64 protein-coding genes and 1 riboswitch (1 of these 65 running past the window's edge) are annotated in these 57,437 nt (G+C 31.8%); of the genes, 9 read left to right on the top strand and 55 right to left on the bottom strand.

Going from position 1 to position 57,437, the window contains the following annotated elements:
• From HMPREF2561_RS03265 to HMPREF2561_RS03255, 3 genes are all read right to left on the bottom strand, one after another.
• A protein-coding gene (locus HMPREF2561_RS03265; RefSeq protein ID WP_048787780.1) for a degradosome RNA helicase CshA crosses the window boundary here: on the bottom strand, positions 1-708 show its beginning. It extends 804 nt beyond the left edge of the window; 708 of the gene's 1,512 nt are visible here — the first part of the coding sequence; its start codon is at positions 706-708; the stop codon falls past the left edge of the window.
• 231 nt (positions 709-939) lie between these two features.
• Positions 940-2,295 carry a UDP-N-acetylmuramoyl-tripeptide--D-alanyl-D-alanine ligase gene (murF, locus tag HMPREF2561_RS03260; protein ID WP_017174791.1) on the bottom strand — a complete coding sequence of 452 codons (1,356 nt, stop codon included), beginning with the start codon at positions 2,293-2,295 and terminating at the stop codon, positions 940-942.
• Positions 2,296-2,310: 15 nt separating this feature from the next.
• Positions 2,311-3,381 carry a D-alanine--D-alanine ligase gene (locus HMPREF2561_RS03255; RefSeq protein WP_017174790.1) on the bottom strand — a complete coding sequence of 357 codons (1,071 nt, stop codon included), beginning with the start codon at positions 3,379-3,381 and terminating at the stop codon, positions 2,311-2,313.
• 375 nt (positions 3,382-3,756) lie between these two features.
• Here HMPREF2561_RS03255 and HMPREF2561_RS03250 point away from each other — a divergent pair, with 375 nt between their 5' ends.
• Entirely contained in the window at positions 3,757-4,941 is a 1,185-nt protein-coding gene (locus tag HMPREF2561_RS03250; protein ID WP_048787782.1) for an FtsW/RodA/SpoVE family cell cycle protein, read from the top strand.
• Positions 4,942-5,101: 160 nt separating this feature from the next.
• Here the strand turns inward: HMPREF2561_RS03250 and HMPREF2561_RS10695 are convergent, their stop codons facing one another.
• From HMPREF2561_RS10695 to csoR, 3 genes are all read right to left on the bottom strand, one after another.
• On the bottom strand, positions 5,102-5,239 hold the full coding sequence (locus HMPREF2561_RS10695; RefSeq protein WP_002437525.1) for an Lmo0850 family protein: 138 nt from the start codon (positions 5,237-5,239) through the stop codon (positions 5,102-5,104).
• Positions 5,240-5,351: 112 nt separating this feature from the next.
• Positions 5,352-5,561, bottom strand: coding sequence for a putative copper chaperone CsoZ (locus tag HMPREF2561_RS03245; protein ID WP_017174788.1), 210 nt, complete (start codon positions 5,559-5,561; stop codon positions 5,352-5,354).
• A gap of 15 nt (positions 5,562-5,576) precedes the next feature.
• Positions 5,577-5,870 (bottom strand): copper-sensing transcriptional repressor CsoR, encoded by a 294-nt coding sequence (gene csoR, locus HMPREF2561_RS03240; RefSeq protein WP_002437530.1) that lies wholly within the window; start codon positions 5,868-5,870, stop codon positions 5,577-5,579.
• Between the two features lie 166 nt (positions 5,871-6,036).
• Between csoR and cls the strand changes: the two genes are divergently transcribed.
• Positions 6,037-7,521 carry a cardiolipin synthase gene (cls, locus tag HMPREF2561_RS03235; RefSeq protein ID WP_070468338.1) on the top strand — a complete coding sequence of 495 codons (1,485 nt, stop codon included), beginning with the start codon at positions 6,037-6,039 and terminating at the stop codon, positions 7,519-7,521.
• Between the two features lie 34 nt (positions 7,522-7,555).
• On the top strand, positions 7,556-8,203 hold the full coding sequence (locus HMPREF2561_RS03230; protein ID WP_070468337.1) for an HD domain-containing protein: 648 nt from the start codon (positions 7,556-7,558) through the stop codon (positions 8,201-8,203).
• A 57-nt stretch (positions 8,204-8,260) separates the two neighbouring features.
• Here HMPREF2561_RS03230 and yidC read toward each other — a convergent pair whose 3' ends face one another.
• The 7 genes from yidC to HMPREF2561_RS03195 all read right to left on the bottom strand — a co-directional run bounded on the left by yidC (position 8,261) and on the right by HMPREF2561_RS03195 (position 14,082).
• Positions 8,261-9,130 carry a membrane protein insertase YidC gene (yidC, locus tag HMPREF2561_RS03225; protein ID WP_049382316.1) on the bottom strand — a complete coding sequence of 290 codons (870 nt, stop codon included), beginning with the start codon at positions 9,128-9,130 and terminating at the stop codon, positions 8,261-8,263.
• Between the two features lie 89 nt (positions 9,131-9,219).
• The gene (gene thiE, locus HMPREF2561_RS03220) at positions 9,220-9,858 is read right to left on the bottom strand and encodes a thiamine phosphate synthase (RefSeq protein ID WP_049382315.1); all 639 of its coding nucleotides are present in this window, start codon (positions 9,856-9,858) and stop codon (positions 9,220-9,222) included.
• Between the two features lie 2 nt (positions 9,859-9,860).
• The gene (gene thiM / locus HMPREF2561_RS03215; protein ID WP_017175143.1) at positions 9,861-10,649 is read right to left on the bottom strand and encodes a hydroxyethylthiazole kinase; all 789 of its coding nucleotides are present in this window, start codon (positions 10,647-10,649) and stop codon (positions 9,861-9,863) included.
• Complete coding sequence (gene thiD, locus HMPREF2561_RS03210; RefSeq protein WP_017175142.1) at positions 10,642-11,463, bottom strand: bifunctional hydroxymethylpyrimidine kinase/phosphomethylpyrimidine kinase; 822 nt, start codon at positions 11,461-11,463, stop codon at positions 10,642-10,644. Before thiD ends, thiM begins: the two co-directional genes overlap by 8 nt.
• Positions 11,456-12,145, bottom strand: a complete 690-nt coding sequence (gene tenA, locus HMPREF2561_RS03205; RefSeq protein ID WP_019835613.1) for a thiaminase II — start codon at positions 12,143-12,145, stop codon at positions 11,456-11,458. Before tenA ends, thiD begins: the two co-directional genes overlap by 8 nt.
• A gap of 76 nt (positions 12,146-12,221) precedes the next feature.
• Positions 12,222-12,324: riboswitch (TPP riboswitch) on the bottom strand.
• A 212-nt stretch (positions 12,325-12,536) separates the two neighbouring features.
• On the bottom strand, positions 12,537-13,283 hold the full coding sequence (locus HMPREF2561_RS03200; protein ID WP_017175140.1) for a transglycosylase family protein: 747 nt from the start codon (positions 13,281-13,283) through the stop codon (positions 12,537-12,539).
• A 403-nt stretch (positions 13,284-13,686) separates the two neighbouring features.
• Positions 13,687-14,082: a single-stranded DNA-binding protein gene (locus HMPREF2561_RS03195; protein WP_017175139.1), complete on the bottom strand. Its 396-nt coding sequence runs from the start codon at positions 14,080-14,082 to the stop codon at positions 13,687-13,689.
• A gap of 193 nt (positions 14,083-14,275) precedes the next feature.
• Here HMPREF2561_RS03195 and HMPREF2561_RS03190 point away from each other — a divergent pair, with 193 nt between their 5' ends.
• Positions 14,276-14,716, top strand: a complete 441-nt coding sequence (locus HMPREF2561_RS03190; protein WP_017175138.1) for a YwpF-like family protein — start codon at positions 14,276-14,278, stop codon at positions 14,714-14,716.
• Between the two features lie 49 nt (positions 14,717-14,765).
• On the opposite strand, the gene fabZ is transcribed toward HMPREF2561_RS03190, so the two are convergent.
• The 27 genes from fabZ to fdaB all read right to left on the bottom strand — a co-directional run bounded on the left by fabZ (position 14,766) and on the right by fdaB (position 38,416).
• Complete coding sequence (fabZ, locus tag HMPREF2561_RS03185; RefSeq protein ID WP_002448673.1) at positions 14,766-15,203, bottom strand: 3-hydroxyacyl-ACP dehydratase FabZ; 438 nt, start codon at positions 15,201-15,203, stop codon at positions 14,766-14,768.
• Between the two features lie 27 nt (positions 15,204-15,230).
• Positions 15,231-16,496 carry a UDP-N-acetylglucosamine 1-carboxyvinyltransferase gene (gene murA / locus HMPREF2561_RS03180; protein ID WP_070468335.1) on the bottom strand — a complete coding sequence of 422 codons (1,266 nt, stop codon included), beginning with the start codon at positions 16,494-16,496 and terminating at the stop codon, positions 15,231-15,233.
• A gap of 106 nt (positions 16,497-16,602) precedes the next feature.
• Positions 16,603-16,833 (bottom strand): DUF1146 family protein, encoded by a 231-nt coding sequence (locus HMPREF2561_RS03175; RefSeq protein ID WP_017175136.1) that lies wholly within the window; start codon positions 16,831-16,833, stop codon positions 16,603-16,605.
• 313 nt (positions 16,834-17,146) lie between these two features.
• The gene (locus HMPREF2561_RS03170; RefSeq protein ID WP_002448708.1) at positions 17,147-17,548 is read right to left on the bottom strand and encodes a F0F1 ATP synthase subunit epsilon; all 402 of its coding nucleotides are present in this window, start codon (positions 17,546-17,548) and stop codon (positions 17,147-17,149) included.
• 21 nt (positions 17,549-17,569) lie between these two features.
• A complete protein-coding gene (atpD, locus tag HMPREF2561_RS03165; RefSeq protein WP_017175135.1) occupies positions 17,570-18,982 on the bottom strand; it encodes a F0F1 ATP synthase subunit beta in 1,413 nt (470 codons plus the stop codon).
• Between the two features lie 21 nt (positions 18,983-19,003).
• Positions 19,004-19,870 carry an ATP synthase F1 subunit gamma gene (gene atpG, locus HMPREF2561_RS03160; protein ID WP_017175134.1) on the bottom strand — a complete coding sequence of 289 codons (867 nt, stop codon included), beginning with the start codon at positions 19,868-19,870 and terminating at the stop codon, positions 19,004-19,006.
• A 31-nt stretch (positions 19,871-19,901) separates the two neighbouring features.
• Positions 19,902-21,410, bottom strand: coding sequence for a F0F1 ATP synthase subunit alpha (gene atpA, locus HMPREF2561_RS03155; RefSeq protein WP_017175133.1), 1,509 nt, complete (start codon positions 21,408-21,410; stop codon positions 19,902-19,904).
• 18 nt (positions 21,411-21,428) lie between these two features.
• Positions 21,429-21,968, bottom strand: coding sequence for a F0F1 ATP synthase subunit delta (locus tag HMPREF2561_RS03150; RefSeq protein WP_049382314.1), 540 nt, complete (start codon positions 21,966-21,968; stop codon positions 21,429-21,431).
• On the bottom strand, positions 21,968-22,498 hold the full coding sequence (locus tag HMPREF2561_RS03145; RefSeq protein ID WP_017175131.1) for a F0F1 ATP synthase subunit B: 531 nt from the start codon (positions 22,496-22,498) through the stop codon (positions 21,968-21,970). Before HMPREF2561_RS03145 ends, HMPREF2561_RS03150 begins: the two co-directional genes overlap by 1 nt.
• An 86-nt stretch (positions 22,499-22,584) precedes the next feature.
• Positions 22,585-22,797 carry a F0F1 ATP synthase subunit C gene (gene atpE / locus HMPREF2561_RS03140; protein WP_002448651.1) on the bottom strand — a complete coding sequence of 71 codons (213 nt, stop codon included), beginning with the start codon at positions 22,795-22,797 and terminating at the stop codon, positions 22,585-22,587.
• A gap of 32 nt (positions 22,798-22,829) precedes the next feature.
• A complete protein-coding gene (atpB, locus tag HMPREF2561_RS03135; protein ID WP_002448665.1) occupies positions 22,830-23,555 on the bottom strand; it encodes a F0F1 ATP synthase subunit A in 726 nt (241 codons plus the stop codon).
• A 28-nt stretch (positions 23,556-23,583) separates the two neighbouring features.
• Positions 23,584-23,931: an ATP synthase subunit I gene (locus HMPREF2561_RS03130; protein ID WP_017175130.1), complete on the bottom strand. Its 348-nt coding sequence runs from the start codon at positions 23,929-23,931 to the stop codon at positions 23,584-23,586.
• A gap of 147 nt (positions 23,932-24,078) precedes the next feature.
• The gene (wecB, locus tag HMPREF2561_RS03125; protein ID WP_048787787.1) at positions 24,079-25,224 is read right to left on the bottom strand and encodes a non-hydrolyzing UDP-N-acetylglucosamine 2-epimerase; all 1,146 of its coding nucleotides are present in this window, start codon (positions 25,222-25,224) and stop codon (positions 24,079-24,081) included.
• A gap of 19 nt (positions 25,225-25,243) precedes the next feature.
• Entirely contained in the window at positions 25,244-25,873 is a 630-nt protein-coding gene (upp, locus tag HMPREF2561_RS03120) for a uracil phosphoribosyltransferase (RefSeq protein WP_017175128.1), read from the bottom strand.
• Positions 25,874-25,897: 24 nt separating this feature from the next.
• A complete protein-coding gene (gene glyA, locus HMPREF2561_RS03115; protein WP_070468333.1) occupies positions 25,898-27,136 on the bottom strand; it encodes a serine hydroxymethyltransferase in 1,239 nt (412 codons plus the stop codon).
• Positions 27,137-27,160: 24 nt separating this feature from the next.
• On the bottom strand, positions 27,161-27,685 hold the full coding sequence (locus tag HMPREF2561_RS03110) for a TIGR01440 family protein (protein WP_019835610.1): 525 nt from the start codon (positions 27,683-27,685) through the stop codon (positions 27,161-27,163).
• Positions 27,686-27,794: 109 nt separating this feature from the next.
• The gene (locus tag HMPREF2561_RS03105; protein ID WP_017175125.1) at positions 27,795-28,211 is read right to left on the bottom strand and encodes a low molecular weight protein arginine phosphatase; all 417 of its coding nucleotides are present in this window, start codon (positions 28,209-28,211) and stop codon (positions 27,795-27,797) included.
• Entirely contained in the window at positions 28,208-29,248 is a 1,041-nt protein-coding gene (locus tag HMPREF2561_RS03100; protein WP_019835609.1) for an L-threonylcarbamoyladenylate synthase, read from the bottom strand. Before HMPREF2561_RS03100 ends, HMPREF2561_RS03105 begins: the two co-directional genes overlap by 4 nt.
• 84 nt (positions 29,249-29,332) lie before the next feature.
• On the bottom strand, positions 29,333-30,169 hold the full coding sequence (prmC, locus tag HMPREF2561_RS03095; protein ID WP_017175123.1) for a peptide chain release factor N(5)-glutamine methyltransferase: 837 nt from the start codon (positions 30,167-30,169) through the stop codon (positions 29,333-29,335).
• Positions 30,156-31,232, bottom strand: a complete 1,077-nt coding sequence (prfA, locus tag HMPREF2561_RS03090) for a peptide chain release factor 1 (protein ID WP_017175122.1) — start codon at positions 31,230-31,232, stop codon at positions 30,156-30,158. The genes prmC and prfA overlap by 14 nt, the downstream gene beginning before the upstream one ends.
• Entirely contained in the window at positions 31,232-31,831 is a 600-nt protein-coding gene (locus HMPREF2561_RS03085; protein WP_017175121.1) for a thymidine kinase, read from the bottom strand. The genes prfA and HMPREF2561_RS03085 overlap by 1 nt, the downstream gene beginning before the upstream one ends.
• A gap of 174 nt (positions 31,832-32,005) precedes the next feature.
• The gene (locus HMPREF2561_RS03080) at positions 32,006-32,263 is read right to left on the bottom strand and encodes a type B 50S ribosomal protein L31 (RefSeq protein ID WP_002448672.1); all 258 of its coding nucleotides are present in this window, start codon (positions 32,261-32,263) and stop codon (positions 32,006-32,008) included.
• Positions 32,264-32,378: 115 nt separating this feature from the next.
• The gene (rho, locus tag HMPREF2561_RS03075) at positions 32,379-33,695 is read right to left on the bottom strand and encodes a transcription termination factor Rho (protein ID WP_017175120.1); all 1,317 of its coding nucleotides are present in this window, start codon (positions 33,693-33,695) and stop codon (positions 32,379-32,381) included.
• Positions 33,696-33,934: 239 nt separating this feature from the next.
• On the bottom strand, positions 33,935-35,362 hold the full coding sequence (locus HMPREF2561_RS03070) for an aldehyde dehydrogenase family protein (protein ID WP_017175119.1): 1,428 nt from the start codon (positions 35,360-35,362) through the stop codon (positions 33,935-33,937).
• Between the two features lie 109 nt (positions 35,363-35,471).
• Complete coding sequence (locus HMPREF2561_RS03065) at positions 35,472-35,807, bottom strand: winged helix-turn-helix transcriptional regulator (RefSeq protein ID WP_002488141.1); 336 nt, start codon at positions 35,805-35,807, stop codon at positions 35,472-35,474.
• An 87-nt stretch (positions 35,808-35,894) separates the two neighbouring features.
• Positions 35,895-37,166, bottom strand: a complete 1,272-nt coding sequence (locus HMPREF2561_RS03060; protein WP_019835606.1) for a UDP-N-acetylglucosamine 1-carboxyvinyltransferase — start codon at positions 37,164-37,166, stop codon at positions 35,895-35,897.
• A 392-nt stretch (positions 37,167-37,558) separates the two neighbouring features.
• The gene (fdaB, locus tag HMPREF2561_RS03055) at positions 37,559-38,416 is read right to left on the bottom strand and encodes a class IIb fructose-bisphosphate aldolase FdaB (RefSeq protein ID WP_070468331.1); all 858 of its coding nucleotides are present in this window, start codon (positions 38,414-38,416) and stop codon (positions 37,559-37,561) included.
• Positions 38,417-38,577: 161 nt separating this feature from the next.
• Between fdaB and HMPREF2561_RS03050 the strand changes: the two genes are divergently transcribed.
• Entirely contained in the window at positions 38,578-39,099 is a 522-nt protein-coding gene (locus tag HMPREF2561_RS03050) for a DUF2529 domain-containing protein (protein WP_019835604.1), read from the top strand.
• A 116-nt stretch (positions 39,100-39,215) separates the two neighbouring features.
• On the opposite strand, the gene HMPREF2561_RS03045 is transcribed toward HMPREF2561_RS03050, so the two are convergent.
• From HMPREF2561_RS03045 to HMPREF2561_RS03035, 3 genes are all read right to left on the bottom strand, one after another.
• Positions 39,216-40,823: a CTP synthase gene (locus HMPREF2561_RS03045; RefSeq protein WP_019835603.1), complete on the bottom strand. Its 1,608-nt coding sequence runs from the start codon at positions 40,821-40,823 to the stop codon at positions 39,216-39,218.
• A 197-nt stretch (positions 40,824-41,020) separates the two neighbouring features.
• Positions 41,021-41,551: a DNA-directed RNA polymerase subunit delta gene (gene rpoE / locus HMPREF2561_RS03040; protein ID WP_070468329.1), complete on the bottom strand. Its 531-nt coding sequence runs from the start codon at positions 41,549-41,551 to the stop codon at positions 41,021-41,023.
• Positions 41,552-41,660: 109 nt separating this feature from the next.
• Positions 41,661-42,521 (bottom strand): GNAT family N-acetyltransferase, encoded by an 861-nt coding sequence (locus HMPREF2561_RS03035; RefSeq protein WP_017175115.1) that lies wholly within the window; start codon positions 42,519-42,521, stop codon positions 41,661-41,663.
• A 180-nt stretch (positions 42,522-42,701) separates the two neighbouring features.
• Between HMPREF2561_RS03035 and coaW the strand changes: the two genes are divergently transcribed.
• Complete coding sequence (gene coaW, locus HMPREF2561_RS03030; RefSeq protein ID WP_070468327.1) at positions 42,702-43,502, top strand: type II pantothenate kinase; 801 nt, start codon at positions 42,702-42,704, stop codon at positions 43,500-43,502.
• Between the two features lie 69 nt (positions 43,503-43,571).
• Here coaW and HMPREF2561_RS03025 read toward each other — a convergent pair whose 3' ends face one another.
• The 3 genes from HMPREF2561_RS03025 to HMPREF2561_RS03015 form a co-directional block, all read right to left on the bottom strand.
• On the bottom strand, positions 43,572-44,237 hold the full coding sequence (locus HMPREF2561_RS03025) for a DUF2750 domain-containing protein (protein WP_017175113.1): 666 nt from the start codon (positions 44,235-44,237) through the stop codon (positions 43,572-43,574).
• 104 nt (positions 44,238-44,341) lie between these two features.
• The gene (locus HMPREF2561_RS03020; RefSeq protein ID WP_070468325.1) at positions 44,342-45,538 is read right to left on the bottom strand and encodes an L-aspartate--L-methionine ligase LdmS; all 1,197 of its coding nucleotides are present in this window, start codon (positions 45,536-45,538) and stop codon (positions 44,342-44,344) included.
• Positions 45,539-45,542: 4 nt separating this feature from the next.
• Positions 45,543-46,718 (bottom strand): M20 family metallopeptidase, encoded by a 1,176-nt coding sequence (locus HMPREF2561_RS03015; protein WP_070468322.1) that lies wholly within the window; start codon positions 46,716-46,718, stop codon positions 45,543-45,545.
• Between the two features lie 259 nt (positions 46,719-46,977).
• On the opposite strand from HMPREF2561_RS03015, the gene HMPREF2561_RS03010 reads away from it, so the two are divergent.
• On the top strand, positions 46,978-47,448 hold the full coding sequence (locus HMPREF2561_RS03010) for an S-ribosylhomocysteine lyase (RefSeq protein WP_048680310.1): 471 nt from the start codon (positions 46,978-46,980) through the stop codon (positions 47,446-47,448).
• A 66-nt stretch (positions 47,449-47,514) separates the two neighbouring features.
• Here HMPREF2561_RS03010 and HMPREF2561_RS03005 read toward each other — a convergent pair whose 3' ends face one another.
• The 4 genes from HMPREF2561_RS03005 to deoC form a co-directional block, all read right to left on the bottom strand.
• Positions 47,515-47,865 (bottom strand): DoxX family protein, encoded by a 351-nt coding sequence (locus HMPREF2561_RS03005; protein WP_048683062.1) that lies wholly within the window; start codon positions 47,863-47,865, stop codon positions 47,515-47,517.
• Positions 47,866-47,867: 2 nt separating this feature from the next.
• Positions 47,868-49,052 (bottom strand): phosphopentomutase, encoded by a 1,185-nt coding sequence (deoB, locus tag HMPREF2561_RS03000; protein ID WP_070468320.1) that lies wholly within the window; start codon positions 49,050-49,052, stop codon positions 47,868-47,870.
• Between the two features lie 11 nt (positions 49,053-49,063).
• The gene (locus tag HMPREF2561_RS02995) at positions 49,064-50,365 is read right to left on the bottom strand and encodes a pyrimidine-nucleoside phosphorylase (protein ID WP_017176093.1); all 1,302 of its coding nucleotides are present in this window, start codon (positions 50,363-50,365) and stop codon (positions 49,064-49,066) included.
• 61 nt (positions 50,366-50,426) lie between these two features.
• Positions 50,427-51,089 (bottom strand): deoxyribose-phosphate aldolase, encoded by a 663-nt coding sequence (gene deoC, locus HMPREF2561_RS02990; RefSeq protein WP_070468318.1) that lies wholly within the window; start codon positions 51,087-51,089, stop codon positions 50,427-50,429.
• 146 nt (positions 51,090-51,235) lie between these two features.
• Between deoC and deoD the strand changes: the two genes are divergently transcribed.
• A complete protein-coding gene (deoD, locus tag HMPREF2561_RS02985; RefSeq protein WP_017176091.1) occupies positions 51,236-51,946 on the top strand; it encodes a purine-nucleoside phosphorylase in 711 nt (236 codons plus the stop codon).
• An 85-nt stretch (positions 51,947-52,031) separates the two neighbouring features.
• Here deoD and HMPREF2561_RS02980 read toward each other — a convergent pair whose 3' ends face one another.
• From HMPREF2561_RS02980 to HMPREF2561_RS02960, 5 genes are all read right to left on the bottom strand, one after another.
• Positions 52,032-52,472, bottom strand: a complete 441-nt coding sequence (locus HMPREF2561_RS02980) for a Dps family protein (RefSeq protein WP_017176090.1) — start codon at positions 52,470-52,472, stop codon at positions 52,032-52,034.
• Between the two features lie 210 nt (positions 52,473-52,682).
• Positions 52,683-53,078 (bottom strand): thiol-disulfide oxidoreductase DCC family protein, encoded by a 396-nt coding sequence (locus HMPREF2561_RS02975; protein ID WP_019835530.1) that lies wholly within the window; start codon positions 53,076-53,078, stop codon positions 52,683-52,685.
• A 150-nt stretch (positions 53,079-53,228) separates the two neighbouring features.
• Positions 53,229-54,602 carry an EVE domain-containing protein gene (locus tag HMPREF2561_RS02970; RefSeq protein WP_070468316.1) on the bottom strand — a complete coding sequence of 458 codons (1,374 nt, stop codon included), beginning with the start codon at positions 54,600-54,602 and terminating at the stop codon, positions 53,229-53,231.
• A gap of 398 nt (positions 54,603-55,000) precedes the next feature.
• Positions 55,001-55,933 carry a type I phosphomannose isomerase catalytic subunit gene (locus HMPREF2561_RS02965; RefSeq protein WP_049379491.1) on the bottom strand — a complete coding sequence of 311 codons (933 nt, stop codon included), beginning with the start codon at positions 55,931-55,933 and terminating at the stop codon, positions 55,001-55,003.
• A 341-nt stretch (positions 55,934-56,274) separates the two neighbouring features.
• Complete coding sequence (locus tag HMPREF2561_RS02960) at positions 56,275-56,931, bottom strand: SDR family oxidoreductase (RefSeq protein WP_070468314.1); 657 nt, start codon at positions 56,929-56,931, stop codon at positions 56,275-56,277.
• 155 nt (positions 56,932-57,086) lie between these two features.
• On the opposite strand from HMPREF2561_RS02960, the gene HMPREF2561_RS02955 reads away from it, so the two are divergent.
• Positions 57,087-57,413: an ArsR/SmtB family transcription factor gene (locus tag HMPREF2561_RS02955; protein WP_002448641.1), complete on the top strand. Its 327-nt coding sequence runs from the start codon at positions 57,087-57,089 to the stop codon at positions 57,411-57,413.
• Positions 57,414-57,437 lie beyond the last annotated feature (24 nt).

Below are 57,437 nucleotides of genomic sequence, written 5' to 3'. Positions count from 1 at the left end.
ATCTAAGAAATTAGTAAATGTATCAAATTTTTCTAACTCTTTAACAATTGTATAGTATTCGTCGATTTGAGGATCAGACATTTCATTGTTCATTGTTTTAACAATTTGTGGTGACTTCATAAATTGTTGTACTAATGTCTGAATAGCTTTAGGCATTGTCGCTGAAAATAACATTGTTTGTCGTTGTTCAGCAGGGATTTTATCCATAATAAATCTCATATCATCAATGAAGCCCATGTTCATCATTTCGTCCGCTTCATCTAAAATTAAAGTATGAATATCATTCGTTTTTAATGTACGACGATTTAAATGATCGATAACACGTCCTGGTGTTCCTACTACAATTTGAGGCCCACGTTTTAACGCTTTAATTTGTCTATCAATTGGCATACCACCAAAGACAGTAACAACTTGAATATTTTGTCCACGACTGAATTCGCGTAATTGTTCAGCAACTTGCATTGCTAATTCTCTTGTAGGTGCTAAAATTAAAGCTTGAACGCCTGATTTTCCAACAACTTTTTCTATTAAAGGGATACCAAAAGCTCCTGTTTTACCCGTACCTGTCTGAGCTTGACCAAGGATATCTTTTCCTTCTAATGTATAAGGGATACTTTCTTTTTGGATCGGTGTTGGTTCTTTAAAACCCATTTCTTCTAGGGTTTTTACCGTTTTATCCGAAATCCCTAATTCTTTAAAATTTTGCAATATAATTCTCCTTTTAATTCTTTTATTTATCAATATACGTTTTTGTATATAAGGTCTTCTTATTACGTCAACTTCTATATAGTACCACCTAAAAATAGTTATAGCAATAAAGCAATTTTCATATCTACAGCAAATAACATTTTTAAGTAGAGTATTGGTTCTATTAAAATAATAAAAAGAAGTTGCTTTGAAACCTTTCATTTCTAAGCAACTCTTAATTATTATGAATAATTAAATTAAAGCATTTACTACTTCTTCAAGTTTATTACCACGTGACCCTTTAATTAACACTTTGTCATCAGGTTGTAAAATAGACTTTAAATAATGAGTCAGTTCATTTTTATCTGAAAAATAAGCTACATCTTCCACAAACTGGCCACCTGTACGACTTATAAACTTAGCATCATTACCGTAAGTAAGTAACGTATGAATACCTTTATTGTCCAAATAAGCACCTACATCTTCATGCATACGTTGACTATTTTCACCTAATTCTAAAGAATCAGCGAGTACAATGATTTTACGTCCATTCATATTACTTAATGTATCAATAGCCGCTTTCATACTTGTTGGACTTGCATTGTAAGCATCATTAATAACCGTAATTTGATTATTAGTAACATGTCGTTCCATACGCATACCTGTGAGTTGTACATTACTTATATTCTTTTGAATTGTGTCGTAATCTAAACCAAGTTCATGTCCAATTGCAATAGCGATAGTAGCATTTTTCATGTTGTGAATACCTAAAATTGGTAATTCATAATGTTCCTTGTTATTTATCGTAAATGCTATACCATCATTTTTACTATTTTCCACTTTACATACTAATGTATTGTCATGATTTAAACCAACACTAACAAGTTTAGCATCTTTCACATTTTCAACATGCGGTTTTAGAAGTGGTTCATCTCCATCATATATAAATGTGCCATCAGATTTAAGACCAATAGTAATTTCAGATTTGGCTTTAGCAATACCTTCTCTAGAACCTAAATCTTGCATGTGAGATTCACCAATATTTGTGATAACCGCAATATCAGGTTCCGCAATTTTAGATAACAATTCAATTTCATGGAATCCTGACATACCCATTTCCAAAATAGAAATTTCTGTGTCTTTGTCTAATTGAAGAATGGTTAAAGGTAAACCAATTTCATTGTTATAGTTACCTTGTGTTTTTTTGACTCTAAATTCGGTATGTAACACACTTTCAATCATATCTTTTGTTGTGGTTTTACCATTAGAGCCGGTCACTCCAATTACTTTTGGATTAACATGCTTTAAGTACGCTTTAGCTAATTGTTGTAAAGCAGTTAATGTATCATCTACCCATATAATAGGTCCTTGAATTGAATCGCTAATATCCTGTCCTTTTTCATAAAATGAAGCACCAGCACCATCTTTTAGTGCTTGTTCTACAAAACGATGACCGTCTACATTTTCACCTTTAAATGGAACAAATAACATCTCTTTTTCTACATGACGAGAATCGATAGTGACTCCTTTAATTTGATGTTCTAAATATGCTTCATCAATATCGCAAGATATCCATTTTTGAATTTGTTTTAAAGAAACTTCAATCATACTTAGGCTCCTCGCTTAATCGATAGTATATTTATTTTTCTTTTTATCTTCGTAACGTTCTTTAGCTAAATCAATTAGTTTAGTGATTAAATCAGAGTATGATAATCCCATATTTTCCCATAAACTTGGATACATGCTAAATGCTGTAAAACCAGGCATCGCATTTGTTTCATTAATGTAGATTTGATTATCTTCCGTCACAAAGAAATCGGCACGTACTAATCCAGAACAATCTGTAGCTTTAAATGCTTCTAATGCCATATTACGTAACGTCATTTGAACCTCTTCATCTAAATCTGCTGGAATTTGTAAACTGATTTTACCGTCTTTATATTTTGACTTATAGTCATAAAATTGAACATCTTTAATTACTTCTCCAGGCCATGTTGTTTCAGGATAATCATTACCTAAAACTGCGACTTCCACTTCACGTGCAATAATACCTTGTTCAATCACTAACTTACGATCAAATTGAAATGCTTCTTCAATCCCTTTTTTAAGTTCATCTTCATTATTACATTTACTAATACCCACACTAGATCCAAGGTTAGCAGGTTTTACAAATACTGGGTATGTTAATTTATCATTAACGAGTTTAATAATATTACCTTCATATTTTTCATATTCACTTCTTAAAAAACTAATATAAGGTAGTTGTGGTAAACCGCGATGTTCAAACAATTGTTTCATTACTAATTTATCCATCGAACTTGATGCAGCTAATACACCATTTCCTACATATGGTAAATCTAGCACTTCAAATAAACCTTGAATGGTACCATCTTCACCATTTGGTCCATGTAATAATGGGAAAATAGCATCATATTTACTTCCTTCCCCATTTTCTTTTAAAAGTAATGTAATTTCTCCAGGACTTATGTCTTCTAAATGTAATTCTTCAACAGTTTTAATATTTTTTGTAATATTTTCTTTTTTCTTCCATTGACCATCATTTGTAATATATATAATATCTACAAGATACTTGTCTTTATTAATCGCATTTAATACATTTTGTGCTGTTAAAATTGATACATCATGCTCAGCACTTTTACCACCATATACGATACAAATATTTTCTTTTACCATGTTTTATATCCTCCATCGAGAAAAATAATGACAAAAGCCATTTATAAATTGAAGTTTAATTACGCTTTTGTTTCTCTCATCATAATTATAATACTATAATGTATTAAGTTTAAATTGTTAATTATACTTTTCATTAACGATATGTAATTTAAATTATTCTTTCTAAATGTCCATATTATCACAGTATCAGTGTATTTTGCATTTACCAATAAATAAAAATATGTATATTTCTTAAAGAATAGTCCATTCATGTTAATTGTTATTTTTTAGATTAAACTGCTTCGACTTTATATCATCTTCTATATTTTGTAGCATAATCATATAAAGTCATGTAAAATCTATATATACTATTCCATAGAATTTAAGGAGTTTTTTATGAAATATTCATCCCGTCAACAGCCTACAACACATTGGCTTCGAAAAATTGACTGGATACTTATAGCATTAATAATGATTTTAGCCATCATTAGTGTGACTACAATCAGTTCTGCTATGGGTGGCGGCCAATATAGTGCCAATTTTGGTATTCGTCAAATTATCTATTATATTTTAGGAGCAATACTAGCACTTATTGTGATGATTTTTTCTCCCAAAAAAATAAAAAATAATACATATATATGGTATATCTTCTTTTGTATCTTACTACTAGGTTTATTAATCATTCCTGAAACACCTATTACGCCTATTATTAATGGCGCTAAAAGTTGGTATGCTTTTGGTCCAATTAGTATTCAACCTTCAGAATTTATGAAGATTATTTTGATACTTGCATTGGCTAAAATCGTTTCTAATCATAATCGATTTACATTTAATAAATCTTTTCGTACTGATTTAATCTTATTTTTTAAAATCATTGGCATATCCCTGGTACCTATGATATTAATTTTACTTCAGAATGATTTAGGAACTACATTGGTTCTGTGTGCCATTATTGTTGGAATCATGCTAGTGAGTAGTATTACATGGCGCATTCTTGCTCCTATCTTTATTACTGTAGCCGTATTAGGAAGTAGCATTATTTTAGCCATTATATATAAACCCTCTCTGATTGAGAAAACGTTACATATCAAAATGTACCAAATGGGTCGAATCAATTCATGGTTAAATCCTTATGCTTATAGTAATGGAGATGGCTACCATTTAACGGAATCGTTAAAAGCTATAGGATCCGGTCAATTATTTGGTAAAGGTTATAATCACGGAGAAGTATACATTCCAGAAAACCATACCGATTTTATTTTTTCTGTCATTGGAGAAGAAATTGGATTTATTGGAGCAGTGATATTACTTCTTATATTCCTAGCTTTAATTTTCCATCTTATCCGTTTAGCCATAAAAACAACTTCATCATTTAATAAGGTATTTTTAATTGGTTATATTTCTTTACTCGTCTTCCATATTTTGCAAAATATTGGTATGACAATCCAACTTTTACCTATTACAGGTATACCACTACCATTTATTAGTTATGGTGGTAGCGCATTATGGAGTTTAATGCTAGGTATTGGTGTTATACTTTCTATTTATTACCATCAAAAGCCAGCGTCCAAAGATGCTTAGTAATAAATATATTTTAATTCAGTTAATAACATGAAAATAGTATAAAAGAGAATGAGACAAAACTCATTTTGACATTATCGTTCCACTTCGATAATGTATCTCCAACATATAAAAAAGTCTGAGACAACTAATAATGTCTCAGACTTTTTTCAATCACATATTATTTAAGTTCTTGAGTAACGGTTTTTGTGGTAGGCAAAGTATTAATAATGTCGAAACGAGATTTTGTTTTTTTGATATTGACGCCTAAAGATGATAATAATTTGACTACATTTTGTAACTTATCTGATTTGTTCATGGTATCTCACCTCGTTTTTTGACCTTCACTGATATACTACCCTAATTAGTCATGCTTTACTACCATATTTGAAAATTATTTTAAATTATTTAAGTTACACTAAAGCTTTTTATTATGAAAGTACTTTAAATCCAGCGTCATAAATTTCTTTTTCAATACTATTTAAATTAGTAGGTGTTTCATATTCAACATTAACCATATTTCTTTCTATATCGATTGATACCGTATGTACTCCAATCATATTTAACAAACGTTCATTTAACATTTGTGCTTGTTCCTTTGTTTCAATGTTATCTATAAATACAATATTACGGTTTAACATATTACAATCTCCTAACTAATCTTTCACTAGTTTTTGAAATGTCACTAGTAGTTCTTCCATTGCTTCTTCTTCAGTACCTTGATTTATTTTTTCCATAATACAACTTTTCATGTGATGTTCTAGTAACTTAGTAGCAACACTATTAAGTGCTGAACGTGTTGCTCTTATCTGAGTTAATACATCATCACAGTAGACGTCTTCATCAATCATTCGATTAATTGCTTTAACTTGCCCTTCTATTCGATTTAATCGAGATTTTAAATTTAATTTAACTTGCTCAGAATGATGGGCATGATTTTGATTTTCCAACTAATTCACCCTTTCAATAGCTTCAATATCATCGTATAATCTCCTCTTTATTACGTCAATTATACATTTTTATTTTAAAAATTAATCATACCATTTATTATAGTGCATGGTACAATATTTGTTAGTACATTAATTTTAAACGATTTAGGAGGTTCAATTAATGAATATGGTAGAGATCGTGCAATTATCTTTCTCACACTCTTCTTTAATTATTAACATCATATTAATCACTGCCTTTATATTAAACTTGATTTTCGCATTTATCATTATCTTCATGGAACGTCGTAGTGCAGGTTCAATTTGGGCGTGGCTTTTAGTTCTTGTATTTCTACCGATAGTAGGATTTATTTTATATCTATTATTAGGGCGTCAAATACAACGCAAACATATTTTTAAATTAAAAAAAGAAGATCGTAAAGGTTTAGCTATGATAGTTGATGAGCAATTAAATGCGCTTGAAAAAGATGATTTTTCTAAAGGTAATCATCAAATTGTTAAGTTTAAAGAAATGGTGCACATGTTACTCTATAATAATGCTGCATTCTTAACTACTGATAACAGTATAAAAATCTTTACAGATGGTCATGCTAAATTTGACGCATTAATTGAAGATATTCAGAATGCTAAAGATTATATACATATTCAATACTATATTTTCAAAAGTGATGGTCTTGGACGTCGTATTTTAAAGGCACTCGAAGACAGACTTGAAGATGGTATAGAAGTTAAAATGTTATATGATGATATGGGTTCAAGAACATTACGCAAGAAAGATTTGAAACAGTTTAAAGACAAAGGTGGACACGCAGAAGCCTTCTTCCCTTCCAAATTGCCCTTAATCAATTTAAGAATGAATAACCGTAATCATAGAAAAATTGTAATTATAGATGGCAAGATTGGCTATGTTGGGGGTTTTAATGTTGGTGATGAATACCTTGGTAAAGATAAAAAATTTGGTTATTGGAGAGATACTCATTTAAGACTTGAAGGTGATTCTGTCAATGCATTAGAATTAAGATTCATCTTAGATTGGAATTCACAATCAACACGTGACAATATCAGATATGAAGATAGATATTTTCCTGATGTAGATTCAGGCGGCGAGATTGGTGTTCAAATCGCTTCAAGTGGTCCTGATGAAGACTGGGAACAAATTAAATATGGCTATTTAAAAATGATTATGTCAGCAAAACATTCTATTTATATTCAATCACCTTATTTTATTCCTGATCAAGCTTTTATTGATGCCATAAAAATTGCCGCTTTAGGTGGAGTTGAAGTTAATTTAATGATTCCTTGTAAACCCGATCATCCTTTTGTTTATTGGGCTACATTAAAAAATGCCGCTTCTTTATTAGACGCGGGTGTTAAAATTTATCAATATAATAATGGATTTCTACATTCAAAAACACTCATTGTCGATGATGAGATCGCTACTGTAGGTACAGCAAATATGGATAATCGTAGTTTTACATTAAATTTCGAAGTGAATGCGTTCATTTATGACGAAGATATTTCTCTTCAACTTAAAAAAGCATTTATTAAAGATATGAAGGTCTCATATGAGTTGACTAAAGAATTATATAATCAACGTAGTACTTGGATTAAGTTTAAAGAAGGCATATCTCAATTATTATCACCAATTCTTTAAACTCATTCAATACATGTTTTTAAAGGAGTAGTTTATGAATCAAGCAGAACAAATATTATTAGCTAAAGAATATATGTACCAATTTCATAAAAATGATTACTCTGGACATGATATTGCACATATTGAACGTGTCACATTATTAGCTAAATATATTGCCAAACAAGAACATCAAGGCGATTTTCTTACAATAGTATTGTCAGCTCTATTGCATGACGTCATAGATGATAAATTGACTGATAAACACCATGCTTTAAGCGAATTATATCAATTTTTTAAAAAAATAGAATTGGATGATACTGTTCAAAAGAATATTATTTTTATTATCAAACATTTGAGTTATCGAAATGGTAGAAATAACGATGTTACACTTCCAATCGAAGGACAAATCGTTAGAGATGCTGATCGCTTAGATGCAATTGGTGCTATAGGTATCGCAAGAACGTTTCAATTTTCTGGACATTTCAATGAGCCAATGTGGACAGAATCTCCCTATCACTCAATTCCTTCAGAAAAAGATATGGTTGATTTACCTCCTTCTGCTATTAGACACTTCTATGATAAGTTATTAAAATTAAAAAAATTAATGCACACACAAACAGGATCTCAACTAGCTGAAGAACGTCATCAATTTATGAAACTATTTTTATCTCAATTTTATAGCGAGTGGCACTTAGAAGAATAAAAAAAGTAGGAAAAGATAGATGATCTTTTCCTACTTTTTTATCGTATTATACTTATATTATTTTTTCTTCTTATTATTTTTAGAAACGACTTGCGTATTTTTACCTTTTTTATTTGAATTATTTTCTTTATGTGCCTCAACCATAGGTCCAATTTCTTGTTTTGCAACTTTTTCATAATGTTTATTTGCAAAGAATGTTTGAATAATTAAGAATGCCGCACTGACAGACCAATATAAACCTAGTGCCGAAGCTGAACTTAATGAAATCCAAATAATCATAATAGGTGAAACGATCATCATCATATAAGTCATTTGACGTTGTTCTTCAGGCATTTGTTTACTTGACACCCATGCTTGGATAAAGTATAACACACCGGCAATAATAGTAATCCAAATATCAGGATGTACTAAATTAAACCATAAGAAATGTGGATGTTCTGTAATACCGCCACCAATACGATAACGCAATACGAAATATAATCCCATAACGATAGGCATTTGAATTAAAACAGGTAAACAACCTAAAGCACTCTTCATAGGATTGATGTCATATTTTTTATAAACTTCCATCATTTCCTGATTAGCTGCCATTTTTTCTTCTTGAGTACGTGCACGTTTCACTTTTTCTTGTACACCTTCTACTTCAGGTTTAGCAATTTTCATTTTTTCACGCATCATATGACTATTTTTATAGTTTGATAGCATGAAAGGCAATAAGATAATACGAATAACTAATACTAAAACGATGATTGCAATACCATAATCATCATGAAAAACAGAATGGCCTAACCAATGTAGAATTTTAGCCATTGGTTCAACGAATGTATTGTAGAAAAATCCATTTCTATTACTAGATTTGGAATAGTCACATCCAGCTAAAAAGACCATTACCCCTAATAACAAAGGTAGTAGCACTTTCTTCTTCATTTTTACACCTCTATTGATATATTCACATAGAAATAATTTTATCATAGATAGGGTGTACTAGAAAACAAAAACTGAAAAAAAAGAGATATTTATTTGAAATAGTGCTTTAATTTATTAACAGTCTTGTCAATATTTTGACTATGTGTAATGACCGAAATAACTGACACACCATCAGCGCCTTCTTTAGCTATAGGCTCACAATTATCTTCAGTAATACCACCTATAGCAACCATAGGTAAGCTTGGATTAATATTTTTTAATGTTGAAATCATTTCAGGGCCTACAGGGGCACTTGCATCAGATTTTGAAGATGTCTTATACATTGGACCTACGCCTATATAATCTACGTGTTCTAAATCTGATTGTTGATATTCCTTTACGTTTCCTACACTTAACCCTATAATTTTATTTTTAAAACGATTAGCAAAAGAAGCAATTATTTCGTCATCTTGACCTACATGTATACCATCTGCATCAATCTTTTCAGCTAAATCCACATCATCATTAATGAGAAAAGGTACTTTATACTCATGGCAAAGTGTTTTCAATTCCTTAGCTAAGGCTTCTTTTTCATCCCCTACTAAAGCATTTGGTCCTTTTTCACGAAATTGAAATAAAGTAATTCCTGATTCTAATGCTGCTTTTAAAACATCTTTAATGTTTTGATCACCGATGATGTCTTGTGTTCCACATATAAAATAAACTTGTAAACTTTTTGAATCAAACATATTTAAACCTCTTCACGTTTTACAAATTGTTTATAAGTATCATAGTTAAGTTGATACATTTCATCAAGTAATTGAGATAAGAATGTTCCAGGTCCATTAACCTTTTCACTTTTTTCAGCAATCTCTGCGGCGATATTATAATAACTTACTGATTCTTCTAATACTTGTAATGATGGATGTGTATTTCTAAATAAAAATCCAGCAACTAAACCGCCTAATAAACAACCAGCGCCTGTGATTTTTGCCAGTAATGGAGAACCATTTGATAGTTTGACAATTTGATTATCTTGAATAATAACATCTTCTCTACCTGTAATAACAATTGCTGTTTGATATTTTTCATAAGCTTTTTTAGCAATTGTCACTACATCTAAGTCTGTTTCCCCATCAGTGCCTTTCATTGTAGTATTTGAATCTACTAAAGTAAGAATTTCAGATGCATTTCCTTTAATCACAGAAACATTTATTTCAGAAAGAAAAGTTTCACAGAATTGTTTACGATATGTTGATGCGCCTACAGCAACTGGATCAAATACAATGGGTGTACCTTGTTGATTAGCAATTTTTCCAATTTCTAAAATATCTTTCTCATTTGCTTTAGTTAATGTTCCAATATTTATAAGTAGTGCCCCTGCTACTTTATAGAACTCTTCTGCTTCTTCTGGAGCTTCACTCATTGCTGGACTTGCACCAATACTCAAGAGTCCATTCGCAGTGAAGTTTTTAACCACATCATTGGTATAACAGACTACTAGTGGATTCTCTTGTCTTATCTTTTCTAAACTATTCATCGTCTAAACCTACTTTCTTCATATAAGCAAAATGGTTTACCGGGCCGCGTCCTTGACCGATTTCAGGTGTATGTTCAATACTTAATGAAATAAATTTTTTAGCTTTTTTTACAGCTTCATAAATTGTTTTACCTTTAGCTAGTTCGGCTGTGATAACAGCTGAAAATGTGCAACCTGTACCATGAGTATGTGGCGTATTAAATCGCTTCTCTTCAAAAGTATAGACATCATCTTTAGTAAATAAAAAGTCTTTAGCATTATTTAAATCAGCAGAATGACCGCCTTTAATTACTACACCTTTACTTCCTATTTCATTTATAAATATATGACCTGCTTTACGAATATTATCTTCAGTATCAATTTTCAAGCCAGTAATTTCTTCAGCTTCTGGAATGTTAGGAGTAACGACATCCGCTAATGGTAAGAGCGTTTTCTGAAGATGTTTTTTTGTTTCATCATCCATTAAGGAATCACCACTTTTTGCTAGCATAACTGGATCGATAACATAGGGAATATTGCTATGATTTTTTAAATACGTTTGAATCAGTTCCATCGTTTCATGTGTAGCAATCATTCCAGTCTTAATTGCGTGAGGTAATTCATCATCAAATACGCTATCTAATTGTTCTTTAACCCAACTAGTTTCTAGATTATGGATATGTTGAACTCCTTTAGTATTTTGAGCCACAATACTTGTAATAGCAGCCATTCCATATACGCCACAAGCATGGAATGATTTTAAATCTGCCATAACTCCTGCGCCACCAGAAGGGTCAGTACCAGCAATTGTTAACGCAATCTTAGGTTTATTCATGATTTGCTCCTCCAAAATCCCATTCTTCATCAATGTATGCCATATTAAAGAAGTGACGTTCATGTACAGTACTTTGTAAAAATGCTTCTTTAATTTCTCTTTTTTCCTGTTCGGTACAATGTTCTGTAAGTTCATTTAACAAACGGTCAAATACTTCAATTAAAGGTGCCATTTCAGTGCTATAAAAATCAAACCACTTAGCAGTAAGTGCATCTCTATTAAGATTTGAATCTTCTAATCCCCATTTAGCAACCACTTCATATACGTAAGGACATGGTGCCATTGCAGCTATAGTGTATGCAGCATTTTCGTGTGTATAAGCATGATAATACATATGTTTAATGTAATGATCTCCACTAGGTGGCCACACTTTTTCTTTTACAATTTCTTCATAAGGTTCATTAATATAGTCCGCTAAAATTTCATGGGCTTCTACTTCGCCGTCTAACATAAATTCAATTTGCTCTACTAAGAATTTCACTTCTTTCATAGTAGGTGCTTTAGGAATAAGTAAAGCATATAAATTAGTAAATTCTTTTAAATAAGAAGCATCAGCACGTAAGTATTGGCGTACTGCTTGTTTTGATAATTTTCCCTTTAATAAATCTTGAATAAAACCATCATTATAAATCTCTTCAATAATTGGCTTTGACGCTTGCTTTAATTCATCTGAAAAACTCATTAACTATTCCTCCTTAAATAAAAAAACTACATTTCAACGTAGAAATGTAGTCAATATTCAAAAAAATAGAATGAATGAATATGTATTACTACTTTCCTACGTTGGCATTAACCAAATCAGGTTATAAGGGTCTGAATGCTTCATCTCAGCCATGTTCCATGGCTCCCCTAGTAGTCTTTAGTTTAATTTAACCATAACAAAACCATTGTTATAATTCAAATAAAAAAGATATTCATTGAAATAAGTTTAATTCATACAACTATTATTATAAATATAATAAATAAAGAATAGTACAGAAATCTTTCTAAATTCAGTCATTACTATCAATATATATAAAAATGCCTAAGACAACTCATATTGTCTCAGGCACTAGTAAATTATTTATTAAGTTTTACGCTGTAACCCATTGAGATGGACCTGCAGTATTATAAAGTTTTACTGCCGCAGCATCTTGAACACTTTCAGGTGCTTGTGCTGGTGATACACCTTTATATTGTGCTGGTGCTACTGAATCCCAAGTAGATTGTAAGAATTGATATTTACCTGCTGCACCAGAAGAAGGGTTGATGGCATGAATATCTCCACCTGATTCGCGTTGAGCGATTTGTTGTAAATGACTATTTACATTTACAGATGAACCACTTGTTGATTGTTTAGGTTGATTTGTAGTTGCATTAGCAGGTGCTTGTTGTGTTTGAGTTGCTTGTTTAGTTTGTGTTGTTTTTGGTGCTTGTTGTGTTTGAGCTTCATTTGCATAGTGTTGACTTACATTTGAAGTTGAAGCTGATTGATTTATATGATTATAATTATTATTTTGGAAAGATACATTTTGTGCTGATTGAGTTGAAGCTACATTTTGATTAGCACTATTTACAGTTGAACCGTTTGATGGATAATATTCCCATTTAAAATATGTTCCATCTGACCAAAAATGATAAGTTTTACCATTTAAATTAAATTGGTAATTATAAGCTCCTTCTTGAATAGGATGTTGATTTAATGATTGATCGTTAGATTCCGCTAATTGAGCTAATTTTTCTTTATTAATTTGATTTTCACTTGCATCAGCATGACTTACGTTTCCTGCTACTAATCCTAAGCCTACTGCTAATGAAGATGCAATAATTGTCTTTTTCATAATAGTATAATCCTCCTAAGTCATTTGTTTTCTTAAATATTTTACGGATACTACTCTAACATCTAAAAAAGCTTAGCAGGTTACAGTGAAATAAAAAAAATATACTTATTTTACATTAAAATTACATAGATTTGTAAATAATTTTTCTTATATATATACTATAAACACTTTAATGGCAGTGTTTATTAGATATATAATAAAAGAACCAACTGTAATTACTTTGTAATATTTCAGAAAAATACACTGTCTTTTTTATCATTCAATGAATGAGTTGTATCTAATGTCTTATACATAGTTAAAGAGGTCGGAATATTTATACCGACCTCTTGAGTATATTTGAGTATAATTGAAAGACTTATTTTATATTAATTGGAAAGGTTTGGAGTATTAAAAATAGAGAGTTTTATTTTATATTCATTAATTCGAGATTATCAAATGGATAAGTGTCTGTATTTAGTGAGCTATCTGAGAGTTTTTCATTATTTAATTTAGGGGACATAAATTTAATTGTTTCAACATATAATTCTGTGACAAAGTGAGTTTGTTTTTCCTTTTCATATTTACGAGAACGCATTTGGCCAGTAATACCTACTAAAGATCCTTGAGAAGTATATTTTTCAATGTTGCTGGCCATCTTACCAAATGCTTTACAAAATATATAATCACACGCTATTTCATCATTTTCATCTTTATAATTACGTTCAGTAGCCACACTAAACGTTGCGATTTTCACCTCCTCATTATCATAAATTTTTGCATCTTTAGTCATACGACCAACGATTACTATCTTATTTAACATGTGTCACCTCCTTATATCGTTATATTAAATAGAATTGAATATAACGTCAAAAAGCTATTTTTTTAGATTTCTTCCCTTTTTAGTATTAATATCTGATATATTTAAGAAAAATATTAAGATATGAGACGACTTATTTAACAAAAAAACAATAATCATATAATTTAAAAATGTTTAAGAGTATGGGAGACATGTTATGAAGACTTTTAAAGCAGTTCGATTCCAAATAGTAAGCGATGATAACAGGATTTCAGAATTTGAACTTTATGATGGTGTTATTATAAATAAAGAGAATAGTGGTACAGGTTGGCTCCTAGAAATTGTAATTTCAGATACACATTATGATATCATGCAAAAATTTTATGAATCACAAACAGTATTAGATATCAGAGTAGTGATTACTAGACCTTCTAACGATCCAGCATTGTTTGATGCAACAATAAAACATATCTCTCTATTTGAAAGGAAAATATCAATTATTTTCGAGTGTCATATTTATACACACCGTCAGGTATACGCAGAAACACTATTAGAACAACTTATTGATGAAGGATTATCTGGAGAAGAATTAAAAATTACATTTAACAGAATGATGCAATCTAAACCGAAATTAAAAGAAGAAAAATTTGAAAGATAAAAATAGAGTAGTAACGAAATGAATGATTTCGCTACTACTCTTATTTTAATTACGCATCTTGAATAGCAAAAGTAAGTTCACAACTACAAGCAAGTTGTCCATCAACAGTAGCTTTTGCTGTACCTTTTCCAATAGGACCTTTAATTTTTGTAATTTCAACTTCTAACATTAAAGTATCACCAGGTGTCACTTGTTTTTTAAATCTACATTTATCAATCCCAGCAAATAATGCAATTTTACCTTTATTTTCTTCACTATTTAACATAGCTACCGCTCCAGTTTGTGCCAAAGCTTCTGTAATGAGAACACCAGGCATAACTGCATAATCAGGAAAATGTCCTTGGAAAAACGGTTCGTTTCCTGAAACTTGTTTTAAACCTACACAACGCTTTCCTTCTTCATATTCAACAATACGATCAATAAGTAAAAAAGGTTGTCTATGAGGAATGATTTTTTTTATTTCATTATAATCAAAAATTGTTTCCATAACTATTACCTCAAATCTATTTAAAAATTAGTCATCGACTCTTTTGATATCTGCACCAAGTGATTTTAACTTCTCATGGAAATTAACATAACCACGATCTAAGTGTTTAAGTTCTGTCACTTGAGTTGTACCTTCTGCCACTAAACCAGCCAAAATAAGAGCTGCGGCTGCTCTTAAATCCGTAGCTTTTACTTGAGCACCTTGTAGTTGACTTTTACCTTCTATTTTAGCACTTCTACCTTCTACATTAATATTAGCATTCATTCTTCTAAATTCTGCAACATGCATAAATCTATTTTCAAATACTGTTTCAGTTACCACTTTATGGCCTTCAGCTGTTAATAATAATGCCATCATTTGTGATTGCATATCTGTAGGGAAACCTGGATGAGGCAGTGTTTTAATATCTACAGGTTGAAGTTCACCATTTGTAGTAACATGTACACCTTCCTCATTAAAATCGAGGTTAACTCCCATTTCTTCTAATTTATAAATTAAACTTGTCATATGTTCTTTAACAGCACCTTTTACAAAAACATCTCCTCTTGTAATTGCTGCTGCGATAATAAGTGTACCTGCTTCAATACGATCAGGTATAATTGCATGTTCAACGCCCGTTAATTTTTCAACACCATGGATAGTAATGGTATCTGTACCAGCACCAACAACGTTACCACCCATTTCATTGATATAATTAGCTAAATCTACAATTTCAGGTTCTTTAGCTACATTTTCGATAACTGTTTTTCCTTGTGCTAAAGAAGCACCCATTATAATATTTTGAGTTGCACCTACACTTGGAAAATCTAGATGAATATTTGCACCTTTCAATCCCTCTTTAGTGCTTGCGTATATATTTCCGTTTTCTAAATGAATTTCTGCACCTAAGGCTTCAAAACCTTTGATATGTTGTTCAATTGGACGAGCACCAATTGCACAGCCACCTGGTAATGCAACGATTGCATGACCTAAACGTGCTAATAAAGGTCCCATTACTAACACACTTGCTCTCATTTTACTCACATATTCATAAGGCGCTTCTTCATTTAGTGTAGCAGAAGCATCAACTGTAAATGATCCGTTTTCTTTATCATAATCCACTTTAGCATTTAAAGTAGATAAAACATTATTGATAGTAACAACATCACTTAAATCTGGCACATTGGTTAATTTACTTTGTCCTTCAGACGCTAATAACGATGCTGTAAGGACAGGTAATACAGCATTTTTAGCTCCTTCTACTTGAACTTCACCAGTAAGGCGATTGCCTCCATTTATAATTATCTTATCCATATTAATCCTCCACATTAAACTCCTATTTCTTATAACATTTCCCATTTTGAATTACTTATTTAATTAGTATATCTACATTTTTAGTTAATTAGTAGAAATTCATTTTTTAAAATAAATATTTAATTTGTGTAGAATACTGTAATAAATCCACGATAAAGTTACTTACTGCAGTACCCATTAAAATTGCTAAGAAAATCATACACACTTGCAGTTGTGTTGAATATCCTTTTTTAAAAAATTGATCTAATCTGAGAGAATGTAATGCCCAGTACGCAATACATATACATATTACATGTAAAAATAGATGTATTATTGCAAATTGCCCAACATATTCCATTCTTTTCTCTCCTTAAAGATTTCTGTAATATATTGTACATTAAAAAAGTTAATAATGATACATAAGAACGTTACGATATTTAATAAAAGTAACTAAAATAAAAATTTAAAGTTATTATCATTCTAAGTTCTTTTATTTACAATAAAAAAAGAGCTTGAAACACCATTAAATGTCTCAAACTCTTTTAATATATTAAGAATAATTAACTAAACCAATAATATTTTAATATCTGTTACTTTTTCATTAACCATTCTCACTAAATTGAGATAATATATTCATCATAAATATTATCCCACATCATTTAATTTAATCATTATTTTAATTCAGCTACACGCAGACGGTTTTCCGCTCTAGCTAATGCGCGTTTAGCTCGGTTAATGTCACTGTTATCCTCTTCATCTAAATGAGACTGAGCTCTTTGACGAGCCAACTTAGCTCTTTCTACATCAATCTCACTAGCTGTTTCAGCTGTTTGAACAATGACAGATACTTTATGTTGTCTAATTTCAACAAAGCCACCACTAACAGCTATATACTCAGTACCATTCTTAAACTTAACTTTAATATGGCCTATCTTTAATGCGGCAACTGTCGGAATATGTCCACTCATGATACCTATTTCGCCCGCAGTAGTTTGAAATACAACGAGTTCAACATCATCTTTTTCGTAGACTGAACCATTAGGAGTGACAATATCAAGATTTACTGTGTTCATTATCTTTACCTCCTAATTAGTTTAAACTTCAACACCCATATCTTTAGCTTTAGCAATAACATCATCCATACTTCCAACTAAACGGAACGCATCCTCAGGAATATGATCATATTTACCATTTAAGATATCTTTAAAGTCCGCTACAGTTGTTTTAACTGGAACATAAGAACCTTTTTGACCAGTAAATTGTTCAGCCACATGGAAGTTTTGTGATAAGAAGAATTGAATTCTACGCGCGCGTTCTACTGTTAATTTATCTTCTTCAGATAATTCATCCATACCTAAAATTGCAATGATATCTTGTAATTCTCTGTATTTTTGTAATGTAGATTGAACTTCACGTGCAACTTCATAATGTTCTTGTCCAACAATAGATGGTTCTAAAGCTCTAGAAGTTGAAGCTAATGGGTCTACCGCAGGATAAATACCCATTTCAGTTAATTTACGTTCTAAGTTTGTTGTTGCATCTAAATGCGCGAACGCAGTTGCTGGTGCTGGGTCAGTATAGTCATCGGCAGGAACGAATACTGCTTGAATTGAAGTGACTGAACCTTTATTAGTAGATGTAATACGTTCTTGTAATTGACCCATTTCAGTTGCTAATGTTGGTTGATAACCTACAGCTGAAGGCATACGTCCTAATAATGCTGAAACTTCAGAACCAGCTTGAGTAAAGCGGAAAATATTGTCAATGAATAAAAGTACATCTTGACCTTGTTCATCACGGAAATATTCAGCCATTGTCAATGCAGATAAAGCAACACGCATACGCGCACCTGGTGGCTCATTCATTTGTCCGAATACCATGGCAGTTTTATTGATAACGCCACTATCGCTCATTTCATAGTATAAGTCGTTACCTTCACGAGTACGTTCACCTACACCAGCGAATACAGAAATACCACCATGTTCTTGAGCGATATTATTGATTAATTCTTGAATTAATACAGTTTTACCTACACCGGCACCACCGAATAAACCAATCTTACCACCCTTAATATAAGGTGCTAATAAGTCTACAACTTTGATACCTGTTTCAAGGATTTCTACTTCAGTAGACAATTCATCAAAATTAGGTTGACGACGATGAATTGGATCACGTCTAACAGAACTATCTATTTTTTCATTTAAATCTATTGTTTCTCCTAAAACGTTAAACACACGTCCAAGTGTTTCTTCACCTACAGGAACACTAATATCTTTACCAGTATTCACAACTTGCATACCACGTTGAACACCATCAGTTGAATCCATTGCAATAGTACGAACAACATCATCACCTAATTGCAATGCAACTTCTAATGTTAATTTGAATGTGCCATCATTTTTAGGGACTTCAATAATTAGGGCATTATTAATTTCAGGGACTTCATTATGTTCGAATCGAACATCAATTACAGGACCCATAACCTGAGTTACACGGCCATTACCCATGTTGTTTCCTCCTTTAAAATATTATTCAAGTGCGGCAGAACCACCAACAATTTCTGTAATTTGTTGAGTGATTTCAGCTTGTCTCGCTCTATTATATTGTAATGATAAGTCATCAATAAGTTCAGTTGCATTATCAGATGCATTTTTCATTGCAGTCATACGTGCTGCATGTTCACTAGCCTTAGCATCAAGAATCGTTCCATAGATTAAACTTTCAACGTATTGTGGAAGAATAACTCTTAAGATTGAGTCTTTATCTGGTTCAAATTCATATGACGACATTTGACCTTGGCCTTGACTAGAATCTTCTTGAGATAATGGTAGAACTTGTTTAACAGAAGGTTTATTTTCAAGAACACTAACATAGTGGCTATAATAAATCTTAAGTTCATCAATATGTTCTTCACTGAATAAGTCAATCGCATGCTTAGCGATAGCTTGTATTGATTTAAATGAAGGTTGATCAGGTACATCAACAAGTGAACTTTCAACTTCATAACCTCTATTTTTAAGGAAATCAACACCGGATTGACCTAAAACAATAATGCTATATTCATCACTATTTGTATGTTTTTCTTTAATGTCATTGACTAGTCGTTTAAGCACATTCGAACTATAAGCACCCGCTAATCCTTTGTCACTTGTAATAACCAGGTAACCACTACGTTGAATGTGTCTTGGTCTTAACATTGGATGACTTGAATTTTTACTTGCGCCTGCAATAGCAGTTATCGCATCTTGCATTTTTTCCATATAAGGTTCGAATTGCTTAGTATTTTTTTCAGCTCGACGTAATTTAGAACTTGAAACCATGTTCATCGCTTTAGTAATCTGTTTCATTTTTTTCGTCGATTTAATACGACTATCTATCTCTTTAAGAGAAGCCATTATCTCACCACCTTTTTGATTTAAAGTTTAGTTATTCAGACTTGCTAAAACTTTTCTTAAATTCATTAATAGCTGATTCAAATTTAGCATCATCAGGAAGGTTACCAGTTTCTCTGATTTCTCCTAATAATTCTGAAGCATTTGATTTAGACCAACTATTTAATTCATCTTCAAAACGTGTAATGTCTTCTACAGGAATGTCATCTAAATAACCTTTTGTTAAGGCATAAATAATTAACACTTGATTTTCAACAGGAAGTGGTTTGTTTTGATCTTGTTTTAAAACTTCAACCGTACGTTTACCACGTTCTAATTTTCTAGCAGTATATTCGTCTAAATCAGAACCAAATTGTGCAAATGATTCTAACTCACGATAAGATGCTAAATCTAAACGTAATGTACCGGCAACTTTTTTCATTGCTTTAATTTGTGCTGAACCACCAACACGTGATACAGACTGACCGGCATTGATCGCAGGTCGTACACCTGAGAAGAATAAATCAGATTGTAAGAAAATTTGTCCGTCAGTAATTGAAATTACGTTAGTTGGAACATATGCAGAGATATCTCCAGCTTGTGTTTCAATGATAGGTAAAGCTGTAATTGAACCGCCACCTAATGCATCGCTTAATTTAGCTGCTCTTTCTAACAATCTACTGTGTAAGTAGAAGACGTCCCCTGGATATGCTTCACGACCTGGAGGTCTGCGTAATAATAATGATAATTCACGATAAGCAGCTGCTTGTTTAGTTAAATCATCATATACAACAAGTACATTTTTTCCATTAAACATGAACTCTTCACCCATTGTTACTCCTGAATAAGGGGCAATGTATAATAATGGTGCTGGTTCCGCTGCTGATGCAGATACAACAATTGTGTAGTCTAAAGCACCAGCTTGACGTAATTTTTCAACGTTTGCACGTACTGTTGAATCTTTTTGACCAATAGCTACATAAATACAAATTGTATCTAAACCTTTTTGGTTTAAAATTGTATCAATACCAATCGTTGTTTTACCTGTTTGTCTATCACCAATAATTAATTCACGTTGTCCACGACCAATTGGTACTAATGCGTCAATCGCTTTAATACCAGTTTGTAATGGTTCATCAACTGATTTACGATCCATAACACCTGTTGCTTTTTGCTCAACAGGGCGTGTCTTAGTTGAATTGATAGGACCTTGTCCATCAATTGGTTGACCAAGTGGATTTACAACACGTCCGATAAGTTCTTCACCTACTGGCACTTCCATGATACGGCCAGTACGTTTAACTTCGTCGCCTTCTCTAATTTCACTATAAGGTCCTAAGATTACGACACCCACATTTGATTCTTCAAGGTTTTGTGCTAAACCAAGCACTCCATTTGAAAACTCTACAAGCTCACCAGCCATACAATCATTTAATCCGTGAATTAATGCAATACCATCACCAATTTGAAGGACGGTACCTACATCATCAACAGACATTTCTGACTCATAGTTTTCAATTTGTGAGCGAAGTAATGCACTGATTTCTTCAGCTTTGATGGCCATCTATGTCACTCCTCTTTTTTAATTAACTCTTTTAAATTTACGCTCTATTTGTTCTAAATCATTTTTTATACTGCCATCTAATACAGTAGTCCCAACTTTTGCTCTAAAACCGCCAATTAAGTTAGGATTTATTTTAGTTGTAATATGTACTTTAGACAATTTAGTTTTGTTAAGAATTACACTTTCAATACGAGATAATTCTTCTTCATTCAATTGATATACAGATTCAACCAAAGCATCACCTTGATTATAATGATGGTCATACAAATGTTTAAATTCTTTAAAGATAGAATGGATAAGCGCTAAATGACGATTATTTGCTAAAATCATTAGCATATTTTTTAAGTAATAGTTCGCATCCCCAAATACAATACCTGCGAATTTACGTCGTTCAGAAGCAGGCTGATTAGGATTTGAATCAATTGCTTTTAAATCATCAATGTAATTTAAAGTTGCATGACTAACTTCTTGTAATTCTTCATACATTAAATCTAATCGATCTTTATCTATAGAGACATCAAATAAAGCTTTAGCATATTTTTTTGCTACATCTGCCATTATTTATCGCCTGCCTCTTTAAGATACTTATCAACGAGACCTTTTTGATCTTGTTCTGAAATTTCTTTTTGTAAAACTTTAGAAGCTATTAAAACAGATAACTCAGAAACTTGATTATTAATATCTGCAAGAGCGCGTTCTTTTTCACTGTTGATTTCACTTTGTGCTGTTTCAATCATACCGTTTGCACGTTCATGTGCATCTTTAATAATTTCTTCATGTTGTTTACGTGCTTGAATTCTTGCATCCTCAAGAATATGATGAACTTCATCTTGTGTTTCTTTAAGTGTCTTTTTATTTTCTTCTTCAAGTTTTTGTGCATTCAATTTTGCTTCTTCAGCTTCGTCAATATCTCTATTGATATCGCGTTCACGTTTATCCATTACTTCTTTTAATGGACCCCAAGCAAATTTTTTCAATAACGCTAATAGGATTATAAATGTAATAATTGTAACAATTGTTGTTCCCCATTCAACGCCACCTGTAGTTGCACCTAAAACAAATGAATTAGTTAATGCGTTCACTGGCATTTGACACTCCTTTCATTATTAATCATCACTTTGCCACTAAATAAAACGAATGGCGAAGATCAAAGAGACTTCGCCTCGAACATTTCTTATCTGAATAATGTCATGAATGAGATAACAACGCCGATGATTGGTAATGCTTCAACTAAACCAATACCAATGAACATAATACTCATTAATTGACCACGTGCTTCTGGTTGACGTGCTACACCTTCAACTGTTCTTGAAACAATAAGACCGTTACCGATACCAGCACCTAATGCTGATAAACCGATTGCAATTGCTGCTGCGATTAAACCCATATTAATAATTCCTCCTAAAATGTTTGTTTATGTTAATGTGCGTCCGCAACTTTATGGGACATGTAAACCATAGATAGCATAATAAAGATATATGCTTGGATTGTACCGACAAAGATTGAGAATCCTTGCCATATAATTAAGCCAGGAATACTAATTATCCAGCCCCAGCCGTTTTGGAAAAACAGGCCAGCTAATAGTGATAATAGTAACTCACCAGCAAAAATATTACCGTAAAGACGTAAACCTAGTGTTAATGTTGAAGAGAATTCTTCAAAGACATTAATAATTGCTAATGGCCAGAAAGGTTTAAAGTAATTACCAACATATGCTTTTGTTCCACGCATTTTAACACCATAGTAATGTGTTAATAAAATCATCATCGTAGATAACGTCAACGTTACAGTCGCGTCAGCAGTTGGAGATTTCCACCATAAATAATGATCATGTGTAACAATTGCAAATGGTAAACCTAGCATATTGGCAACAAAAATAAATAAAATTAATGTTACCGCCAAGAAGTGAAATTGACCACCTTTTTTCCAAGCCATGTTACTCTCAATAATGCCTCTTACAAAATCGAAAATCCATTCGATAAAGTTTTGTTTGCCACTAGGTCTTTTCTTAAGATTACGCGTACAAACAATAGCTATTATAAAAACAATAATAGCAGTAATAATAAGCATCATAATACTTGCTAAGTTGAAAACAATATCAAATCCAAACACATTCCAACTTACGAGTGGGGATTTGTGATCCATGTACTCACCTCTTTCTGTATATAGTTTACTATTTTAGCAAGAGAGGGCGAAAAATGATTAATACATAAGAAATCATAAGGCCTATCATTATACCAATGATATTTACATTCTCTTTAAAGACAACCCATACTATACATGCAATAATTGCGACTAAGTATCTCCATACATTACCTGTAGAAATATGTATATTATCTGGTTGTTTTGCCCTAGAAAGATATATCTCAAAAATGTATGTGTTGATTAGAGACCCAAGTGTCCCAATTATTAAGCCTAATAAAAAAGAATTAGATTTAATAAAATACAAAATACTTAACAATATTAAAAAATAAATGTAATATTGAATGAATTGTCTAAATATGATGCTGAACCGTTTCATTCTTTGTGCCTCCAAAACTTATGACAATCATGGAAACCGTTCCACTCATACAATTTCAATAATAATATAGGGTAATTTATGTGTCAATTCTATTCAAATTGTTGTTTAATTTAACACCAATATTGTCATAAAATGTTCACAAATAAATCAACAATTTTTTAACTTTTCAAATTCTTTAGGTATTTCTTCAGTTAATCCTAAATAGTATTTAATACTATCACATATACGTTCAGATGCCTTTCCATCTCCATAAGGATTTTGAGCATAGGCCATATTATTATAAACTTGTTTGTTCTTTAATAATTTTCTTATTTCTTGATACACATGTGTATACTCTGTTCCAATTACTTTTAATGTTCCAGCTTCTACACCTTCAGGTCTTTCAGTTACATCTCTAAGAACTAAAACTGGTTTATTTAATGATGGTGCTTCTTCTTGAATGCCTCCAGAATCAGTCAAAATTAAATAAGCATGATTAGCAAAATTATGAAAATCGACAACATCTAATGGTTCAATAAGCTCTATCCTTGGATGATTTTCTAAATAATCGTATGATAGTTTTCTAACTTCGGGATTCATATGTAAAGGAAAAACTACTACAACGTCTTCAATATCTTCAACGATATCTCTAACTGCTTTGAAAATATGTTCCATAGGTTTTCCAATATTCTCTCTACGATGAACGGTCAGCAATACAATTTTTTTATTTTTATGCTTTTCTATCAACTCAGAAGTATAATTTTTATTAATTGTAAAATTTAGTGTATCAATGGCAGTATTGCCAGTAATCACTATAGATGTCTTATCTTTATTTTCTTGAATTAGATTGCGTTTTGCACCAATAGTAGGAGCAAAGTGTAAATCGGCAATGTTACTAACCATCTGCCGATTTATTTCTTCTGGAAAAGGCGCATATTTATTCCCACTTCTAAGACCAGCTTCTACGTGGCCTACAGAGGTATGATTATAAAATGCTGCTAATGCGCCAGAAAAAGTAGTTGTTGTATCACCATGAACAAGTACCATATCTGGACATTCTTTTTTCATAATTTGCTCAAGTTGAATAATAGATTTAGCTGTTATTTCTGAAAGAGTTTGCCCTTTTTTCATAATATTCAAATCATAATGTGGTTTTATGTTGAATGTTTTTAAAACTGAATCAAGCATTTCTCTATGTTGAGCAGTTACAACAATAATTGGTTCTAGCATTGAATCTTTTTCAAGTGCTTTAACTAAAGGTGCCATTTTAATTGCTTCCGGTCTTGTACCAAAGACTGTCATAATCTTTCTCATAATATTTACTCCTATAGTACTATTTAGTACCAAATAATCTATCCCCAGCATCTCCTAAACCAGGTGTAATATATGCTTTTTCATTAAGTTTTTCATCTAAAGCTGCAATATAGATATCAACATCTTCATGCGCTTCTTGCATTTTTTCAACACCCTCAGGTGCGGCAATTAAACACATAAAACGAATATTCTTTGCACCTCGATTTTTTAGTGAATTGATTGCTTCGATTGCTGAAGCGCCTGTAGCTAACATTGGATCAACTACTATAATTTCACGTTCATCGATATCTTGAGGTAATTTAGCAAAATATTCTACTGCTTTTAATGTTTTAGGATCACGATACAAACCAATATGTCCTACACGAGCAGCTGGAACTAAGCTTAATACACCATCTGTCATCCCTAATCCTGCTCTTAAAATAGGTACAATTGCTAATTTTTTTCCAGCTAATCGTTTTGCTGTCATAGTTGTTACAGGTGTTTCAATTTCTACATCTTGCAATTGTAAATCTCTTGTAACTTCATATGCCATTAGCATACCTACTTCATCAACAAGCTCTCTAAATTCTTTTGTTCCAGTATTTTTATCACGAATGTAACTCAATTTATGTTGAATGAGTGGGTGATCAAATACATGTACTTTACTCATAATTCATTTCCTCCATTTATGTTGTTATTCATATAGCGGATATTGTTGAGTCAATTGTTTTACTCTATCACTAGCTTCTTTCAATTTTGCTTGGTCATTTGAATTTTTTAATGCTGTACTGATAATTAAAGCAACTTCTTTAAATGCTACTTCATCAAAACCACGCGTCGTTGCAGCAGGAGTGCCTAGTCTAATTCCACTTGTAACGAATGGTTTCTCCTGATCAAAAGGTATTGTATTTTTATTACATGTAATACCAATTGAATCTAATGTTTCTTCAGCCTGTTTACCCGTTAAATTAACTGATTGTTTCACATCTACTGAAATTAGATGATTATCTGTACCTCCTGAAACAATTCTAAATCCTTCATTTTGAAGTGTTTCAGCTAAAGTTTTAGCATTTTTAATGACTTGTTCTTGATACACTTTGAAATCTGGTTCTAAAGCTTCTCCAAAAGCAACAGTTTTTGCAGCAATCACATGTTCTAGTGGTCCACCTTGAATTCCAGGAAATATTGTCTTATCTATCTCTTTTTTATACTTTTCCTTGCAAAGAATCAGGCCTCCACGTGGTCCTCTCAACGTTTTATGAGTTGTACTGGTAACAAAGTCAGCATATTCTACAGGATTAGGATGTAATCCAGTTGCTACTAAACCTGCAATGTGTGCCATATCAACCATTAATTTAGCACCAACTTCATCAGCAATTTCTTTAAATTTCTTAAAATCTAATTGTCTAGAATACGCTGACGTACCAGCTACAATTAATTTAGGCTTATGTTTCTGTGCCAATTCACGAATTTCATCATAATTAATTCTTTCAGTTTCTTTATCTACGCCATAATCGATAAAGTTATAAAACTTACCACTAAAATTAACTGAAGCACCGTGAGTTAAATGACCACCATGACTTAAATTCATTCCAAGCACAGTATCTCCCATCTCTAAAGCAACTAAATACACTGCCATATTAGCTTGAGAACCTGAATGGGGTTGTACATTTGCATGTTCAGCTCCGAATAAAGCTTTGATACGTTCAATAGCTATTGTTTCCGTAACATCAACATATTCACAACCACCATAGTAACGACGACCTGGATAGCCTTCTGCATATTTATTTGTCATTACAGATCCTTGCGCTTCCATTACCGCTTCTGAAACGAAGTTCTCTGAAGCAATGAGCTCAATATTATTGTTTTGACGGTTGTATTCATTTTGAATCGCTTCATAAATAATGTGATCTTGTTCTTTAATATAAGACATATATTCCCCTTCTTCCTTTAGAACTTATTCATATTTAGCTCTTTCTCCACCAATTTTTTTTGGTCTTGAAGTAGCGATTGTAACTGTAGCTTCACCAACTTTTTTAACGCTTGTTCTCAACGGAACACAAACATGATTAATGTGCATTCCAATAAGCGTTTGACCAATATCAATACCTTTAGGCACTTTTATATATTCAATGACTATTGGATCTTTCATATGTTGATAGGCATATGTAGCAAGACTTCCTCCTGCATGAACATCTGGTACAACAGTTACTTCTTCCATAGTAAATGGATTATAATCTTCACGCTCAATTGTAATCGCCCTATTAATATGTTCACAACCTTGAAACGCAAATGAAACGCCCGTTTCACGTTTTATACGTTCCAATTCATTAAAAATAGTTTCAGCAACTTCCATTGAACCAACTGACCCAATTTTTTCCCCAATTACTTCAGAAGTTGAACATCCTATCACACAAATCTCATCTTTTTTGAAAAACGATTGAGTTTTCAATTCATCCAGTAAAGTTGTAAGTTCTTGCATATTATTTCACCTCACTTGCAAAGATAAAAAGAAGCATAGCTGACAAGCTATACTTCTTTATTATAACTTATTTATTACTCAACTTATACTATTAGCGTAATATTTCTCTTTATTCCTCGTGTTTCAATTTGCTAATAAGAGAATATAATTGATTAAATGTGTGACGATAGGTATCTATGCTACCGCCAAATGGATCATCTATTTCACCTGTTTCTGATACATACTCACATAATGTATAAATAGGATATTCTGTCCCAAATTGACTGATTAACTGTCGTTTATGACTATTGGTCATCGTTAAAATTAAATCACTTTTTAAGTCATCTTGACTGAATATTTGAGATACAGAGGGTTCTGGTAAATTATTTTCTAAAATAACTTCTAATGCTTCAGGAGTAATGGATTGTCCATTCATTGCAAATAATCCACGTGATTGAATAGAATCGTTAGGTAGAAGCGCTGTAGCTATACTTTCAGCAATAGGACTTCTACAAGTATTTCCAGTACATACAAATATTATCTTCATAATTCTCTTCCTTTAACTATTTGATTTCCCGTTGCTTTTAGCATACGATTCATAACTGCTTCAGAACCTTCAATATTATCAAAAGTATAAATAAATGCTTTTTTTATTCGTTCATCATCATCAATGTCATGTAAAATTTTATATAAGTTATGATTAGCCCCTTTAACATCTCTTTGATTTTCACAAAGAGAGATAAATATACCATCTTTAGGTACATACTTTTTCATACTAGAAGGTAAAACAAATGCTAACCCTGATTCATTTAACTCAGAAATAGGTTGTGTCAATTCAGTTAACATATATACAGGTGTTTTAGGTGCATAGTGTTTATATTTCATACCTGGTGCTATGGGACGTTCTAATTGATTATAATCATATTGAATGACGCTGTGAGGTACCACCTGATTAAGCATTGTTTGAGTAATTGATCCTGGTCTTGCTATTCTAAAAGGAAATTGGGTACAATCTAAAACTGTACTCTCCAAGCCTTCTTCACTTTGATCGCCATTCACAATACCATCTATTTTTCCATTTAAATCATTATAAACATGTTGAAATGTCGTTGGAGAAGGTCTTCCGCTTATATTTGCACTGGGTGCTGCGATTGGTAAATCAACATATTCTAATATTGCTCTTCCAATTGGATGACTTGGCATTCTTACAGCAATAGAATTAAGACCACCTGTCACTTTCTCACATAAATATCCTTGTTTTAAAGGAAGAATAAACGAGATGGGGCCAGGCCAAAATGCATTCATTAATTTCTTAGCTTCCTTAGGGATAGTTGATACAAATGCATCCATTTGTGATTGCTTGTAAATATGAACAATCAGTGGGTTATCAGACGGGCGTCCTTTGGCTTTATAAATGTTTTCTACTGCCTGTTCATTTTTAGCATTGGCACCTAAACCGTACACTGTTTCAGTAGGTATCGCAATTAGGCCACCATTTTCATAAATAGTTTTTATTTCTGCTAATTGAGAAAACGTGTGGGGATCTTGACTATAATCTTTCATATTCCATATATTTGTTTTCACTTTGATCACACCTTTCACATATGTGAAATTATTAAAGTAAAAGAAGTGGGTTAGAAAATAATACATTTCTTTCCCACTCCACTATTACCACTTAAATGAAATCATTCTATTTAATCCGTTAATATCTTTCAAGAGATTTACATTCACATGCGGATATTTATTTATAATACGTGCTTTTAATATTTCTCCTTGATTATATCCAATTTCAAAAGTTACATAAGCCCCTTTATTAAGTACTTTTGGTAAATCATCTAGAATCATCTCATAAATTTCATACCCTTCATCCTCAGCAAATAACGCGATATGAGGTTCATACTTTACTACCGTATCTTCCATATCTTTCATCTCAGTTTGATCAATATAAGGAGGGTTTGAAATTAAGCCATCTAATTTAATATTTTCTTTAATAAGTGGTTTAAGGGCGTTACCTTTTAGAAATCTGATATCCGCTTTTAATTGATGTGCATTATCAGATGCTACCTCTAGAGTATCTTCAATAAGATCTGTGGCTATTACATTTAAGGTTGGATTTAGTTTTTTAAGTACAATTGCAATCGCTCCACTGCCTGTTCCTATATCAGCAATTGTACTTCCATCTTTACAATGCTCTAAAAAATGAAGCATAACTTCTTCTGTTTCTGGACGTGGAATAAGACATTGAGAATTTACTTGTAATTGATATCCATAAAATGATTGAAAACCAACAATATATTGAATAGGCTCTCCTAATAACATACGGTCTAATGCAAGTGAAAATTTTGCTTCTTCAGCTTGAGACATCTCATCATACATATGCATTAAATAATCAGTCCTAGACCATTTAAATAAGTCTAACATCAGCCATTCCGCTCTAGATTGCTCAAATCCTTTTTCTTTTGTTAATTCAATCGCTTCTTGTAAGGTATCTTTAAAGCTCGCCATTATTTAGTTCTTTCAGTTTTTCAGTTTGCTCAGAAAGTGTTAATGCATCAATAATTTCATCCAATTTACCTTCCATAATTTGGTCGAGCTTTTGTAAAGTTAAACCAATTCGATGATCTGTCACACGACTTTGAGGATAATTATAAGTTCGTACACGTTCAGAACGATCTCCTGTCCCTACAGCTGATTTACGTTGAGCTGCATACTTTTGCTGTTCTTCTTGTAATTTCATATCATATAATCGTGCTTTTAATACTTTTAATGCTTTTTCACGGTTTTGAATTTGTGATTTTTCTGAAGACGTTGCAATAATACCGGTTGGAATATGTGTAATACGCACAGCAGAGTCTGTAGTATTAACGTGTTGACCACCAGCACCACTTGAACGATACGTATCAATTTTCAAATCTTCATTACGCACTTCAATTTCTACATCTTCAACTTCAGGTAATACAGCTACAGTCGCTGTAGATGTATGAATACGTCCTCCAGATTCTGTTTCGGGCACACGTTGTACACGATGAGCACCATTTTCAAATTTCAACTTACTATAGGCACCACTACCTGAAACTGAAAAACTGATTTCTTTATATCCACCATGATCACTTTCTGCCGCTTCAACAATTTCAGTTTTAAAATTTTGAGATTCCGCATATTTTGTATACATTCTTAATAAATCGCCTGCGAAAATAGCTGCTTCATCTCCACCAGCTGCTGCTCTAATTTCGACAATAACGTCTTTTTCATCGTTTGGATCTTTAGGAATTAACAAGAATTTAAGTTGTTCTTCTAATTCAGGAAGTTCACTTTTTAATCCAGATGCTTCTTCTTTTAACATTTCAATTTCTTCTTTATCATCTGTTTCAGTTAGCATTTCATCTATTTCTGCTACTTCTTCTTTTTTACTTTTGTAATCTCTATAAACATCTACTGTTTTCTGTAAATCAGCTTGCTCTTTAGAATATTTTCGTAATTTATCTGGATCGTTGACGATTTCTGGATCACTTAACATTTCATTTAACTGTTCATATCTTTCTTCAACAATATCTAATTGATCAAACACTATATTTCCTCCTTGTCATTGATGCTAGGTGCTACAATATGATGTGCTCTGCATCTTGGCTCATAACTTTCATTTGCTCCTACTAATATAATTGGGTCATCAATTCTTGCTGGTTGTCCATCGATTAAACGTTGCGTCCGACTTGATGACGAACCACATACTGCACAAACGGCTTGTAATTTGGTCACTTGTTCACTTACAGCCATAATTTGAGGCATGGGGTCAAAAGGTTCACCTCTAAAGTCCATGTCTAAACCTGCTACTACAACTCTATGACCCTCTTCAGCTAGCTTTTCTACTATATGTACAATTTCATTATCAAAAAATTGAATTTCATCTATCCCTATGACATCAAATTGAGATAAATTTTGTAATAGTATTTCTCTAGCTGTTGAAATATTAATGGCTTCTAGTTCATTACCATCATGTGATACAACTTTTTCTTTATGATACCGGTCATCAATAGCCGGTTTAAATACGATTACTTTTTGTTTAGCATAAATTCCTCTTCTTAATCGACGAATTAATTCTTCCGATTTACCACTAAACATACTTCCAGTAATGCATTCAATCCAACCAGAATGGTAAGTTTCATACATTATAAGTTCCACCTTTTTCAAAACATAATCGCTTAATTATATCATATTTTCGTTTATTATAAATGAGTTTATTACTGGGTTATCATTGAACAAATGAATAAAATAGTTTAGAAATAAAAAAATACCTGCTTAATTCTATACATAATAGATTAGGCAGGCATTTTAAGTTCAAAATTAATTGTTGTTTGATTTGAGACCAAACTTTTTGTTGAAACGTTCCACACGACCATCCGCAGCAGCGAATTTTTGACGTCCTGTGTAGAATGGATGTGAATCAGATGATACATCTAAGCGAATAACTGGGTATTCGTTACCATCTTCCCATTCCATTGTTTCTGAAGAAGTTTTAGTAGAACCACTTAAGAATTTAAAGTTAGTTGTTGTATCTAAAAAGATGACTTTGTGGTAATCAGGATGAATTCCTTGTTTCATTTTTTTCAGCTCCTTTGCCCTGAACCATCTGGAACAGAGTTATTTGTGAGTTTTTACCCAATACTGTGTAATTATAATAGTTATTGAAGGAAAACGCAACCCTCAATCATATATTTTAGATAATTGGTTTTCCTGTTTTTGTACTTTCAGCGGCTGCCTTTTGCAATTGTTCAAAAAATTCTTTGTTATTTTCTGAACGTTTTAATTTTCTTATAAAACGCTCTGTAAAATCGGTAGAATCAGTAAACATATTTCTAAGTTGCCATAATGAGTCTAATTCGGACTTGCTAATTAATAATTCTTCTTTACGTGTAGAACTACGTCCAATATCAATAGCTGGGAATATTCGACGTTCGGATAATTTACGATCAAGATGAAGTTCCATATTACCTGTACCTTTGAACTCTTCATAAATCATATCATCCATACGTGAACCTGTATCTACTAAAGCTGTTGCTAAAATAGTTAGGCTACCACCTGCTTCAATATTACGCGCAGCACCGAAAAATGCTTTAGGCTTATGTAAGGATGCTGGATCCAAACCACCTGACAATGTTCTACCACTAGGCGGGATAACAAGATTATATGCTCTTGCTAAACGCGTAATAGAGTCCATCAAGATAATGACATCTTGTCCTATCTCTACAAGACGTTTTGCTCTTTCTAGTAATAACTCTGCTACCTTAACGTGGTGTTGAGGAGGTTCATCAAAAGTGGAATGTACTACTTCTGCTGACTCTACTGAACGCTCTATATCAGTTACCTCTTCAGGTCGTTCACCTACTAATAATATAAATAATTTAGCATCTGGTTTATTTGTACTAATTGCATTTGCAATTTCTTTAAGTAATGACGTTTTACCAGCTTTAGGAGGAGCAACAATAAGACCACGTTGACCTAAACCAATTGGAGTAACTAAATCCATAATTCGAGTAGAATAGTTTTGAGGCTCTGTTTCAAGAATAATTCTTTCCTCTGGGTATAACGGAGTAAGTGCTTGGAAATGAGGACGTTTTTTTACAACTTCTGCATTTTCATCATTAACAAAGTCAACTTGTAGAAGTCCATAGTATTTTTCATTGTCTTTAGGCTTTCGTACTTTTCCAGTTACTTTATCGCCTCGTTTAATTTCAAAACGTCTAATTTGACTCGCTGATATATATATATCTTTTTCACCTTTAGAATAATTAACGGTTCTTAAGAAACCATATCCATCAGGTTGTATATCATCTAAAACACCCTCCATATAGTAATTTCCATCTTTTTCCATTTGAGCTTCCATAATTGCCAAGACAAGCTCACTTTTATTCAATTTACTATAATTAGTTAGTTTTAATGATTTTGCTTTTTGCGTAAGTTCTTTTGTCGTATAATTTTTATACAATTCATGAAAAGATTCATATTGTGGTGATGTTCGTTCTCTTTCAGGCATAAATTGCACCCATTTCTTATATTTTTATAAAAATCATCTAGCTACTAGCATTGTCAAATCATCTAAATGATTATAACTTAAATGTTTTAAACGTTAGCATCTTAAATACTAGAATTAATATAGCAAATTTTTAATTTAATTACAAAATGATTTTATTAAATTTCAAAAAATAAAACAGCTCATGGAACTAAAACGATTCCATGAACTGTATTTATATTAAAATATTTCATTATACTTAATTATTTAAAATAACCAGCAATTGATTTTACTTCTAAGAACTCTTCAATTCCGTAGTCGCCCCATTCACGACCGATACCAGATTGTTTATAACCACCAAATGGTAAATAAGGTTCGTTTGGAGATTCATTAATTTGAATTCTACCTGCCTCAATTGAACGTGCTACTTTTTGAAGTGTTTCTTTATCTTTACCAATTACATATCCTGCTAAACCATATTTAGTATCATTAGCAATTTCGATTGCTTCGTCTAAATCATTATATGTGATTACTGAAACAACTGGACCAAAAATTTCTTCTTGTGCAATAGTCATATCATTTTTAACATTTACAAAAATAGTTGGTCTAGCAAAATAACCTGTATCTAATCCTTCTGGTTTACCTGGACCGCCATATAATAATTCAGCGCCTTCTTCAATACCTTTATCAATATAAGATTGTACTGTGTCGAATTGTTTTTTACTAATGATTGGTCCTACTTGAGTATTTTTATCAAGTGGATCGCCAACTTTAACATTACTAAACTCTTCTTTTAAGGCAGTTAAGAATTCTTGTTTAATACTTTCTGGAACTAAGATTCTTGTTCCTGCAGTACATACTTGACCAGTATTATTAACAACCTTTCCAGTTGTAGCTTTTGCAGCTTCTTTAATATCTACATCGTCAAGTACGATATATGGTGATTTGCCACCTAATTCAAGAGATACTTTTTTGATATCTTTAGCTGCTTTTTCCATAATTTTAGAACCTGTAGCTCCAGAACCAGTGAATGACATCATTCTAACTTTAGGATGTTCGCTTAATGGATTACCTACACCTTCACCATCACCATTAACTAAGTTAAATACACCTTTAGGAACGCCTGCTTTTTCAAAGATTTCAGCTAAAATTATTGCAGCAAATGGTGTTTCTTCAGAAGGTTTTAACACAACTGGACTACCTGCAGCAAATGCTGCTGCTAATTTAAGAGATGTTTGATTAGTTGGGAAATTCCATGGTGTAACTAATCCAGAAACGCCAATCGCTTCTTTAGTTACCAAATCATCTCCACGACGTTCTTCAAATTCAAATGAATCTAAAGCTCTACGTGCTTCTGAAAAGTGTTGTAAACCCATTTGATAATGAACATTTTCTGAAACAGTTAGTGGAGCACCTAACTCTGCAGTAATTGCTTCAATAATATCTTGTTTTCTATTTTTATATTCTTCTACTATTCTATCTAGTAGTTGTTTTCTTTCTTCAACTGAACTATGGCGAAATTCTAAATATACGTCATGAGCAGCTTGAACCGCTTTTTCTACGTCTTTTTCATTACCTTTTGCAACTTTTCCAATAACTTCTTCTGTTGCTGGATTAATTACATCAATTGTTTCGTTACTTTCACTATCAATCCATTCACCATTAATATATTGTTGAGTATAATTTCTCATCAATGATTCACTCCTTAAGAATGTGTATGTCTAATATATATCCGATTTGATGTTATTTAAACATAATTAAAAGGTTAAAGTTTATATAAACTCCAACCTTTTAACTATATTATTTAACTGAATCGTTATGTTCTAATGTGACGTAATCTCTAGCCCATGCTTCAATTGGTCTTAAAGCCTCAGCAAGTGCTTTTCCTTTATCGGTTAACTCATAAACGATAGAAACAGGACGTGTAGAAATGACTTTTTTGTCTACTAATTCCCACTCACCTAATTCTGTAAGCTTAATACTTAATGCACGTGGAGTAATTGTTTTTAAATCCCTTTTCATATCGGAAAAGTGTGCAGTATAATCAGCGCATCGAGATAGGTAATTAATGATTAAACCGTTCCAACTTCTACCAACAATTTTAAAGGTTTCTTCGAGATATGGACAGATTTCCATTGTCTTCACCTCTATTCAAAACTTCTTAAACATTGCAGGTATTTAATATACTTCAGCAATTAATATATTTAAGTATATCAAAAATAATTAAACTTGTTCAGTCCAAATATCCGCACCTAAATCTTTAAGATGTTTAACGATATCTGTATATCCTCTATAAATATGTTTAACATTATAAATTGTTGTAACACCTTCTGCTAGTAATCCAGCAATAATCAAGCAAGCTCCTGCACGTAGATCACTCGCATATACTTTGGCACCTTGAAGTTTAGAAGGTTTAATTGTTGCAGTACCAGTAGACGTATCTGCTTCAATACTAGCTCCCATATTTTTGAGCTCTTCTACATGGCGGAAACGAGCTGGATATATCGTTTCTGTAACGAAAGATGGACCATCTGTCATAAATAATAAAGGCGTAATAGGTTGTTGTAAGTCAGTAGCAAATCCAGGATATACTAATGTTTTAATATCTACATTTTTATATGATGATTTACCTTTAATTACTATTTGTTCTTTATCATCATCGATATCAATATCAACACCTAATTCATTTAGTTTAACTGTGAGCGCTTCTAAATGTTTAGGTACAATATTTTTAATTGTTACTTCGTCACCACAAGCAGCGGCAATACACATATACGTTCCCGCTTCAATTCTATCAGGAATCACTTGATATTCAGCTCCATGTAACTCTTCAACACCACTGATTTTTAGAGTACTCGTACCGGCGCCTTTGATATTTGCGCCTAAGCTATTTAAAAAGTTTGCTACATCTACTACTTCTGGTTCTTTGGCAGCATTTTCAATCGTTGTTTGCCCTTTTGCATGAACAGCTGCAAGCATAATGTTGATGGTTGCACCAACACTTACCATATCTAAAAAGATGTTGGCTCCGTGCAATTCTTTTGCTTCTATTTTCATTGATGTATCACTTGATTCATCAATTTCAGCACCTAAAGCTTTAAATCCTTTAATGTGTTGATCAATTGGACGTGGGCCCAATGGACAACCACCTGGTAAACCAATCACACATTTTTTAAAGCGACCTAACATGGCTCCCATCATGTAATAAGAAGCACGTAAAGATTCAACTTTGTTATTTGGTAACGGTGCATTTTTAATGTCTGTTGTATCAACTTCTAATGTTTTACCATTAAGATTTGTTTTAATATTTAAATCTTCTAATAAACTCACTAGTGTTTCAACATCTGAGATTTGCGGTAAACCGTCAATTTTCACTTGTCCTTGCGCTAATAGAGTAGCTGGAATAATAGCTACGGCACTATTTTTTGCACCACTAATTGTAACTTCACCCTTTAGTGGTTGACCACCTCGGATTTTAATTACTTCTTGACTCATTTATTTTTTCTCCTTTATTCGCCTTTTGTAAAATTATACATAATTCGCATTATAAATTATATATTATTTATTTGTAAAACACTAACTTTTAAAAAAACTTAGCAATTATAATATTAATATCCAAAAATCTAATATTTCATATAACAGATTGATAACACTATTATAAATCAATTTATACAATTATTTAATTCTGTTTTTTCATAAATTTTAAAAAGAGATAATTTATTTTTTATAAATCATGAGTCAGTAATTGATTAACATTCAGCATGACTAACTTTATACAAATACTTTAATAATATATCGTAAAATTTTTGTATAAAATAAAAAAACTGTCAACAAAGCGAACACTTTGCTGACAGTTCAGGTTGCCTTAACCTTTAATAATAATTATTTTACTTAGCGCGATTAGACGTACCAAACTCTCTAATTTTGCCTTTTACTGTTTCTTTAATAGCTTCACGTGCTAGACCTAAGTATTTGCGAGGATCGTAAACTTCTTTATCATTGTTCAATACATCTCTAACAGCTTTAGCTGAAGCAATTTGATTTTCAGTATTTACATTAATTTTTGCAGTACCATAAGGGATTGCTTTTTGAATATCTTTAGTTGGAATACCTGTACCACCATGTAAAACAAGTGGTAATCCAGTTGATGCACCAATTTCTTCCATTTCTTTGAAGCCTAATTTAGGTTCGCCTTTATAAGGACCATGTACTGAACCTAATGCTGGTGCTAAAGTATCAATACCAGTTCTTTCGACTAATTCTTGACATTCTTTAGGATCAGCATAGATGATACCGCCTACAACATCATCTTCTTGTCCACCCACTGTTCCTAATTCAGCTTCAACTGACACGCCATGTTGATGTGCATATTCTACTACTTTAGAAGTAATTTCAATATTTTCTTCAAATGGACTATGTGAAGCATCAATCATTACTGAAGTAAATCCAGCATCAATAGCTTCTTTACATTTTTCAAAACTTGAACCATGATCTAGGTGGATAGCTACTGGTATAGTAATGTTTAAATCATGCATTAAACCTTCTACCATTTTAACTACTGTATAAAAACCACTCATATAACGTGCAGCACCTTCGGAAACACCTAAGATCACTGGCGCGTTCTCTTCTTGAGAAGCTTCTAAAATAGCTTGTGTAAATTCTAAGTTATTTAAGTTGTATTGACCAACCGCATAACCATTTTCTTTCGCATCGATTAACATTTCTTTCATTGAAACTAATGGCATGAAAGTTCCTCCTTGTATCCAATTACATAAATTTTCAAAAATTATTATAGCAGATAATATTTTTTATTGCATGCTTAATTTAAAAATAATTGATAACTTTTGAAGCTTCATTGCATAAAATATTATATTTCATTACAATACTAATGAAATGGAGGATAATCATGTCAAAGATACTACAAACACAATTAACGGGTATATTTAATCGTTTAGAAGACCAAGCGTTAGACATACAAATGGCTGCTCAATGTTTAATCCAAGCTATTGGTGGAGAAGGATATGTATATATTAATGGTTATGGAGATTTAAAATTTTTTGAAACTTTTATATTAGAAAGTGATGAAAAATTAAATTCTAGTAAAAAATTGAGTGAATTAAACAGTTTAAATGATTTAGACACAACTGATCGTGTATTTTTATTCTCTCCTTTTTATACTAAGGAGGTTGCTCAAGATGTTCAACAATTAATAGACAAAGATATTGATTTTGTATTAGTATGCAATCGTCCTAAACAAGAAGATTTCCCTGAACATCTTATGCATTTTGTAAACTTATCAACTCCGCGTCCGATTGTATATACTGAGGATTACGATAAAATTGTACAACCTCATACAATGGCGTTTAATTACATTTACTATGATATATATACACAAATGATTGAAATGACTAGAGACTTGGAATTATAAATTAACTTTATAATCATTAGCGCCTAACATGTACAACCTTTATCTTCTATATAAATTGATATAAATGAAGCGGAATAGACTACTTTTAAAGTCTATTCCGCTTCTATTTTGATATTTTAATTTTGTTGGTGTTTATAAGCAGCTTCTACAAAAGCTTTGAAAATTGGCTGTGGTCTATTAGGTCTAGATAAGAATTCCGGATGGAATTGACAAGCAATGAAGAAATCATTTTCTGGAATTTCTACCATTTCCACTAAACGACCATCTGGACTAGTACCAGAAAAGACCATTCCTTTATCTTCTAATTGTTCTCTATAAGCATTATTAAATTCATAACGATGACGATGACGCTCTTCAATATTTGTTTCATTATAAATGTCATGTGCCAAAGTATGATCTTTAATAGTACATGGATAAAGACCTAAACGTAATGTGCCACCTAAATCTTCGATATCTTTTTGTTCAGGTAACAAATCAATAATTGGATATGGTGTATTTGGATCAAGTTCTGCTGAATGAGCATCTTTAAGTCCTACAACATTTCTTGCAAATTCGACAGTTGCTAATTGCATTCCTAAGCAAATACCAAAATAAGGTATATTATTTTCCCTTGCATATTTGATAGCTGAAATTTTACCTTCACTTGCTCTAAAACCAAAGCCACCAGGAACTAAAATTCCATCAACATCACTTAAATAACTCTCTACATTTTCGTCTGTCACTTCACTTGAATCAATCCATTTTACTACAACATCTTTTTTCAATGGATAACCTGCATGTTTTAGTGATTCCACCACTGACAAGTATGCATCTTGTAAACTTACATATTTACCAACTAAGCCAATAGTAATCGTACCATCTAATGAATTAACGGTATCTAATAAATATTGCCATTCATCTAATTGTGTATCGTATTTAGCATCTAAATCTAAGCGTTTAATTACAATATCGTCCATATTTTGAGCACTTAATTGTAATGGGATTTCATATAATGACGATGCATCTCTACATTCAATAACACTTTCTTTATCTATATCACAGAATAAAGCAATTTTATCTTTTAAATCTTGAGTCATTTCATATTCTGTTCGAACAACAATTAAATCAGGTTGAATACCTAAACCACGTAATTCTTTTACACTATGTTGTGTTGGTTTAGTTTTCATTTCTCCAGCTGCTTTAATGTATGGAAGTAATGTACAATGAACATACATAACATTCTCACGGCCAAGGTCACTTCTAATTTGGCGAATAGCTTCAATAAATGGAAGAGATTCAATATCACCTGTTGTACCGCCTATTTCGGTAATGACCACATCCGCATTTGTACTTTCTCCAGCCAATAATAAGCGTTCTTTAATTTCATTTGTAATGTGTGGAATCACTTGAACTGTTCCACCTAAATAATCTCCACGACGTTCTTTTTTTAGCACATGTGAATATACTTTTCCCGCAGTGACATTAGAATATTTATTTAAATTGATATCTATAAAACGTTCATAATGTCCTAAGTCCAAGTCAGTTTCAGCGCCATCATCTGTAACAAATACCTCTCCATGTTGATAAGGACTCATTGTACCAGGATCAACATTTAAATATGGATCAAATTTTTGAATTGTTACTTTAAGTCCTCTGTCTTTTAACAATCTTCCTAGAGAAGCGGCTGTGATACCTTTACCTAAAGATGAAACTACTCCGCCGGTTACAAAGATAAATTTTGTCATTGTCTGACCTCCTAATTTATTAAGGGTTGCTTCCTTACTCTATCTCTACAAAATTTAAACATTTCCTAAAAATAAAAAAATCGCTCCCTCTCACATATTTGTAAGGGGAGCGTATAACATTTATACACGTGTCCTAATTAAAGGAGCCCGAATAAAATTTTAACATTTTTCATTCAAAAGTCAATTAAAACTAATATTTAGTCATTAAAATCTTCTGCATCTTCAAATGCTTCTTCTTCACCTTCAGCGATGTCGTCATCATCATCTTCTTCAATAACGATATCTGAACCGTCAATATCTTCTTCATTATCATCAGAATCATCTAATGTTTCTTGATCATCCGTTTGAGCTGGAATATCATCGTCATCATCCATTTCATCGTCGCCAAGTAACTTAAGATTTTCATCTTCTTCATCATCGTCATCAAGAATATCAAATTTTTGAATTGTTGGTGCAATTTTTTCTTCAATATCATCTACTGAATACCAATCACGTAATCCCCATTGATTTTCACCAACATTTAAGAAACGTCCATCTGTATTTAAGTCAGTATAAAATTGTACAGTACGATTTTCAATTTCATCATATTCATAATTACCGAGACTTTTAAATTCGTCAATAATATCATAGAGATTCATTGTTGACCCTTTATCGTGTAATAAAGTATAAGCCATATCGATAAATGATTTTTCATCAACCATTTCTTTAGTATAATCTTGAATTTTCATTATAACTAAACTTCCTTTCAAAGGATTTTATTATCTTTACATTGCTTTTATTAATAGTAACAAAGATAAATTATAAATGACATTTTATGATTTCGCAATTGCTATTCAATTAGTAATTAATATATTTTTTGAAAATAACTAAGTCATCTGATTGATCTGTCTCAACAAAGCCGCTACTAATACATAATGGCTTAAGTTCATTATTTTCCCCAAATAATGTAATACCTATACTTCTTATTTCTTTAAAATGTTTACGTACATATGTAGGAAGTTGTCTTAAAGCACTCCCAGCAATCCCCTCTTTTCTTTGATCTTTATAGACTTCTATTGCAGCGATATTTAGATGAGTATTTAGATGTTCGAGTGCAATAAATCCAACTTTTTGATCATCTTTTAATAAATCAATAATTTGATACATTGCAATATTTGAATTTTTATTCTCAACTAATTTCAATGACGATACATGTTTAGAATCCAAATCTAAATAGTATAAACGTTCTTTACCGATGGGTCCTTCTTCTTTAGTAGCAGTATGCATGAATCCAGCACGTTCATATACATTCCATGCCCCTTCATTTTCAGTATCAACAACTAAATATAAATGATTGAAATCTGGAAATAATAGTTGAACATATTGAGGTAAATACATCATCATAGTTGTACCATAGCCTTGTCCTTGAAATTTTTCATTAATAGACAATGATCGAACATAAACGACATGCTCAGGTGTATCATATCCTTCATGTTGATAATACTGATGAAGTATGAAGAATCCTACTACATCTCCATTTTCATTAATGGCAATATTAGCTACTCGATTTTCATCTTTTAAAGCATCTTCTAATACAGATTTAGGTAATGATGAATAAATTTGTTGTCGTTCGCTTAATTCAAAGTTTAAGACATCATCGCGATATTGTTCTTCAAATTCCTGAATTGTAATATTTTCAAATTGCTTTACTATACTCATAAAATTAACCCCTATATCTCAAAGTTGTTTTAATAATATCATATATAACCTTTAAATCTTATAAAATAATCTATTTACTCTAATATTTACTATTTATTTTATAATATTGTAAAATAATTGCAATTCGTCAAAATTATTATAGTATTAACATGTCATATATTAATTTTAGAGGTGAAAAAAATGAGAGTAGGTATCGATGCCGGCGGTACATTAATTAAAATAGCAATGGAAGATGATACACACCGTACATTGTCAACTGAATTAACAACAGATATAAATAAAGTCATTCAATGGTTAAACCAAAATGAATTCGAAAAAATCAATTTAACAGGTGGTAACGCAGGCGTTATTGCTGAAAACATCAAACAATCATCCCAAATATTTGTTGAATTTGATGCTGCTTCAAAGGGATTAGGTATTTTACTTAAGGAGCAAGGCCATCATATTAATCAATACATATTTGCAAACATAGGTACTGGTACATCTTTACACTATTATAATGGTCACCATCAAGAACGTGTAGGCGGAATTGGTACGGGTGGCGGAATGATTCGAGGTTTAGGTTATTTATTGACTGAAATATCTGATTATGAAACACTTACAAATCTCGCTCAATCTGGAAATAGAGATATTATCGATTTAAAAGTTAAACATATATATAAAGATTCTGAACCGCCTATTTCTGGTGAACTCACTGCTGCAAACTTTGGCAATGTACTAAATAATATGAATGAACATTTTACTAACTCAGATAAATTAGCATCTGTCGTGGGTGTCGTTGGAGAAGTGATTACAACGATGGCGATTACAGTAGCTCGTGAATGTCAAACAAAAAATGTTGTTTATATTGGGTCTTCTTTTAATAATAATCCCTTACTACGAAAAGTTATTGAGGATTATACTGTTTTACGAGGATGTCATCCTTTTTATATTGAAAATGGTGCATTTTCAGGTGCAATCGGTGTCCTTCATTTAAGCTAATTCAAACTAAAAACATTAACATAAAAATCCCAATAGATTTCTTAAAAAAGAAACCTATTGGGATTTGATTTAAAATGATAATTCATTAGATACTTTTTGTGGAGAAACAATGGTACCTACGACTCCAGGTTTTAAGTCTACTGCGACAGCTTGATCATTATCTCTTAATTTATCAAGCCATTCACTAAATACACTACCTTCAATTTCGATTAAATCACATTCTTCAAAATCTTTATCACGAACTTTTCGTGCCCGATTTTTAATACTCCATACAGGCATAATATTAGGTTTTTGATTTTCTTTATCACTAATAAGAATAAATCTTTTTTCCCCTTTACGTGTTAAGCCAAAAACATGATTTTCTTTTGAAATATCTTTTGCAAATTCTTTAAGACGAATTTTGTCTAATTCAGACATGAGTTCATTCATCATGTCTACAACTTTGACAATATGTCCCTCTTCTTTACTTGAAGTATTGATTAAAATTTTATCACTTTCATCAAACAATTCATCCATATCATACGTAACGAACGTATCAATATCAATATTTAATAGTCGATCAAATTGAATGTCTGAGTGATTTAAATACTCTTTTGCGATGTCTTCATTCGTCCACATTCCTGTGTAATCACCATCTTCATGATGAATACGAATTAATTTTTTATTTTTACTAGCCAAAATAATGACTTCATTAATTAATATCTCTTTGAAATAGTCATTATGCTTATATTCCATTACAAACCCTCTCTCTTAATATACTAATTAAATGTTAAATTATATTAAAATTAACGTCAAACATCCATATTTTTTTTTATAATTAATTTAACCTATACCCTAACTTAATTAGTATCATCAAGTTCACTAATAAATGCTTGTTCTAATTGTTCAACTTCTTCTTTAGAATCAGCATTCCATATACATCCAAAGCGAGAATTCACCTCATCTTTACCAAACCAATCACCGTCATAATACGAAAGAGGATAAAGCACGCCTTGTTTAACATATTTTAAAATAACATTGAAGAAACGAGTATTATCTCCTCTTGAAAAATAACTATAAAATTTTTGATAGTTAGGATTTAATTCATCTTGTAATAGTAGCATGCTTGTCGAACCATTTTGTCTAAAATTCAAATCTATAGCAAATACATTATCATTTTCATCTAATAATAAATCAAATCCTGCCACACCAATAAAGCCTAAGTTCACTCCATTTTGCATAATTTCACGACCAGCTTGAATCACTTTTTCTGGAACATCATGCACATTTTCATTTCCTGCGTATAGACCATATTTATCAGTAATTTGATGGGCAGTACCTAGATAGGTGATACCTATTTCTTTAGAATATGCAAATTGGACACAATAATTTTTAACTGCTTCTATTTTTTGTTCAATGATTAAATTATCGGTAGCATGGGCCGCTTCAAATATTCGTTGAGTTGCTTTTTCTAAGTCTTCATCGTTATAGCAAATCATTACGCCATAACCACCTGCAGTTGGTAATTCATCTCCTGGCTTAATTACAAAAGGATAATCCCAATCTTTGATACGACCTTTGAAATCTCTAATTGACACAATTTCACGGTCTGGTAAATATTTATGATTTGTCCATTCAGGAATACGTGATTTATTATTTAAAGCTACAAAAACGTCTTTATCAATGGCATACGCTTCGTCATCTACTATGTCATTGTTTTCGATATATTGAAAATATATTTTTTTCCCTTCTTTATTGATAATCTCTTGTAACAAGCGTTCATACGTTTCACGATCTCTAAATGTATAAAGATGCTTTGGTATTTTTTTACCAATAAGATCAAATAGTTGTTGTAATTTATCTGTAATACTCGCTTCGTGTACAACAATCGGCATATCCTTAGCGATAATCATTTCACGACCAGTCAAAAAATTAGACTGATGCTCTTCTGTTGTGAGCCAAGGATTCAATGCATAAGAAGGTCTTGAATTATATACAATATTTTCATCATACAAATCACTTAACGTTAACTTTGGAACATTATATTCATTTTTCATTTTTTTACCCCTTTATTTGAGAATGTTGCTCCACAACCTCATCAAATAGTTTTTTATTTTCAATTAATTCTAGTCCCATAAGAGCAATAATTTTTGCGCCACGAATCAAAGCTTGATCACCATGAACACTTGCAGCTGCTTCTCTAAAACGGTGTGTATGACCTACTAAATTTCTTGAGCCAATTTTAACATGTGGATGAATCGTAGGAACTATATGACTAACATTTCCTGTATCTGTCGAACCAAAACCAAAATCATCATAACTAACTTCTTCGCCAACTTCTATGGCGTATTTTTCAAATAATTCGTCTAGTTTAGGTGTTTTTATAAATTCATTTACACCATTTTGAATAGGACCAAATTCATAGTCACAACCCGTTTGGATGGCTGCACCCCTTGCAATTTGATTAACACGTTCTGTTAAAATATCAAGTTCTTTTCTAGTAGTGGCACGTGTATAAAATCTTGCATGCGTATAATCAGGTATAATATTAGCAGCTTTACCTCCATCTAAAATCACACCGTGTACACGATGACTTTTCTTAATATGTTGACGTAATTGAGCTACACCATTGAAATAAGAAATCATCGCATCTAATGCATTTAAAGCCTCATCTGCATTTTCTGAAGCGTGGGCGCTTTTACCATAAAATTTAATATCAAGCACATCAACAGCTAATGTATTTATCGTTGGATATGTTTCATTTCCAGGATGAATCATAAGTGCAATGTCAATATCATCAATTACACCGGCTTTTACATATGAAGCTTTTGCACTTCCATTTTCTCCACCTTCTTCGGCAGGACATCCTAATACAACTACTTTTCCACCAACATGGTCGATGACTTGTTTAAGTGCTACTCCTGCTAATACACTTGCTGTCCCAATGATATTGTGGCCACATGCATGACCTAAACCAGGTAAAGCATCATATTCAGCTAAATATCCTATAGTTGGTCCTTCTTTTTCAGACTGGTAAGTTGCAATAAACCCAGTAGCATGTCCGGCAATATCCGTTTCTATCTCAAAATCATTTGCTCTTAATTGATCAATCAATGTTCTTGATGCAAATATCTCTTCATTGCCTAACTCAGGACGCTCGTGTATACGATGGCTTATTTCGACATAATCGTACTTTTTATTCTCTATATAGTCTAATATCTCTTGTTTACTACTCATCAATCTATACTCCTTTTATACACGAATATTAATATCTATATTTATTTAGACATCAAGTCAATCCATTTCTTGATGTATCTTTAAATTTAATTATTACTTATTTTATCGGATTTACTATAGATTGTCATCATATTCATTTGAATTTACAAAATTTTCTTACAATAATCATTTAAATTACTTAATTAAGAAAATTGTAAATGATTAGCACTCTTGTTACAATCATATTATTCAAGCAATGTATTTATAGGAGGAAATAAATATGACTAAAATGAACGTTGAAAGTTTTAATCTTGACCATACAAAAGTAGTTGCACCATATATTCGCTTAGCAGGCACAATGGAAGGGATTAATGGAGACGTTATCAAAAAATATGATTTACGTTTTAAACAACCAAATAAAGCGCATATGGATATGCCAGCGCTACATTCATTAGAACATTTAATGGCTGAAAATATTAGAAATCATTCTGATAAAGTTGTAGATTTAAGTCCTATGGGTTGTCAAACTGGTTTTTATGTTTCATTTATTGATCACGATGATTATGAAGATGTATTAAATATTATTGAAAAAACTTTAAATGATGTGTTAGAAGCTACAGAAGTTCCTGCTTGCAATGAAGTTCAATGCGGTTGGGCTGCTAGTCATTCTCTTGAAGGTGCTAAAGCACTCGCAAAAGAATTCTTAGATAAGCGTAATCAATGGGACGACGTTTTTGGTGAAGGCAAATAATTAATAATTAAATAAATAATACCCTACCTAAAGCATTTAGGTAGGGTATTATTTATTTAAGTTTTATTATAATTTTTTTACGATAGCTATTAAAATGAATTGAAGTGGTAATCTTAAGTATAATGCCCACTTAGGAACAGATTTATTTCCTAATGGTAATTGCTTTCTTGCCATGTAAATGTTTCCTGGAAAAACCGCAAGTAAAAATGCATTAATACCTTTTTTCAACCAATCCGCAGGTCTTTTAGCTAATAACATAACTCCAAAGAACATTTCAAATACGCCTGTCACTAAAACTGCTGTTTTTCGTAATGGTAAATACTCCGGTACAATCGATCTAAATTGACGTTCATTTGTAAAATGTAGTATTCCTGCTGATCCAAATGCTAAACCTAACAAATATCTCATTATTTTCATAATTATTCAACTCCCATTTCTTTTAAATAACTTTTTCCGTATTTTGGCAATTCAACATTGAAATTATCTGCGATTGTTGCACCAATTGAACTAAATGTAGTATCTCCTGATAATTCATGGTATGCATCTATTTTAGGGCTAAACATAAGCACTGGAATATATTCTCTAGTATGATCTGTTCCCTCTGCAATTGGATCATTACCATGATCAGCAGTAATAATCACTAAATCATCTTCTTGTAAATTATCAATTAATTCTGGTAAGCGTTCGTCAAAATCTTTAATGGCTTGTGCATAACCTTCTTTTTTACCACGATGACCATATAAAGCATCAAAATCAACAAGATTTAAGAAACTTAATCCATTAAAGTCTTTTTTGACAACTTCTATTAACTTATCCATGCCATCCATATTATTTTTTGTACGAATGGCTTCAGTTACACCTTCGCCATCATAGATGTCATTGATTTTACCAATAGCAATAACATCATAATCACTATCTTTTAATGTATTCATAACAGTTTTACCAAATGGTTTTAAAGCATAATCATGACGATTAGATGTACGCGTAAAGTTTCCTGGTTCACCAACATATGGACGTGCAATAACACGGCCAATTAAGTACTTAGGATCCTTAGTTAATTCACGAACCTTTTCGCAAATATCATACAATTCTTCAAGTGGGATAATATCTTCATGTGCAGCAATTTGAAGTACTGGATCTGCACTAGTATAAACAATTAAATCCCCTGTTTTCATTTGATGTTCGCCTAATTCATCAATAATTGCAGTACCTGAAGCAGGTTTATTTGCTACAACTTTTCGACCTGTCATTTCTTCAATCTCTTGAATTAATTCGTCAGGAAATCCATTTGGATAAACTTTAAATGGTTGCATGATATTTAGTCCCATAATTTCCCAATGTCCTGTCATCGTATCTTTTCCAACAGAAGCTTCACTTAATTTAGTATAAAAAGCACCTGGTTGTTCAACTTTATTGACTACTGGCAAATCTTCAATATTACCTAATCCTAATTTTTCTAAATTAGGTAATGATTGGTTAAAACCTTCTAACGTGTGTTTTAATGTGTGTGAACCTTCATCATTAAAAGCTGCAGCATCAGGTGCTTCACCAATACCTACTGAATCCATGACAATTAAATGTACTCTTTTAAATGGTGTCGTCATATTTAACACTCCTACTCTGTAATTATTTTATGAATTAATGTTGGTGTTTTTGCTTGCGCTTTAATTTCGATACTTTCGTCAAGTTTCTTAATTACATCATCAACATTTTCACGATTACTGTGAATCGTTAATAAAGACTCTCCTTCATTGACGTTGTCTCCTACTTTCTTATTCAACACAATGCCAACACTCAAATCTATGTCATCTTCTTTCGTTTGTCTTCCCGCACCTAACATCATTGAAGCAACGCCAATTTCATTAGCAATAAGCTCTGAAACTACACCACTTGATTTTGCTTTATAATCAATTTGATATTCGGCAGTCGGTAATAACTCCGGTGAATCGACAACTGAAGCATCGCCACCTTGATTTTCTAAAAATGTTTTGAATTTATCTAATGCTGAGCCATTTTCAATGGCTTCATTGAGCAATTGACGCGCCTCTTCAAGTGTACTTGCTCTTTCAGCAAGTACGACCATTTGTGAACCAAGCGTTAATACTAGTTCAGTTAAATCTTCAGGTCCTTGACCATTTAATGTATCAATCGCTTCTTTTAATTCTAAAGCATTCCCAATCGCACGACCAAGTGGTTGGCTCATATCTGAAATAATAGCCATTGTATTTCTACCAACATTATTTCCTATGCTAACCATAGCATGTGCTAAAGCCTCGGCATCTTCTAATGTTTTCATGAATGCACCATTTCCAGTTTTAACATCTAGGACGATTGCATCAGCACCCGCGGCAATTTTCTTACTCATGATAGATGATGCGATTAGAGGAATAGAGTTAACTGTTCCTGTAACATCTCTTAATGCGTATAGTTTCTTATCTGCAGGTGTTAAATTGCCTGTTTGTCCAATCACTGCAACTTGATCTTCATTAACAAGTTTAATGAAGTCCGCTTCAGAGATTTCAACATGAAACCCATCAATAGATTCTAATTTATCAATCGTACCACCCGTATGACCTAAACCACGGCCACTCATTTTGGCAACTGGCACTCCCACTGCAGCTACTAATGGTGCCAACACTAATGTCGTCGTATCTCCAACGCCACCAGTTGAGTGTTTATCTACTTTAATACCATTGACTTTTGATAAATCAATAACATCACCTGAATTAACCATTGCCATAGTTAAAGCTGCACGTTCTTCTTCATTCATATCTTGGAAGAAAATCGCCATAGCTAAACTTGAGGCTTGATAATCTGGGATATCTCCTTCCGTGTAGCCTTTGATAAAGAATTCAATTTCCTCTTTAGATAATGATTTTCCATCGCGTTTCTTTTCAATAATATCTATCATTCTCATCATTCTGAACTCCTCTCAAAATAAGCTGTTGTATCTGTATGCTGTTACATCAACTACATGATTAATAATCAGAATCTGACTCTAAACCTTGAATAATTTGGACACCAGCACTCGCACCTATACGTGTAGCGCCTGCGTCAATCATTTTATTGAAATCTTCTAAATTACGTACGCCACCTGAAGCTTTAACCTCTAATTCGTCTCCCACAGTGTCTTTCATTAATTTCACATCTTCTGGTGTAGCGCCTCCCCCAGCAAAGCCAGTTGATGTTTTAACGAAATCTGCACCAGCAGCTTTTGCTAGTTCACTTGCTTTCACTTTTTCATCGTCTGTTAAAAGAACAGTTTCAATAATAACTTTCACTATTTTTCCATTAGCTGCGCCAACTACGCCTTCGATATCTTTTTGAACGTCTTCATATTTTCCATCTTTAAGTGCGCCTATATTGATAACCATATCAATTTCTGACGCGCCATTTTTAATCGCATCTTCTGTTTCAAAAATCTTTGTAGCAGTTGTTGTAGCTCCAAGTGGGAACCCAATCACTGTACATACAAGCACATCAGAATTCACAAGCTGTTCAGAAGCATACTTAACGTGGGTTGGATTAACGCAAATCGATTTAAAATGATACGCCTTAGCTTCAGAAATAATTTTATCAATCTGTTGACGTGTTGATTCCGGTTTTAAAAGTGTATGATCAATATATTTTGAATATTCCATAAAAATTTCCTCCAATGTATTGCTCGAAAGCCAACTGTATTAACATAATTTATATGTTTCTCTCATTTATATAGTACAAAAATTCGCAAAAATTTTAAACAAATGTTATCTTTATTTTGAATAAAAATGTTAAGGAGAAGATATTCATGACAAACGGTACACCTCATATTCAACCTAATGGAACTAAAATTGCTAAAACAGTATTAATGCCTGGGGATCCATTACGTGCAAAATATATTGCTGATAACTTTTTAGAAAATGTTGAGCAATTTAATGAAGTACGTAATATGTTTGGATACACTGGGACATATAAAGGTAAAGAAATCTCAGTAATGGGTTCAGGTATGGGTATTCCAAGTATTGGAATTTATTCGTATGAGCTTTATAATTTCTTTGATGTTGATACAATTATTCGAATTGGTTCATGTGGTGCATTACAAGAGAATGTGAATTTATATGATGTCATTATTGCTCAAGCTGCTTCAACTAATTCAAATTATGTAGATCAATTTAATATTCCTGGTCACTTTGCTCCAATTGCAGATTTTGAGTTAATTACTAAAGCTAAACAAGTTGCTGATGATATCGGAGCAGTTACACATGTTGGAAATATTTTATCATCAGATACGTTTTATAATGCCGATAAACATTTTAACGATAGTTGGAAGAACATGGGTATCTTAGGTATTGAAATGGAATCAGCTGGCTTATATTTAAATGCAATTCATGCTGGTAAAAAAGCATTAGGTATTTTTACTGTAAGTGATCATATCTTAAGAGATGAAGCTACATCAGCTGAAGAACGTCAAACATCATTTACTCAAATGATGGAAATTGCTTTAGAAATCGCTGAATAATCACTTATCAATGTTAATATTAAAAGTTAAAAGAGCCATTGTAGACGTTTTATCGTCCACAATGACTCTTTTTAAAATAGAATATTTAAACTAAATAAGATTTAAACATCCAATTATGTTTATCTACTGATGTTTGCATACCAATAAACATATCTTCTGAAACATCGTCTCCTGCTTCTCCTGCAACTTCAATTGCTTTTCCAAGTTGTTTAGAAATTTGAGTTAAATCTTCAGAGAAAGCTTTAACCATTTCTTCAGCAGTGTAATGTGTCTCTGCTTCTTTTACAATTGAAAGTTCTAAACTTTCTTTTAATGTTGCTACTGGGTTACCTCCAATTGCTAGAATACGTTCTGCTAAATCGTCTACATATTGACTAGCTTCATTGTATAATTCTTCAAATTTTTCATGTAATGAGAAGAAATTAGGACCTTTAACATACCAATGGAAGTTGTGTAATTTTGTATATGCTACTGTCCAGTTTGCTACTTGTTGATTTAATTCTTTTACTACATCTTGTTGAGTCATCGAATCTCTCCTTTTTTGTACTTTTATACAGCCAAGTTTCTCTTTTACAATCATAATTATATTATAATAATTATAATCTGTAAAGTCATTTTACACACGCAACTTAAAAACACTAATATTTATGAATAAATATATAGAATCATTATCAAAAGTTTTATAATATATAATCAAAAAATATAGATATTATCAATTAAAAAATAGTTTTCTCATTTATTGTCTATCATCATCAATAAAGAATGATTTTTCATATGCGTTTGGTTTATGCCAATGTGTTTTCCACATTTTATCTCTATTATTAGCAAACAGTCGATAACCTAAATTTCTTATTGGTAATGGCATTACTCTAAGTAGTATGCCTAACCATTTTTTACTACTTAATGTTGTGATTAATTTTGCTACTGCAGTAGTCTCGTAATATAAACGATCTCCTTCTTGTAGTATCACACTATTTTTATTTTTAGCTTCGGGATGTTGTTTAAATAAATGTTGTCCCGCTTCTCCTTTTAACGTCGCAAACTCATAATTTTTAGGTAAACCATGTTGTATTAGCCAAATACAATAATTATAACAATACACACAATTTCCATCGTAATAAACGATTGGCATGTTCCGTCACCTTCCTTTTTAACCTATTTAATATATTCCTTTTACAAGGACTCATTAAACACAAAAAAGTGGGTATAGAATTTATCACAAATTCTATATCCACTTTAGCTCATTATACGTTATGATGTTTTTTATCTAACTTGTCTGCTATTATGCATCATGGTTCACTTTTACAATACGTGTATATTTTAAAAATTGTTGTGAATATTTATTTTTTATATCTTCTAACTTTTCGTATGTTACGCCAATAATATGCCAATTTGGATTAAAATGATAAAAAGAATCTTTTTCACGAGACCAAGTAATCATGTTACCATCTTTATTATATCTAGGTAATGTAACTTCGTACCCTTCTAAAACATTAATATAAGTTTGAAATATATCTGGATCAAGTCTATTAAAGTTATCAATCACTAAGTAACTTTTGTCATTTTTAGGCATAAGTTGTGTAATAAAACCTTCTCTATAATATAAGGCACCTGTCTCATTAGGTAGATATTTGCCATATAACAAATCTTCACTAAAGTCAGGGTGACCACTAGTAATAACTGGATTAGCATTCGTTTTTTGTAAAAGATTATTGGCTGCTTTCAAACCTTCTTCACGTTTATCTACAACGAGTAAAATAAAAGGTTTAATGGTCTCATCATGATCCGTATTGAATCCTGGTTTTTTAATAGTCTCAAATGGTGTTCTAATCCCATCATTTTCACTCATGTCTATAATAGCATCGTATTGTGCTTGACTCATACTTGCTATTGCTTGCTTAGCATTTTCTTGTAAAAAGTATAAGTTCTTTAATTTAGGATGTTTATTTAGTGCTCCTAATGTAACAGGAGTGATATTCTTTTCATAATAAATCTCAATTGCAGTACTATTAGTACGACCAGGAATTGGAGGTTTTTCATGAATATGACGAGATACTTCACCAATTCCTACGACCGATTGATTACTATTCTTATCATAAAATATTAAATTATCCCCTACTTCTAATTGGTTATAAAAATGATAACCATTCCGTTTAATTCCATTATAAGTATGTGTAAAAATCGTATAATGAGTATCAGGTTCAAATTTTTCAGTTTCAGATAAAAAGAAATATCGAGGTAATTGAATGTTACCTTTTCCTAACTCAACGATTAATTGAAACTCCTCTTTTGTGAGTTGATTTATTAACGTTTCACGCATATTATTCATTCGATAATCTAGCACTTCACTACGTTTTAAATAGTCAGTAGTTAAAGGCTTTAACTCTTCATTAAATTTAAATTCAACTCTAATTTTATTTTGTGCTCCTGTTTGAACACTAATAATTTCCCCAATTCCTAATAATCCAGTATCTGTTTGTACTTGATAAAAAATCACTTGATCGCCAATTTTAGCTTTTTTGAACGCTCGAAAACCCTGAGTAGGATTGAACTGTGCTCCAGACTCAAATAAAGTTGTTTGTCCAACTAATGGTTCATTATGGTTCCATCTTGTATATCCACAATTTAACCAAAAGTAATTTACTTCTTCTGCCATCTAGAATCTCCTTCTTACTTATTTTAAATTTAGCATCTTTATTCATGTATATATTAATATTAATTTTAGCACCTATTAGTCATTTTTAGATCGCTTAAATTTAAATATATGAATCGTCTATAAGATTTCGTTTTTTTTATTTTATCATATTTTTTTAATAGAGTTGACGTATTATTAAATCACTTTTTAAATTCAAAAAAGTGAAATAGAATCATATGAATCCTCACAAAATTCCATTTCACTATTAAAATATACTATCTCATTATTTAAACATTATTAGATTTCCGATTAACAGGAAGCGGAAGATAAAAAACTTCTAGATTCAGCTATCACACAAGAAAATCATGCTAGATATAGAAATTATTCCAACACGTCTGCTTATAAATTAAATTGATTAACTAAATATAACTTATAATTAGAGTGAACTCTCCTTCAAATACGCTATCTAAATCTTCAGAAGTTAAAATAAAATTAGATCCCTTTTCTAGCTTAAAGATTTCACCATCTGTAATCACTTGTCCACGACCTTCTAATACAGAAATAAGACAAAATTCACGAGGCTTCATATAATTAAGCGTTCCACTTATTTCCCATTTAACCATTGTAAAAAAGTCATTAGATACAATTTGGCTACGTTTATGATTTTCTACAATTGTAGTTTCAGGTACTATAGCAGGTGCATTTGCAGTAAATTGAATCACGTCTAATGCTTTTTTAACTTCTAATGATGATCCATCAGTTCGATTACGTTCATAATCATATACTCTATATGAAATATCAGATGATTGCATTGTTTCATATACTAAAACACCAGAACCTATAGAATGAAGCATTCCAGCTGGTATAAAATAAAACTCACCTGGTTTAACTTTGATTCTTTCTACTACATCCAACACCGCCTCTTCTTTTATCTTATTCTCAAATGTTTCTTTTGAATCAGCAGAGGTACCGAGTATAATTTCAGCATCTTCTTCTGCATCAATAATATACCAACATTCTGACTTACCATATTGACCGTTTTCAAATTCATATGCATACGAGTCGTCAGGATGAACGTGAATAGATAGAGGGTGTCTTGCATCCACTATTTTACATAATAAAGGGAAATCTTTACTTGGAAAGTCTCCAAATAATTCTCTATGCTCATTCCATACTTGATCTAATGTTTGACCAGCATACTGACCATTTTCAATCATATTTTTTCCATTCGGATGTGCAGAAATACCCCAGCATTCTCCAGTTTGTTCACTTGGTATGTCGTAATTAAATTGATTTAACTTATTACCGCCCCATATTTTTTCAAAGAAAATAGGCTTTAAAAATAATGGCATGATTGCACCTCCTAAAACACGGTTATTGCTTCTCTCTTTATTTTAAAGTGAAATATCGTATTTAAATGATTATGTATAATTAGAACAATTGATGACCCATTTTATCTTTAAATTACTATCTATTTAAGCTTTTAATATATCAGATAACTAATTCTATATAAATGCTATTTCGCTTCTATAGTTAAATAAAAATTTTCACTCATATGTTTATTATATCAATTTCATTATTAATTTAATAGAAATTATATATATTAATAAAAAAGAATAGAACAGCAAGTTTTAAAACTCACTGTCCTACTCTAACACAGAACTTTTCATTTGTAATTAATTATCTAACTTAACTACTCAAAACGAGATAATGCTTCTTGAATAGATTGATACCCTGAAAGAATTTGAAATTCTTTATTTTCAAATTTATTTTCAGAAGTCGCTACGTGTTTTAATACAGAAGCCACATCTTCGCGTGGAATTGTACTTCCTTCATCAAAATACAAGTCAGCTTTAATTTCACCAGTACCTGATTTATCTTCTAAACCACCTGGATGAACGATTGTATAAGTTAGTCCAGAATTTCTTAAATGATTATCTGCATAGTGTTTTGCAATTGTATAAGGTTTTAAATCTCCACTTGCATCAAATGCTTCACGACGTGAATCGTAAGTAGAAACCATTACATAATGTTTAACATTTGCTTTTTTACTTGCTTCAATCGTTTTCACTGCACCATCTAAATCAACAATGATTGTTTTATCAGCACCTGTGCTACCACCTGAACCAACTGAGAAAATAACTTTATCAAAGCCTTTGAATTTCTCAGTTAAATCATCAATACTATCTTTTTCTACATCTATTAAAATGGCATTAACACCTTGATCTTTTAACGCACTTTCTTGTTCTTCTTTACGAACACCGGCTGTAAAATCAACTTGATCTTCTTTTAATTGGTTAACCAATTTAGAACCTACGCCACCATTAGCACCAATAACTAATATACTCATAAACTTATTTCCTCCTTCAATTCATTTCATAGTTTATTAATACCACTTAGTATCATTTTTAAACTTATTTACTATATATCATTGACACTTAGACAAGGACACTATATATTAATATATGAATATATATTAATATATTAAAGAGGAGGTCTCATGTGATGTCCAATACAAATAAAGATAGAGATATATTTATAGATGAATACATGCTTAACCGTTTAACTGAGACATTTAAAGCGTTAAGCGATTATAACCGTTTACGTATTTTAGAATTGTTATATAAAGGTGAAGCTAGTGTTGGGCATATTACGCATACATTAAAATTAACTCAATCAAATGTATCGCATCAATTAAAGAGTTTAAAACAAGCAGGCCTCGTTAAATCGTCACGTCATGGACAATCCATGATTTATTCTATAGACGATCAACATGTTTCTACTTTATTAAAACAAGCCATTCAACATGCTCATCATCAAAGAGGTGAATAATAAATGTCTAATCACACACACCAT

The sequence above is a fragment of the Staphylococcus sp. HMSC069E10 genome (genome assembly GCF_001809205.1).
GTDB lineage: Bacteria > Bacillota > Bacilli > Staphylococcales > Staphylococcaceae > Staphylococcus > Staphylococcus hominis.
This window is presented reverse-complemented; position numbering and strand designations above follow the sequence as displayed.

What these genes read in the sequence shown, in the direction of transcription:
- upp (WP_017175128.1), bottom strand. Translation starts at nt 25,873, where the DNA reads ATGAGTAAAGTACATGTATTTGATCACCCACTCATTCAACATAAATTG.
- cls (WP_070468338.1), top strand. Translation starts at nt 6,037, where the DNA reads ATGGTAGAGATCGTGCAATTATCTTTCTCACACTCTTCTTTAATTATT.
- atpA (WP_017175133.1), bottom strand. Translation starts at nt 21,410, where the DNA reads ATGGCCATCAAAGCTGAAGAAATCAGTGCATTACTTCGCTCACAAATT.
- fabZ (WP_002448673.1), bottom strand. Translation starts at nt 15,203, where the DNA reads ATGGAAACAATTTTTGATTATAATGAAATAAAAAAAATCATTCCTCAT.
- prmC (WP_017175123.1), bottom strand. Translation starts at nt 30,169, where the DNA reads ATGGCGAGCTTTAAAGATACCTTACAAGAAGCGATTGAATTAACAAAA.
- HMPREF2561_RS03110 (WP_019835610.1), bottom strand. Translation starts at nt 27,685, where the DNA reads ATGCAAGAACTTACAACTTTACTGGATGAATTGAAAACTCAATCGTTT.
- rho (WP_017175120.1), bottom strand. Translation starts at nt 33,695, where the DNA reads ATGCCTGAAAGAGAACGAACATCACCACAATATGAATCTTTTCATGAA.
- HMPREF2561_RS03200 (WP_017175140.1), bottom strand. Translation starts at nt 13,283, where the DNA reads ATGAAAAAGACAATTATTGCATCTTCATTAGCAGTAGGCTTAGGATTA.
- murA (WP_070468335.1), bottom strand. Translation starts at nt 16,496, where the DNA reads ATGGATAAGATAATTATAAATGGAGGCAATCGCCTTACTGGTGAAGTT.
- HMPREF2561_RS03070 (WP_017175119.1), bottom strand. Translation starts at nt 35,362, where the DNA reads ATGAGAAATTATACTCAACAATATATTAATGGTGAATGGATTGATAGT.
- glyA (WP_070468333.1), bottom strand. Translation starts at nt 27,136, where the DNA reads ATGTCTTATATTAAAGAACAAGATCACATTATTTATGAAGCGATTCAA.
- HMPREF2561_RS03010 (WP_048680310.1), top strand. Translation starts at nt 46,978, where the DNA reads ATGACTAAAATGAACGTTGAAAGTTTTAATCTTGACCATACAAAAGTA.
- atpE (WP_002448651.1), bottom strand. Translation starts at nt 22,797, where the DNA reads ATGGGTTTAATCGCAGCAGCAATTGCAATCGGTTTATCAGCATTAGGT.
- HMPREF2561_RS03020 (WP_070468325.1), bottom strand. Translation starts at nt 45,538, where the DNA reads ATGAAAAATGAATATAATGTTCCAAAGTTAACGTTAAGTGATTTGTAT.
- HMPREF2561_RS03195 (WP_017175139.1), bottom strand. Translation starts at nt 14,082, where the DNA reads ATGTTAAATAAGATAGTAATCGTTGGTCGTATGACTAAAGATGCAAAA.
- deoD (WP_017176091.1), top strand. Translation starts at nt 51,236, where the DNA reads ATGACAAACGGTACACCTCATATTCAACCTAATGGAACTAAAATTGCT.
- HMPREF2561_RS03145 (WP_017175131.1), bottom strand. Translation starts at nt 22,498, where the DNA reads ATGCCAGTGAACGCATTAACTAATTCATTTGTTTTAGGTGCAACTACA.
- HMPREF2561_RS03085 (WP_017175121.1), bottom strand. Translation starts at nt 31,831, where the DNA reads ATGTATGAAACTTACCATTCTGGTTGGATTGAATGCATTACTGGAAGT.
- HMPREF2561_RS03105 (WP_017175125.1), bottom strand. Translation starts at nt 28,211, where the DNA reads ATGAAGATAATATTTGTATGTACTGGAAATACTTGTAGAAGTCCTATT.
- HMPREF2561_RS03190 (WP_017175138.1), top strand. Translation starts at nt 14,276, where the DNA reads ATGAAGACTTTTAAAGCAGTTCGATTCCAAATAGTAAGCGATGATAAC.
- yidC (WP_049382316.1), bottom strand. Translation starts at nt 9,130, where the DNA reads ATGAAGAAGAAAGTGCTACTACCTTTGTTATTAGGGGTAATGGTCTTT.
- rpoE (WP_070468329.1), bottom strand. Translation starts at nt 41,551, where the DNA reads ATGAAAATTCAAGATTATACTAAAGAAATGGTTGATGAAAAATCATTT.
- thiE (WP_049382315.1), bottom strand. Translation starts at nt 9,858, where the DNA reads ATGTTTGATTCAAAAAGTTTACAAGTTTATTTTATATGTGGAACACAA.
- HMPREF2561_RS03035 (WP_017175115.1), bottom strand. Translation starts at nt 42,521, where the DNA reads ATGAGTATAGTAAAGCAATTTGAAAATATTACAATTCAGGAATTTGAA.
- HMPREF2561_RS03170 (WP_002448708.1), bottom strand. Translation starts at nt 17,548, where the DNA reads ATGAACACAGTAAATCTTGATATTGTCACTCCTAATGGTTCAGTCTAC.
- HMPREF2561_RS03175 (WP_017175136.1), bottom strand. Translation starts at nt 16,833, where the DNA reads ATGGAATATGTTGGGCAATTTGCAATAATACATCTATTTTTACATGTA.
- HMPREF2561_RS03050 (WP_019835604.1), top strand. Translation starts at nt 38,578, where the DNA reads ATGTCAAAGATACTACAAACACAATTAACGGGTATATTTAATCGTTTA.
- HMPREF2561_RS03130 (WP_017175130.1), bottom strand. Translation starts at nt 23,931, where the DNA reads ATGAAACGGTTCAGCATCATATTTAGACAATTCATTCAATATTACATT.
- atpG (WP_017175134.1), bottom strand. Translation starts at nt 19,870, where the DNA reads ATGGCTTCTCTTAAAGAGATAGATAGTCGTATTAAATCGACGAAAAAA.
- thiD (WP_017175142.1), bottom strand. Translation starts at nt 11,463, where the DNA reads ATGAATAAACCTAAGATTGCGTTAACAATTGCTGGTACTGACCCTTCT.
- HMPREF2561_RS02980 (WP_017176090.1), bottom strand. Translation starts at nt 52,472, where the DNA reads ATGACTCAACAAGATGTAGTAAAAGAATTAAATCAACAAGTAGCAAAC.
- wecB (WP_048787787.1), bottom strand. Translation starts at nt 25,224, where the DNA reads ATGAGAAAGATTATGACAGTCTTTGGTACAAGACCGGAAGCAATTAAA.
- HMPREF2561_RS03080 (WP_002448672.1), bottom strand. Translation starts at nt 32,263, where the DNA reads ATGAAACAAGGAATTCATCCTGATTACCACAAAGTCATCTTTTTAGAT.
- HMPREF2561_RS03060 (WP_019835606.1), bottom strand. Translation starts at nt 37,166, where the DNA reads ATGAGTCAAGAAGTAATTAAAATCCGAGGTGGTCAACCACTAAAGGGT.
- HMPREF2561_RS03045 (WP_019835603.1), bottom strand. Translation starts at nt 40,823, where the DNA reads ATGACAAAATTTATCTTTGTAACCGGCGGAGTAGTTTCATCTTTAGGT.
- deoC (WP_070468318.1), bottom strand. Translation starts at nt 51,089, where the DNA reads ATGGAATATTCAAAATATATTGATCATACACTTTTAAAACCGGAATCA.
- HMPREF2561_RS02970 (WP_070468316.1), bottom strand. Translation starts at nt 54,602, where the DNA reads ATGGCAGAAGAAGTAAATTACTTTTGGTTAAATTGTGGATATACAAGA.
- HMPREF2561_RS03255 (WP_017174790.1), bottom strand. Translation starts at nt 3,381, where the DNA reads ATGGTAAAAGAAAATATTTGTATCGTATATGGTGGTAAAAGTGCTGAG.
- HMPREF2561_RS02960 (WP_070468314.1), bottom strand. Translation starts at nt 56,931, where the DNA reads ATGAGTATATTAGTTATTGGTGCTAATGGTGGCGTAGGTTCTAAATTG.
- deoB (WP_070468320.1), bottom strand. Translation starts at nt 49,052, where the DNA reads ATGACGACACCATTTAAAAGAGTACATTTAATTGTCATGGATTCAGTA.
- tenA (WP_019835613.1), bottom strand. Translation starts at nt 12,145, where the DNA reads ATGAGTTTTTCAGATGAATTAAAGCAAGCGTCAAAGCCAATTATTGAA.
- HMPREF2561_RS03245 (WP_017174788.1), bottom strand. Translation starts at nt 5,561, where the DNA reads ATGTTAAACCGTAATATTGTATTTATAGATAACATTGAAACAAAGGAA.
- HMPREF2561_RS02975 (WP_019835530.1), bottom strand. Translation starts at nt 53,078, where the DNA reads ATGCCAATCGTTTATTACGATGGAAATTGTGTGTATTGTTATAATTAT.
- HMPREF2561_RS03250 (WP_048787782.1), top strand. Translation starts at nt 3,757, where the DNA reads ATGAAATATTCATCCCGTCAACAGCCTACAACACATTGGCTTCGAAAA.
- atpB (WP_002448665.1), bottom strand. Translation starts at nt 23,555, where the DNA reads ATGGATCACAAATCCCCACTCGTAAGTTGGAATGTGTTTGGATTTGAT.
- HMPREF2561_RS02955 (WP_002448641.1), top strand. Translation starts at nt 57,087, where the DNA reads ATGTCCAATACAAATAAAGATAGAGATATATTTATAGATGAATACATG.
- HMPREF2561_RS03005 (WP_048683062.1), bottom strand. Translation starts at nt 47,865, where the DNA reads ATGAAAATAATGAGATATTTGTTAGGTTTAGCATTTGGATCAGCAGGA.
- HMPREF2561_RS02995 (WP_017176093.1), bottom strand. Translation starts at nt 50,365, where the DNA reads ATGAGAATGATAGATATTATTGAAAAGAAACGCGATGGAAAATCATTA.
- HMPREF2561_RS03015 (WP_070468322.1), bottom strand. Translation starts at nt 46,718, where the DNA reads ATGAGTAGTAAACAAGAGATATTAGACTATATAGAGAATAAAAAGTAC.
- murF (WP_017174791.1), bottom strand. Translation starts at nt 2,295, where the DNA reads ATGATTGAAGTTTCTTTAAAACAAATTCAAAAATGGATATCTTGCGAT.
- fdaB (WP_070468331.1), bottom strand. Translation starts at nt 38,416, where the DNA reads ATGCCATTAGTTTCAATGAAAGAAATGTTAATCGATGCGAAAGAAAAT.
- HMPREF2561_RS10695 (WP_002437525.1), bottom strand. Translation starts at nt 5,239, where the DNA reads ATGAACAAATCAGATAAGTTACAAAATGTAGTCAAATTATTATCATCT.
- thiM (WP_017175143.1), bottom strand. Translation starts at nt 10,649, where the DNA reads ATGAATAGTTTAGAAAAGATAAGACAAGAGAATCCACTAGTAGTCTGT.
- HMPREF2561_RS03065 (WP_002488141.1), bottom strand. Translation starts at nt 35,807, where the DNA reads ATGGAAATCTGTCCATATCTCGAAGAAACCTTTAAAATTGTTGGTAGA.
- HMPREF2561_RS03230 (WP_070468337.1), top strand. Translation starts at nt 7,556, where the DNA reads ATGAATCAAGCAGAACAAATATTATTAGCTAAAGAATATATGTACCAA.
- HMPREF2561_RS03025 (WP_017175113.1), bottom strand. Translation starts at nt 44,237, where the DNA reads ATGGAATATAAGCATAATGACTATTTCAAAGAGATATTAATTAATGAA.
- HMPREF2561_RS03150 (WP_049382314.1), bottom strand. Translation starts at nt 21,968, where the DNA reads ATGGCAGATGTAGCAAAAAAATATGCTAAAGCTTTATTTGATGTCTCT.
- coaW (WP_070468327.1), top strand. Translation starts at nt 42,702, where the DNA reads ATGAGAGTAGGTATCGATGCCGGCGGTACATTAATTAAAATAGCAATG.
- atpD (WP_017175135.1), bottom strand. Translation starts at nt 18,982, where the DNA reads ATGGGTAATGGCCGTGTAACTCAGGTTATGGGTCCTGTAATTGATGTT.
- HMPREF2561_RS02965 (WP_049379491.1), bottom strand. Translation starts at nt 55,933, where the DNA reads ATGCCATTATTTTTAAAGCCTATTTTCTTTGAAAAAATATGGGGCGGT.